This window comes from Collinsella aerofaciens (assembly GCF_040910185.1).
GTDB classification, from domain to species: Bacteria; Actinomycetota; Coriobacteriia; order Coriobacteriales; family Coriobacteriaceae; genus Collinsella; species Collinsella aerofaciens_BF.
Genome location: NZ_JBDGBA010000018.1, coordinates 1 through 46,800, shown reverse-complemented (window position 1 = coordinate 46,800; position 46,800 = coordinate 1). Strand labels below are relative to the sequence as shown.

Annotated in this window: 40 protein-coding genes and 1 tRNA gene; 30 read left to right on the top strand and 11 right to left on the bottom strand. The window is 63.5% G+C overall.

The annotated features are described in order from the left end of the window. Nucleotides 1–209: 209 nt before the first annotated feature. The 8 genes from AB5Z54_RS07745 (at nt 210) to AB5Z54_RS07710 (ending at nt 8,389) form a co-directional block, all read left to right on the top strand. On the top strand, nt 210–473 hold the full coding sequence (locus tag AB5Z54_RS07745) for an HPr family phosphocarrier protein (RefSeq protein WP_022094575.1): 264 nt from the start codon (nt 210–212) through the stop codon (nt 471–473). Nucleotides 474–606: 133 nt separating this feature from the next. Further along, a complete protein-coding gene (ptsP, locus tag AB5Z54_RS07740; RefSeq protein WP_035138206.1) occupies nt 607–2,310 on the top strand; it encodes a phosphoenolpyruvate--protein phosphotransferase in 1,704 nt (567 codons plus the stop codon). Nucleotides 2,311–2,384: 74 nt separating this feature from the next. Continuing rightward, nucleotides 2,385–3,317: a 1-phosphofructokinase family hexose kinase gene (locus tag AB5Z54_RS07735; RefSeq protein WP_006233969.1), complete on the top strand. Its 933-nt coding sequence runs from the start codon at nt 2,385–2,387 to the stop codon at nt 3,315–3,317. 189 nt (nt 3,318–3,506) lie between these two features. Next, nucleotides 3,507–4,439, top strand: a complete 933-nt coding sequence (locus AB5Z54_RS07730) for a 1-phosphofructokinase family hexose kinase (RefSeq protein ID WP_006233968.1) — start codon at nt 3,507–3,509, stop codon at nt 4,437–4,439. Nucleotides 4,440–4,603: 164 nt separating this feature from the next. Continuing rightward, the gene (locus tag AB5Z54_RS07725; protein WP_368135346.1) at nt 4,604–5,998 is read left to right on the top strand and encodes a CCA tRNA nucleotidyltransferase; all 1,395 of its coding nucleotides are present in this window, start codon (nt 4,604–4,606) and stop codon (nt 5,996–5,998) included. 127 nt (nt 5,999–6,125) lie between these two features. Next, nucleotides 6,126–6,202: transfer RNA gene (locus tag AB5Z54_RS07720), tRNA-Glu, on the top strand. Nucleotides 6,203–6,353: 151 nt separating this feature from the next. After that, nucleotides 6,354–7,661: a lysylphosphatidylglycerol synthase transmembrane domain-containing protein gene (locus tag AB5Z54_RS07715; RefSeq protein WP_368135345.1), complete on the top strand. Its 1,308-nt coding sequence runs from the start codon at nt 6,354–6,356 to the stop codon at nt 7,659–7,661. A 116-nt stretch (nt 7,662–7,777) separates the two neighbouring features. Further along, a complete protein-coding gene (locus AB5Z54_RS07710; protein WP_368135344.1) occupies nt 7,778–8,389 on the top strand; it encodes a TetR/AcrR family transcriptional regulator in 612 nt (203 codons plus the stop codon). A 112-nt stretch (nt 8,390–8,501) separates the two neighbouring features. Here the strand turns inward: AB5Z54_RS07710 and AB5Z54_RS07705 are convergent, their stop codons facing one another. From AB5Z54_RS07705 to AB5Z54_RS07685, 5 genes are all read right to left on the bottom strand, one after another. Continuing rightward, complete coding sequence (locus AB5Z54_RS07705; protein ID WP_368135343.1) at nt 8,502–9,818, bottom strand: ABC transporter ATP-binding protein; 1,317 nt, start codon at nt 9,816–9,818, stop codon at nt 8,502–8,504. Next, nucleotides 9,819–10,841: a FecCD family ABC transporter permease gene (locus tag AB5Z54_RS07700; RefSeq protein ID WP_225093538.1), complete on the bottom strand. Its 1,023-nt coding sequence runs from the start codon at nt 10,839–10,841 to the stop codon at nt 9,819–9,821. Between the two features lie 22 nt (nt 10,842–10,863). Continuing rightward, the gene (locus AB5Z54_RS07695; RefSeq protein WP_368135342.1) at nt 10,864–12,435 is read right to left on the bottom strand and encodes an ABC transporter substrate-binding protein; all 1,572 of its coding nucleotides are present in this window, start codon (nt 12,433–12,435) and stop codon (nt 10,864–10,866) included. Nucleotides 12,436–12,439: 4 nt separating this feature from the next. After that, nucleotides 12,440–12,973, bottom strand: a complete 534-nt coding sequence (locus AB5Z54_RS07690; protein ID WP_368135341.1) for a hypothetical protein — start codon at nt 12,971–12,973, stop codon at nt 12,440–12,442. Between the two features lie 145 nt (nt 12,974–13,118). Beyond that, complete coding sequence (locus AB5Z54_RS07685) at nt 13,119–14,045, bottom strand: sirohydrochlorin cobaltochelatase (protein WP_368135340.1); 927 nt, start codon at nt 14,043–14,045, stop codon at nt 13,119–13,121. A gap of 458 nt (nt 14,046–14,503) precedes the next feature. Here AB5Z54_RS07685 and cobM point away from each other — a divergent pair, with 458 nt between their 5' ends. Genes cobM through cobK form a run of 17 tightly spaced genes read left to right on the top strand, consistent with a single transcriptional unit; the run spans nt 14,504 to nt 30,352 of the window. Further along, on the top strand, nt 14,504–15,295 hold the full coding sequence (gene cobM / locus AB5Z54_RS07680) for a precorrin-4 C(11)-methyltransferase (protein ID WP_260699637.1): 792 nt from the start codon (nt 14,504–14,506) through the stop codon (nt 15,293–15,295). Between the two features lies 1 nt (nt 15,296). Beyond that, entirely contained in the window at nt 15,297–16,481 is a 1,185-nt protein-coding gene (gene cbiD, locus AB5Z54_RS07675; RefSeq protein ID WP_271740310.1) for a cobalt-precorrin-5B (C(1))-methyltransferase CbiD, read from the top strand. After that, on the top strand, nt 16,474–16,707 hold the full coding sequence (locus AB5Z54_RS07670) for an SAM-dependent methyltransferase (RefSeq protein WP_346976490.1): 234 nt from the start codon (nt 16,474–16,476) through the stop codon (nt 16,705–16,707). The genes cbiD and AB5Z54_RS07670 overlap by 8 nt, the downstream gene beginning before the upstream one ends. Nucleotides 16,708–16,755: 48 nt before the next feature. After that, nucleotides 16,756–17,841 (top strand): cobalt-precorrin 5A hydrolase, encoded by a 1,086-nt coding sequence (locus AB5Z54_RS07665; protein ID WP_368135347.1) that lies wholly within the window; start codon nt 16,756–16,758, stop codon nt 17,839–17,841. After that, complete coding sequence (gene cobJ, locus AB5Z54_RS07660) at nt 17,841–18,584, top strand: precorrin-3B C(17)-methyltransferase (protein ID WP_138374713.1); 744 nt, start codon at nt 17,841–17,843, stop codon at nt 18,582–18,584. The genes AB5Z54_RS07665 and cobJ overlap by 1 nt, the downstream gene beginning before the upstream one ends. Further along, nucleotides 18,572–19,921: a precorrin-6y C5,15-methyltransferase (decarboxylating) subunit CbiE gene (gene cbiE / locus AB5Z54_RS07655; RefSeq protein ID WP_138374712.1), complete on the top strand. Its 1,350-nt coding sequence runs from the start codon at nt 18,572–18,574 to the stop codon at nt 19,919–19,921. Before cobJ ends, cbiE begins: the two co-directional genes overlap by 13 nt. Continuing rightward, entirely contained in the window at nt 19,918–21,300 is a 1,383-nt protein-coding gene (locus tag AB5Z54_RS07650; RefSeq protein WP_238022974.1) for a cobyrinic acid a,c-diamide synthase CobB, read from the top strand. The genes cbiE and AB5Z54_RS07650 overlap by 4 nt, the downstream gene beginning before the upstream one ends. Continuing rightward, a complete protein-coding gene (locus tag AB5Z54_RS07645; RefSeq protein WP_138374711.1) occupies nt 21,293–22,435 on the top strand; it encodes a nicotinate-nucleotide--dimethylbenzimidazole phosphoribosyltransferase in 1,143 nt (380 codons plus the stop codon). The genes AB5Z54_RS07650 and AB5Z54_RS07645 overlap by 8 nt, the downstream gene beginning before the upstream one ends. Then, entirely contained in the window at nt 22,432–22,980 is a 549-nt protein-coding gene (locus AB5Z54_RS07640) for a bifunctional adenosylcobinamide kinase/adenosylcobinamide-phosphate guanylyltransferase (protein WP_138374710.1), read from the top strand. Before AB5Z54_RS07645 ends, AB5Z54_RS07640 begins: the two co-directional genes overlap by 4 nt. After that, entirely contained in the window at nt 22,935–23,744 is an 810-nt protein-coding gene (gene cobS, locus AB5Z54_RS07635) for an adenosylcobinamide-GDP ribazoletransferase (RefSeq protein WP_368135339.1), read from the top strand. Before AB5Z54_RS07640 ends, cobS begins: the two co-directional genes overlap by 46 nt. A gap of 41 nt (nt 23,745–23,785) precedes the next feature. Beyond that, nucleotides 23,786–24,742, top strand: a complete 957-nt coding sequence (locus AB5Z54_RS07630; protein ID WP_368135338.1) for a histidine phosphatase family protein — start codon at nt 23,786–23,788, stop codon at nt 24,740–24,742. Continuing rightward, nucleotides 24,742–25,716, top strand: a complete 975-nt coding sequence (cbiB, locus tag AB5Z54_RS07625) for an adenosylcobinamide-phosphate synthase CbiB (RefSeq protein WP_195544716.1) — start codon at nt 24,742–24,744, stop codon at nt 25,714–25,716. Before AB5Z54_RS07630 ends, cbiB begins: the two co-directional genes overlap by 1 nt. Further along, on the top strand, nt 25,713–26,936 hold the full coding sequence (locus AB5Z54_RS07620) for a pyridoxal phosphate-dependent aminotransferase (RefSeq protein WP_368135337.1): 1,224 nt from the start codon (nt 25,713–25,715) through the stop codon (nt 26,934–26,936). Before cbiB ends, AB5Z54_RS07620 begins: the two co-directional genes overlap by 4 nt. Beyond that, on the top strand, nt 26,929–28,428 hold the full coding sequence (locus AB5Z54_RS07615) for a cobyric acid synthase (protein WP_368135336.1): 1,500 nt from the start codon (nt 26,929–26,931) through the stop codon (nt 28,426–28,428). Before AB5Z54_RS07620 ends, AB5Z54_RS07615 begins: the two co-directional genes overlap by 8 nt. Then, nucleotides 28,425–28,940, top strand: a complete 516-nt coding sequence (locus tag AB5Z54_RS07610; RefSeq protein ID WP_035138235.1) for a cob(I)yrinic acid a,c-diamide adenosyltransferase — start codon at nt 28,425–28,427, stop codon at nt 28,938–28,940. The genes AB5Z54_RS07615 and AB5Z54_RS07610 overlap by 4 nt, the downstream gene beginning before the upstream one ends. Next, nucleotides 28,941–29,582, top strand: a complete 642-nt coding sequence (locus AB5Z54_RS07605) for a precorrin-8X methylmutase (protein WP_055310664.1) — start codon at nt 28,941–28,943, stop codon at nt 29,580–29,582. After that, nucleotides 29,579–30,352, top strand: coding sequence for a precorrin-6A reductase (gene cobK / locus AB5Z54_RS07600; protein WP_368161047.1), 774 nt, complete (start codon nt 29,579–29,581; stop codon nt 30,350–30,352). The genes AB5Z54_RS07605 and cobK overlap by 4 nt, the downstream gene beginning before the upstream one ends. A 211-nt stretch (nt 30,353–30,563) precedes the next feature. Here cobK and AB5Z54_RS07595 read toward each other — a convergent pair whose 3' ends face one another. The 6 genes from AB5Z54_RS07595 to metK form a co-directional block, all read right to left on the bottom strand. Then, a complete protein-coding gene (locus tag AB5Z54_RS07595; RefSeq protein ID WP_195625057.1) occupies nt 30,564–31,778 on the bottom strand; it encodes an ABC transporter permease in 1,215 nt (404 codons plus the stop codon). Then, complete coding sequence (locus tag AB5Z54_RS07590; protein WP_138340805.1) at nt 31,775–32,548, bottom strand: ABC transporter ATP-binding protein; 774 nt, start codon at nt 32,546–32,548, stop codon at nt 31,775–31,777. Before AB5Z54_RS07590 ends, AB5Z54_RS07595 begins: the two co-directional genes overlap by 4 nt. Further along, a complete protein-coding gene (locus AB5Z54_RS07585; protein WP_368161044.1) occupies nt 32,548–33,984 on the bottom strand; it encodes an efflux RND transporter periplasmic adaptor subunit in 1,437 nt (478 codons plus the stop codon). The genes AB5Z54_RS07590 and AB5Z54_RS07585 overlap by 1 nt, the downstream gene beginning before the upstream one ends. 132 nt (nt 33,985–34,116) lie before the next feature. Then, nucleotides 34,117–35,850, bottom strand: coding sequence for a L,D-transpeptidase (locus AB5Z54_RS07580; protein WP_368161042.1), 1,734 nt, complete (start codon nt 35,848–35,850; stop codon nt 34,117–34,119). A gap of 149 nt (nt 35,851–35,999) precedes the next feature. Then, on the bottom strand, nt 36,000–37,607 hold the full coding sequence (gene sdaAA, locus AB5Z54_RS07575; protein ID WP_368161040.1) for an L-serine ammonia-lyase, iron-sulfur-dependent, subunit alpha: 1,608 nt from the start codon (nt 37,605–37,607) through the stop codon (nt 36,000–36,002). A 313-nt stretch (nt 37,608–37,920) separates the two neighbouring features. Further along, on the bottom strand, nt 37,921–39,201 hold the full coding sequence (gene metK, locus AB5Z54_RS07570; RefSeq protein ID WP_022094972.1) for a methionine adenosyltransferase: 1,281 nt from the start codon (nt 39,199–39,201) through the stop codon (nt 37,921–37,923). 283 nt (nt 39,202–39,484) lie between these two features. On the opposite strand from metK, the gene gltX reads away from it, so the two are divergent. From gltX to AB5Z54_RS07545, 5 genes are all read left to right on the top strand, one after another. Continuing rightward, entirely contained in the window at nt 39,485–40,960 is a 1,476-nt protein-coding gene (gene gltX, locus AB5Z54_RS07565) for a glutamate--tRNA ligase (RefSeq protein ID WP_368161038.1), read from the top strand. An 88-nt stretch (nt 40,961–41,048) separates the two neighbouring features. After that, nucleotides 41,049–43,502 carry a replication restart helicase PriA gene (gene priA, locus AB5Z54_RS07560; RefSeq protein WP_368161037.1) on the top strand — a complete coding sequence of 818 codons (2,454 nt, stop codon included), beginning with the start codon at nt 41,049–41,051 and terminating at the stop codon, nt 43,500–43,502. 18 nt (nt 43,503–43,520) lie between these two features. Continuing rightward, nucleotides 43,521–44,057 (top strand): peptide deformylase, encoded by a 537-nt coding sequence (gene def / locus AB5Z54_RS07555; RefSeq protein WP_089571827.1) that lies wholly within the window; start codon nt 43,521–43,523, stop codon nt 44,055–44,057. A gap of 328 nt (nt 44,058–44,385) precedes the next feature. Beyond that, nucleotides 44,386–45,306 carry a methionyl-tRNA formyltransferase gene (gene fmt / locus AB5Z54_RS07550; protein WP_368161035.1) on the top strand — a complete coding sequence of 307 codons (921 nt, stop codon included), beginning with the start codon at nt 44,386–44,388 and terminating at the stop codon, nt 45,304–45,306. Next, entirely contained in the window at nt 45,303–46,703 is a 1,401-nt protein-coding gene (locus AB5Z54_RS07545; protein WP_368161033.1) for an RsmB/NOP family class I SAM-dependent RNA methyltransferase, read from the top strand. The genes fmt and AB5Z54_RS07545 overlap by 4 nt, the downstream gene beginning before the upstream one ends. The last annotated feature ends 97 nt before the right edge of the window (nt 46,704–46,800 follow it).

Below are 46,800 nucleotides of genomic sequence, written 5' to 3'. Positions count from 1 at the left end.
AGGTATCGGGTTCCCACATTCATCCGCACATGTGCGGATGAATGTGGGAAGTGTTCGGATGAAGTTGATAATCAAGGACAAACACATCTGTCCAACAATTCGTCCGAAACATAATGAAAAACCGTTTGATGTGAGTTAATATAAACAACGTCGTGAATCTGACTCCTGCCACATGCATGACAGGGGTTAAACACAAAAAGGAGTCAACTATGGTTTCTGAGAAGGCTACCCTCGTTAATCCTCAGGGTCTGCACATGCGTCCGGCTGGTCTGTTCGCCTCCACCATGGGCAAGTATGCCTGTGACGTGACGGTCGTCACCCCCGAGAAGGAGGTCAACGGCAAGTCCCCGATGGCCCTCATGGCTGCTGGTATCCCCTGCGGTACCGAGGTCGAGGTCAAGTGCGACGGCGCTGACGAGGCCGAGGCTCTGGCTGCTGCCATCGAGCTCATCAAGAGCGGTCTTGGCGAGTAGAACTCAAACGGGTCGCATGTTGAACAACTAAGTTCATATTTGGGGGCGCAGTGACCTGTTGTAAGGTAGCTGCGCTCTTTTGTCATGGATATGGCAAAACGCTTTATCATATGACACGGAGAGAGGAATGGGAATGTATCAGGGAGTCAACGCTTCCGAGGGCATCGGTATCGGCACCGTCATGGTCGCCGTCGATCCCGACTTGACGTTTGAGCCGCACGAGGTTGCTGATTCGGCAGCAGAGAAGGAGCGCTATCAGTCCGCTCTTTCGGTCTTCTGCGAGAAGACCCAGGCTCAGGCCGACCACATGAAGGAGACGGTGGGCGAGGCCGAGGCCGAGATCATGAGCGGACACATTGTCCTGGCTCAGGACCCGGGCATGACCGACGCCATTAACGCCGCCATTGACGGCGGCACCTGCGCCGAGCAGGCGCTCATGGACACCTCGACCATGTTCGAGAACATGTTCCTGTCCATGGACGACGAGATGTTCCGTCTGCGCGCGGCCGACATCGCCGACATCCGCACCGGTATTCTGGCCGAGCTGCTGGGCAAGGAGGTCGTCGACCTCTCCGTCCTGCCCGAGAACACTGTCGTTGTCGTGCACGACCTCACGCCGTCCATGACCGCCACGATCGATAAGGCCCACGTTGCCGGTATCGTTACCGAGACCGGTGGCCGCACGTCGCACTCCGCGATTATTGCGCGCGCCCTCGAGATCCCGGCTGTCCTTTCGGTTTCCAACAGCTGCACCGCTCTGCGCAACGGCATGACCGTTGTCGTCGACGGTGGCAAGGGTATCGTCGAGGCCGATCCCGACGAGGAGACGCTCGCTGCCTACACCGCCAAGGCCGAGGCCTTCGCTGCCGAGAAGGCAGCCCTCGAGGCCTTCCGTGGCAAGCCGTCCGTGACTGCCGATGGCATCAAGAAGATCATCGCCTGCAACATCGGTAACCCCGATGACGTGCCCAACGCGCTCGATCACGACGCCGAGGCTATCGGTCTGTTCCGCTCCGAGTTCCTGTTCATGGACTCTGCTGAGCTCCCTTCCGAGGAGGAGCAGTTCAACGCCTACCGTAAGGTCGCCAGCGCGCTCAAGGGTGCTCCGGTCATCATCCGCACGCTCGATGTGGGTGGCGACAAGGAGATTCCGTATCTGCATATGGTCAAGGAAGACAACCCCTTCATGGGCTTCCGCGCCGTGCGTTACTGCTTGGCCAATCCCGACCAGTACAAGGTCCAGCTCCGCGCTCTGCTGCGCGCTAGCGCCTTCGGTGACGTCAAGATCATGATCCCGCTCGTCACCTGCGTCGAGGAGGTCTTGGCTGTCAAGGAGCTCGTCGAGCAGTGCAAGGCCGAGCTGACCGAAGAGGGGCGCAAGTTCAACGAGAACATCGAGGTCGGCATCATGGTCGAGACGCCTGCCGCTTCGCTGCTCGCAGACCGTCTTGCCGAGGTCGCCGACTTCTTCTCCATCGGCACCAACGACCTGATCGGCTACACCATGTGCGCCGACCGTGGCAACGACACCATCTCCAACCTGTACCAGGTTTACTATCCCGCCGTGCTCCGCTCGCTCAAGAACATCATCGAGAGCGGCGTGAAGGCCGGCATCATGGTCGGTATGTGCGGCGAGGCCGCTGCCGATCCGCTGCTCGAGCCGCTGCTGATCAGCTGGGGCCTGGAGGAGTTCTCGATGAGTGCTCCGTCGATCCTGCGCGCCCGTAAGACCATCAGCCAGTGGACCAAGGCCGAGTGCGACGAGCTCGCCGAGAAGGCGCTCGCCTGCAACACCGCCGCCGAGGTCAAGGCGCTGCTCGAGTCCGCAGCTCGCTAATTTGGTATCAGAGGTAACCGCGTGGTTGGAATGGGCCGGCCACGCGGCCCTCACATATACAGGGGGTACTGTAAATGTTCTACACGCTAACCGCTAACCCGGCTGTCGACATGACGGTTTCGAGCTCTCCGCTCGAGCCCGACGAGAACGTCCGCACCGGTTCGGCCAGCTACACGGCTAACGGCAAGGGCCTCGACGTGTCCTTCGCCTTTAAGAAGATGGGCGTCGACACCGTCGCGCTCGGCTTCTTCGCTGGCTTCACGGGCAAGTTCATCGTCGAGGAGGTCATGAACCTGGGTTGCCTCTGCCGCCCGGTCTGGACCGACGGTATCACGCGCATTAACACCTACGTCAACGATGGCCAGCACGAGTACGGCATCCTGAACCCCGGCGCCCCGATCACGCCGCAGCACCAGGAGGAGCTCTACAACATCCTGGACACCGCGGGCGATCTCGAGTGCCTGATCGTCTCCGGCTCCGTGCCTCCCAAAGCTACGCCCGACTTCCTGGCTCAGGTCATGGAGCACGCTCAGGCTCGTGGCGCTGACGTCGTCCTGGACCTGTCCTCCGATAAGCTCAAGGAGCTCGCTCACAAGAAGCCGCTGCTCATCAAGCCGAACCATCACGAGATGAAGGCCATCTTCGGCGTGCCGGTCGACACCGACGACGAGGTTCGTGTCGCCATGAAGATGGCTCACGACGCTGGCGTTCAGAACGTGCTGCTCACCCGTGGTAGCCGCGGCGACGCTTACTTCTCCAACGGCGAGGACATCTGGTACGCCAAGCGTGAGTTCAACATCAAGCTGGTCTCTTCCGTCTGCGCCGGCGACTGCACCCTCGCTGCGTTCCTGCACAAGTGGTACAGGGATCGCGACAACGTCGAGGAGGCCATGAAGCTCGCTATGGCCACCGGCGCCAACGTTGCCGAGTCCGTCGGCATTGGTGACTTCGGTCACGTCGACGAGTACAGCAAGCGCGTTGCTGTCCGCAAGCTCGATCGGCAGTAATCGAAACGCGACATATTCGTGCGCATGCGGCGCCCCGGTTTCGGCCGGGGCGCCTTTTTTGTTCCGCCATGGGGGAGAGGTGTCCTGCCGTACTTCATCGCTTCCACACCGTTCACCGAGTTGTCCTAGCCTTTTACCGATGCGTGGAATATACTTTCATTAACACGTTGCTTCGTGAAAGGAACATTCATGATTTACACGCTCACTGCTAATCCCGCCATTGATTACAACATCGCCTGCGATGGCCTTACTGCCAATACCGTCACGCGTACCCGCAATGCCGTCTACACGCCCAACGGCAAAGGCCTCAACGTCTCGTTTACGCTTGACCACTATGGTGTCGACACCACGATCCTGGGTTTCTTCGCCGGCTTCTCGGGTGAGTTTATCGTTAAGGGCGCCGAGGCCCTGGGCGTGCCCGTCAAGCCCGTGTGGACCGACGGTATTACGCGCGTCAATGTGTTTCTCAACGCCGGTCCCGACACCGAGTACAACATGGTCAATGCCGGTGCCGCCATCAATGAGGCCAACGAGCAGGAGATGTTTGAACTTATCGATTCGCTCGATGACATGACCTGCCTGGTCATCAGCGGCTCGCTGCCTCCCAACACTTCCGAGGGCTTCTTGGCCGAGGTCCTGCGCCGTGTCAAGGCCAAGGGGGCCGAGTTCGTCCTCGACATCTCGAGCCATCAGCTGGCAGACCTCATTGCTCTGGAGCCACTGCTGATCAAGCCCAATGACGACGAGCTGCTTGACATCTTTGGCATCAAGGTGAGCGGTGGCGACGACGAGTCCGTCAAGGGCGCTATGGCCGAGCTGCACGCCAAGGGCGCCAAGAACGTGCTGCTGACCCTTGGTGGCGCCGGTGCGTACTTCTCCAACGGCGAGCATATCTGGTTTGCCAACCGCACCTTCGACGTCAAGCTGCTGTCGACGGTGTGCGCCGGCGATTCCTCGCTCGCTGCCTTCCTGTCCGTGTGGCACGACGCCCCCGAGCGCGTCGAGGACGCCCTGCGCCTTTCGATGGCCACTGGCGCCAACGTGGTCGAGTGCCCCGGTCTGGGTGATTTTGCCAAGGTGGACGAATATAAGAAGCACATCGAGGTTCGCCAGGTCTGCTAGTTCCGGCACCTTGTCTGAATAGTTTGATTATTTCGCATCCGTCTTAGACTAGGACGGATGCGTTTTTGTTTATCGGACTTGCGTGTGCAGTGGAGACTGTTTCTTGCTAGACTTCTTGCAGACGCAATCGATAGCCAATTTGATAGTCGCAGGAGGCCATAGGCATGTGCAATGTTTCGCTCAACGGTACTCAACCGTCCGATGCGTCCTTGCGCGTCCTGCGCGCGCTTGAGGCGGCTGGTCTTGAGGCTTGGTACGTGGGCGGTTGGGTGCGCGACGCCCTGATGGGGTACCCCAGCCACGATGTTGATATGTGCTGTAGCGGCCTGTGGCAGGAGTCCAAAGCGGCGCTCGAGGCCGCCGGCATCGCGGTTGTGGAGTCGGGCATTAAATTTGGCGGAATCACGGCTATTTCCGATGGCGAGCGTATCGAGGTCACCACGTACCGTCTGGATGGCTTTTACACCGATGGTCGCCATCCCCAGAGTGTGGAGCGTGCCGCCTCGCTCGAGGACGATCTGGCGCGCCGCGACTTTACCGTCAATGCCATGGCCTGGCATCCCGAGCGCGGGCTTGTCGACCGCTACGACGGCCAGGGTGACTTGGAGCGCAAGCTGATTCGCGCTGTCGGCGATCCCAAGCGTCGCTTTAACGAGGACGCCCTGCGCATGCTGCGTGCGGTGCGCTTTGCCTGCCGTCTGGACTTTATGATTGAGCCCGAGACCAAGCGTGCGCTTGCCGAGTGCGCGCCGCTGCTCGATGCCGTGGCGCGTGAGCGTGTGGGTATTGAGCTCGAGGGCATTCTTTCGACCGGTCATGGGGGAGACGCGATGCTCCGCTATCCCGAGCTCATCTGCGCCGCCGTGCCCGAGTTGGCAGCGGGTCGCGGGTTTGATCAGCGCAGTGTCTATCATGCGTTTAACGTCTACGTGCATATCGCCCGTGTGCTGACGGTGGTGGGGGAGCTCGCGCTGTGTGACGGCGTCGCGCCCTCGTCGAGCCTTATGTGGGCAGCGTTTTTGCACGATGTGTCCAAGCCCGAGTGCTTCACGGTCGATCACGCCGGCAGCGGACACTTCTACGGTCATCCCGAGCTCGGCGCCAAGAAGGCGCGCGTCATTATGGATCGCCTGGCTCTCTCGCACGACCTGGTGCGCGACGTGTGCCTGCTCATCAAATATCACGACAAACCGCTGCGTCCCGAGCGATCCTGCCTGCTCAATATGATGTGTGCGCTTTCTGGCGAGGGCGTCGACACGCCGCGTTTGATGGACGAGCTCATGGATCTTAAGCGTGCCGACACGCTCGGCAAGGCCCCGTCGTGCTTCTATTACGTTGAGACGATTGAGGAGATGCGCGCGATGGCGCACGAGCTGCTGAAGGCGGGGGAGCCCTATACGCTCAAGATGCTCGCCATCAACGGCGGCGACCTGATCCGTGCCGGAGTCAAGCCCGGGCCGGAACTGGGGCAGCTACTCAACTCCGCCCTCGACGCCGTGATCGAAGACAAAATCCCCAACGAGCGCGAAGCTCTTTTGGTCCATCTCAACTTGAATTAGCTACCCAGTTTACCTGTGTGTTCCATAACCTGCCGACAATTTTTCGGCAATTTGGAATTTCTTCTTGCGCTGATGTTTTTTGTCCCGTAATATATTTCCTCGCAGCACGGCAGTGCAGATGTCATGTGGCCCGTTCGTCTAGCGGTTTAGGACGCCGCCCTCTCAAGGCGGAGATCACCAGTTCGAATCTGGTACGGGCTACCACGCATCTGATACCCGGACTTCCTATGGAAGGCCGGGTTTTTTTATTTTCAAACAACCGTCTGCAATTCCCGTTTGAACCAGAGCTTTGCGTTCTGCCTATGGCCCTTACGGGTACAATATCCAAGATATTTTGACTGTTAGAAGGAGTCTCATGACGGAGTCCTCTCAGCATACGTCTAAGCCCCAGGTCGAGGTTGAGGCCTCGGGCGGAGATGACAATAAGAGCGCACGCCGCGGCGCCATCTTTATCGGCGTCGTGCTGGTAGGTTATATCGTCTATCTGGTGGTAACCGGGCAGATGGGGCAGTTCTGGGCCGCTATGTCGAGCGTCCAGGCGTCATGGCTCGTTGTCGCGTGTCTTTGCATGTTCATGTACCTGTTCTTTGGCATTGTGGCCTATGCGATCGCCGTCTGGCTCGATCCCAATTCGCCCGTCGGCATCCGCGACCTGATCTCGGTCGAGGCGAGTGGCATCTTCTTTGGTAACCTGACGCCCATGATGATGGGCTCCACCCCGGCTCAAATCTATCGCCTGACCAAGGCCGGCCAAAACGTGGGCGAGGCCGGCGCCACGCAATTCACGCGTTTTATCGTGTACCAGTTTGGCCTCGTTGCCTGGGGCGCTATCCTACTGCTTGCTCGCATGCCGTTTTTTGCCGAGCGCTATGGCGACATGACGTTGCTGTGCGTCTTTAGCTTTGGTGGGCACTGCTGCATCTTGCTGGGCATCTTCGCCGTCGCGCTCATGCCTAAGACCGTCACGCGCGTCGCCCATTGCATCATTAATTGGCTTGAGCGCATTGGTGTCTCGGCCACTAAGATCGAGGGATGGCGCACGTTTGTCGATGGCGAGATCTACTCCTTCTCCGAGAAGTTCAAGCTTTCAGCCGGACATTTTTCTTCCATGCTGCTCACGGTGGTCATCACCATGCTGCAACTTGCGTTTTTCTATCTGGTTCCGTATTTCCTGATGCTTGCTTTTGGCCATCACGAGGTCGACTTTTTCTCGGTCATGGCCGCGAGCGCCTTTGTCCAGCTGCTGAGCTCTGCGGTCCCCTTGCCCGGTGGAACTGGTGGCGCTGAGGGCGGCTTTGCATTGTTCTTGGGTCATTTCTTTGGGTCGGCTTCGACCGCCGGTTATCTGCTGTGGCGCCTCATCACGTTTATTGCGCCTACCATTTTGGCTGCGCCCCTGCTGGGACTTAAGAGCGCCCACAACGAGAGCATCCATGCGCGCTGGGATCGCGTGATGCGCAAGCTCGGCCGCACGCCTCAGACGCCCTCTGCGCCCACTAAGCCGCACCCCACGAATGCTGTTACCGTTGATCCCAAGAAGCACGCTCAGAAGGCTTCTGGGACCGCTAAGCCGGCTCATAAAGCCTATGTGCGCCAGACGGGCGACGGTATTCGCGTATCTCCGTCGGCGCTCAATAAGAAGAAGCATCCTAAGTCGCAGTAGGACAGTCGTGCGTTCTTCATGATGCGGGGCATATTTGTGCTGTATGGGGGATAATCCTCTTACGTAGATTATCTCTCATCTGTTGATGAATGCCCGCATATCGAAGGGACACGCCCATGGCCACCAGCAAACCGCGTATTGATCGCCGCATCGTTCGCAGCCGCAATGCCATCCTTTCCGCGTTCGAGCGTCTGCTTATGGAAAAGCCGCTGGCAGACATTACGGTGAGTGCCATCGCGCGCGAGGCCAATGTCGACCGCAAAACCTTCTATGTGCACTTTGGCACGGTTGACGGCCTGCTCGATGCCGTTGCCGTCGATGTAGTGGAGATGATTGTCGATTCGGTCGAGAAGACGCTTTCCTCCATGGACGGCGACACCAACGAGCGCGCCCTGGGCGCGGCGGCGACCTTCTTTAAAACCGTTAACGAGGCGCTGTGCAACAACCTCGTGCTCAATCGTCAGCTGATCGAGAATATTCCGCTCGATGATTTTATGGCTCGTCTTCGTGCGCCGCTCGAACACGAGATTGCCGAGCGCGATCTGCTGCCCCAAGGTCTCAAGGACGAGATGTTCGATTACTATCTGGCGTTTTTGCTGTCGGGTATTATTGGTATCTATCGCACGTGGGCACTGTCTGACGGTTCGGTTCCTATCGAGCGCGTCTCGGAGGTCGCCAACGACCTCACGCTCAACGGCCTGTCGAGTCTGGAATCTCGCTTGGATTAGGCCTAGTTGGGCTCGTCGGCGTGGAAATCCCTGTTCACGAGGTTCTCCGGCGCCTTGGAGACCTCGCCGGCGTAGGAGCTGTAGCCTGAGGATCCTTAAAAGAAAGTCCAGTTTATTCTTCCCACTCCAAATGGGAATCCTCCGATGCGCCTTCGCACGCTTGCATGACCTCGATACCATGCGAGTGTGCGAACTCGACGAGCTCTGCGTTGCGGGCGTTTAAGGTGCCGAAGGCAGCGGGGCACACGATAAGGCGCGCGCAGTGGATGAGGAGCTCTATGGCGCGGGCTATGGTTTTATCTCCGATCGTCTCGAAGGCGCGCTCGGCCACGCATTCCGCCGCCAGGTCGCGCGCGAGCTCGCAGTCGATGTCTCCTTCGTGCAGAACGCCCGCGTAGAACGCTTTGCCCTGCCGGATGAGCTGGCGAAACACAGCTGACCCCGTACCTGCGCCGGCGATGACGAACGTGTGCGCATCGCCGTGTGGGCGCCCAATTTCCACGCTGCCGAAGCGCTCGTTGAAGGTGCCATGTTTAAGGCCGTAGAGCTCGCCAATCGTCTCGCGCGTGAATATGTCCTCGGGTGCGCCGGCGCGGAAGACCCGGCCGTCCTTCACGCAAATCACCTTGTCGGCGCTTTTCTGCGCGAGCTCGAGTTCGTGGATGGACATGATGATAGCCACATTTCGCGATTTCGCAAGGTGGCGAAGTATTCGCAGCAGGTCGATCTGGTAGCGGATATCGAGATACGACGTGGGCTCGTCGAGCACGAGCACGCGCGGATCCTGCGCGATGGCGCGTGCGAGCATGACGCGCTGGCGTTGCCCGTCGCTTATCTGCATGAAGTCGCGCTCGGCGAGCTCTTCCACATGTGCGGTTTTCATGGCCTCGTCGACCCGACTATGGTCGTCGGGCGAGAGTGTGCCCATTCGCCCGGTGTAGGGATGCCTTCCCGCCTCTACGATATCGCGGCAGGTGAGGAGCTCGGTCCGGGGGCGATCTGTCAGCATAACGGCAAGGTTCCTTGCGAACTCCGCCGTCTTCCATCGGGAAATCTCCCGCCCGTCGAGCTCGACCGCGCCGGCAAGCGGTGCCAGATGGCGTGTGATGGTTTTCAAGATGGTCGACTTGCCCGAGCCGTTCGGCCCGATGAGCGCCACGACGTCGCCCGCGCGAACCTCCAGATCGACGCCTTCGACTACGACCTTCTTGTCGTAGCCCGCCGACAGGTCGCTTATGCGGAAAAGCGGCGCTCCGTCAGCCTGCGTTTCGACCGGGGTTTCGAGGTTCGACTCCGCTCGAAGGAGGCGTTCCGCGCGCAGTTCCGCACGAGCCGAAAGTGTCTTCTGGCGCTTTCGTGCGAGCTCAGGACTGTCTAAGCATGGAATGTCCCCTCCGAGCGTTTTGGGCCGCGGCACGAATTCCCCCATCTACCTCACCCGCTTCTTCAGCATGAGCGCGATAACCACCGGCGCGCCGAAGATGGCGGTGACGGCGCTGATGGAAAGCTCGACGGGAGAGAACAGCGTGCGCGCGATCAAATCGCAACCCGCGCAGAAGATGGCGCCTCCCAAGAAGCACGCAGGAATCACGCGGATGGGCTTCGACGACTTCAGCGCCGACTTCACGAGATGCGGAACCGCGATGCCTACGAACGACACCGGACCAGCGAACGCGGTCACGCAGGCGGAGAGCATGCTCGCTAGAAGGACGAGCACCACGCGGAAGCGTGCGACGTTCACGCCGACGCTTTTCGCGTAGGCTTCTCCCAGCTGGAAGGCGGAAAGGGGCTTCGATATCGCGAATACGCATGCGCTCACGGTGATCACCACGACCACGATGACCGCGATGTCGTCCCAGCTCGAACCCGAGAAGCTACCCAAAGACCAGTTGTGCAGGTTCACGATGGACTGGTCGTCGGCGAAGGCGATAAGGAAGTTCGTTGCCGCCGAGCAGATGTATCCCACCATGACGCCCGCCACGATGAGCATGGCCATGGAACTTATGCGCCGTGCGATGAGGAGCACGAAGCCGATGGTGATAAGCGAGCCCAGAAACGCTGCGGCCACCATGGCCGGCGAGGACATGGCCTGGTTCGCGCCCAGAAGTACGATCATCGTAAGTGCGACGACGAACTTTGCGCCCGAGGAGACGCCCAAGATGAACGGGTCGGCGATGGGATTGTTGAAAAACGTCTGCAGCAGGAACCCGGAGAGCGAAAGTGCCCCGCCGAGAAGCACGGCTGAAAGCACGCGCGGCAGGCGAATCTCCCAGATGACTTGGCTTTCCATGGAATTGGCCGCGCCGCCCGAAAGGATGCCGGGGATGTGGTCTGCGGGCACGAGCACGCTCCCGATGCACAGGTTGGCCCCGACGAGCACGATGAGGGCAACAGCGAGCAGCGCCGTCACGACGCGACACCGCGCGGCGCGCCCCGATTCGTCGTATGTCATGGAAAGCCGGCTTCTCATGACGCTAGCCGAGCTTCCTCAGATAATGGAAGTCGCTCGCGTCATCGCCGGTGAACGCCCCGTGCAGCTCGTCGATAATGTCGGCGGTAGAAGTCATCTGCTGGTACATGTCGGCGCTTGTGACCCAGACGTTGCCGTTCTTCACGGCCTTGAACTGCGACAATAGCGCGTTTTTGCCTACGAAGTCGTTCAAGGTGGCAACCGATTCGTCGATGGTGCCGTTGTAGACGATGATGTCGGCATCCTTCGCTGTCGCGTAGAAGCGCTCCATTTCGAGCGTTACTGACGAACCTGACGTCGACGCCGTCTGCGCGTCATCGAGCGCGTAGTTGCCGCCTGCAAGCTCGATCATCTGCGCCACATAGTCGCCCGCCCGCCGCGTGACGGCGGCCCCGTTCGAGTTAATGTAGAAATACGCCACGGTTTTACCTGACGACGCGAGCCCCGACGTTTGCTCGACGCGGGCCTTCTGCTCGTTGAACAGGTGCGCGGCCTCGTCTTCCTTGTCGAACAGGACGCCGAAAAGCTTAATCCACTCGAGGCGCCCGAGTGCTTCGGGCTCGCTCGACGACTGTTCGGTGAGCACGACGAGCCCGAGCTTCTGCAGCTTTTCCTTCACATCGGGCGTGTGGTTGATCATGGTGTTCTCGATGGCGAGCGTGCAGCCCGAGGCCGATATTCGCTCGTAGTCGGGCGCGCTGTACTTGCCGCCGTAGGCGATCGCCCCACTTTCGAGTGCGCTTTTGAAGCCCGCGACCGAGCAATCGTCGGCCTTCGTGCCCGACATGATGATATTGTCGTTCGCATCGAGCGCGTCGACCAGGCACATCGTCGCCGACGACACGAGGTACACCTTGTCGGCGGGGCGCCTTATGACCACGATGTCGGAGCTCAACCCATCAGGTACCTTTGCATCTTGCGGCACCACGAGGAAGCGCTCCCCGTTCGAAATGCAGATAAGCCGCAGGCCGCCTTCGTACTCGTCGACAGTGAAGTGCTCGGCGTATTCAAGCTGAAGCGCCCCCGTCGGCTCCCAGCCGCAGCCCAAATCTGCGTTGTGGAAGTCGGCCGCGGCGCTTGAAGGCGTTCCCGCAGGGGAGCCGCCGCTTGCATCGTCGCCCGTTTTCTCCTTCATGGTGGATGAGTCGAAGTGGAGCGTGTAGTCGATGGTGTGCGGCGTCGACATGGCGACGGTCTCGGCCGACACGGCGATGTCCTCGTCGAGCGTGACGGGTATTTCGAACGTGGAGTTGCCGCCGTCGTTTACGGGCGCGTAGTCCACGCCGTCTACGGTCATCTTGTCGTAGTTCGAACTCGACCAGGTGATGGTCGCGGTGTAGGTGTCGCCATCCTTCACAATTGTGGTGGGTGAGGCGATGCTTGCGCGCCCTGACCCGCCGGAAAGCGAGACGCTCACAGTGTATTCCTGAGAGCCCGCCGTGCCACCGGTCACGTTCGGGCTCGCACTGCACCCCGCGAAGGGAAGCGCAAGCAATGCGACGAGAACGCAGGCGATCGCGCGCGTCGCGATGCTGCGGCGCTTCCTGCTTTCCCCCTTGGGAAGAATCGACCGCATGGCGTTACTTCAGTGCGTCGGCGAGCAGATCGACGCCGGCGGATTCGAATACGAGCGTGCGGTCGTACCACTGCTCTTTTCTAATACTCCACGCGGCGCAGGCGGTGTCCTCGTCGAGCGCTTCAACGGGCACGTCGTAGGTGTACTTGCCTTCCGCGTTTTCCACATAGGGGATGAAGTCGGCCTCGCTCGCGGCGGCAGCCTCGTCGCCCGTGCCCATGAAGAGCTTTCCGTAGCCCGTGCCGGAAAGCGTCATCACACAGTGCATGGAGCCGTTTTCCACGATGAGCTGGGCGTCCACAATCCTGAACATGTTCGAGCTGGAATCTACGGTGATCGGATAGGTGCCGTCGGCCACCTTGTCGGCGGTGATGGGGGCAGCGCTTGCGCCCTCGGGCGCATCGGCCGCCTGTTCGGTCTTTTCCTGGGAATCGGCATCGCTTGCCTTTGCGCTGTCGATTGAATTTCCGCCGCAGCCGGCGAGCGAGAACGCGAAAAGCGCCGCTGACAGGGCGAAGGCGAGGGTTTTCTTCAACATGGAGGGGGTTCCTTTCAATCGCTTCGACCGCCCGCGCCGTGCGGTGGGCGGGCGGGATGCGAATGCAACGGGCATGCGCCGTCAGTCGGGGAAGGCGCATGCCCGTTGCACGGGGACGCGACCGGCGCCCCCGTGCGCGGCGAGTTTACAGCTTGGCGATGGCGTCGTCCACGTGCGCGACGTAGATGTCGTCGACCGCGACGTTCTGTCCCAGACCCTGGAGCAGGCACGTCACTTCGAAGCCGGCGGCCACGAACTTCGCAGCCCAGCTGTCGGGGTCGGTCTCGTCTGCCATGTCGTTGTTCGCGTGGTCGCCCGCGACCACCATGAACGGCGCGAGCACGGCCTTCTTGTACCCTGCGGCGCTCGCGGCGGCGATAACATCCTCGCAGGTCGGTTCAGCCTCGACGGTGCCGACGAAGAACTGCGTCAAGCCCTCGTTCTTGAACACTTCCTGCATCTTGGCATAGTCGGCGTTGGAATCGGCTTCGGTGCCGTGGCCCATGAGGCACAGCGCCGTCTTGCCGTCGTCGAAGGACGCCATGTTCTCCTTAATGGCGGCGGCCACCTTCTTGTAGTCGTCGTCGGAGGTGAGCAGCGGGTCGCCGAGCGAGATCTTGTCGAACTTGTCGGCGTACTTGTCGAGTTCGTCTTTCACGTCGGCGTATTCCAGGCCAGCCATGAGATGCGTCGGCTGCACGACGATTTCCTTCACGCCGTCTTCCACGCAGCGGTCGAGCGCCTCGGTCATGTTGTCGATCGTGATGCCGTCGCGCTTCTTCAGCTTGTCGATGATGATCTGCGCGGTGAAGGCGCGGCGGATGTCGTAGTCCTGCCAGTACTTCTCGCGGATAGCGTCTTCGATGGCGCCGATGGTGATGTGGCGCGAGTCGTTGTAGCTCGTGCCGAAGCTCGTGACGAGGATGACCGGCTTCACGGCCTTCTCCTTTTCACTCGATTTCTCGGAACTCGCGGAGGTGTTGGAGCAGCCCGCGAGCGCGACTCCGGCGAGCGCGACGGCTCCGGTTGCTGCGGCGCCCATGAAGCCGCGGCGTGACATCTGGTCGGACATGGTTTTTCCTTTCCTCGGTTTGCCGGTCCCCCGGCGACAGTTGCTTGTCGGCACAAGCGAAAGAAAAGCGCACCCCTCGGGGTTCACAAGGAGCTAACGCCACGGCGATGCCGTGAGGAAAAGGCGAAGCAGTCTGGCTTGGGGCGCGAGGCGGTTTGCCCGCGCGTCCTATACAGTAATGTCCCTTGCCCAGGATTCCCACCTGGTTCCCTCCGCAAGCCAGCGCGGGCTGTGCGGGCGCCGCGCCGGTCATTTCCTTTTATCCGATTGTCATATGCTCGTTGCCGAAACTTTTACTATGATAGTGGGCACTTGTGAACGTGTCAAAGCCAGGGCGGGCGGCATTGCGCCTCCTGCCTGCGTATTTGCGCCGATTGCCACCGCAGACGCCGTGTTTTGCCCGCTGCGCGAAGGGCGGCGTAAACGGTTGAGATGAGAAACAGGAAGGGAAGGCTCGGATGATTCATATCGTTGGCGCAGGCTCGGGCGCCGCCGACCTTATCACGCTGCGCGGGGCGCGCCTTCTGCGCGCGGCCGACGTGGTCGTTTGGGCGGGAAGCCTTGTGAACCCCGAGCTGCTCGCTGAGTGCAAGGAATCCTGCATCGTCTACGACAGCGCGCACATGACCTTGGAGGAAGTGCTCGACGTGATGTGCGCGGCGGATGCGCGGGGCGAGGAAGTGGTGCGCCTGCACACGGGCGACCCGTGCCTGTACGGCGCCATCCAGGAGCAGATGGACGCACTCGACGCGCGCGGCGTGGACTACGAGGTGGTGCCCGGCGTGTCGAGCTTTTGCGGTGCCGCGGCGGCGCTTCGCCAGGAATACACGCTGCCGGGAATCAGCCAGTCGGTCGTGATCACGCGGCTTTCCGGGCGCACCCCCATGCCCGCGGGCGAGAGCATGCGCACCATGGCGGAAAGCGGCTCGACTATGGTCATCTTCCTGAGCTCGGGTATGCTCGCCGAGCTTTCCGCCGAGCTTTTGGCCGCGGGCCGCAGCTCCGACGAGCCGGCGGCGCTCGTGTACAAGGCGACCTGGCCTGAGGAGCGCGTGGTGCGCTGTACAGTGGGCACGCTCGCCGATGCGGGCGCGCGAGAGGGCATCGACCGCACGGCGCTCGTGGTGGTGGGCCGCGTGCTCGGAGCTCGCGGCGGACTTGCGCACGACGGCGCGCAAGCGGAGTCGTACGAGCGCAGCAAGCTTTACGACCCTTCGTTTGCCACGGGGTATCGGAAGGCGAGCAGCTAGCGTGGCCTTCGAGCACTACATATATACCGGGACGACCCGCCTGCGCTGCGGCTACACCACGGGGAGCTGCGCCGCGCTCGCGGCGAAGGCGGCCTGCGAGATGCTCTTGTCACGAAAGCCCGTCGGCCTCGTGTCGATCGTCACCCCCGGCGGGCTGCCCGTCGAAGCGAACGTGGTCGACGCATGCATCGGTGAGGGGTGCGCCCAGTGCGCCGTGCGAAAGGACGCAGGCGACGATGCCGATGTGACCGACGGCGTGCTCGTGTACGCGCGCGTGGAACATGCGGGGTCGGGCACGGGTGCTGCGGGCAGCAAGGGCGTGCCCGCGCGCGAATCGGAAGTTTCCGTCGATGGCGGCGTGGGCGTGGGGCGCGTGACTTTGCCCGGGCTCGAGCAGCCGGTGGGGGCGGCCGCCATCAACGCGACGCCGCGCGCGATGATCACTTCGGCGGTGCGCGAGGTGTGCGCCGCGCACGGCTTTTCTGGAAATATTGCTGTGACGATTTCGGTACCCGAGGGTGTTGCCCTTGCCGAAAAGACCTTCAACCCGCACCTGGGGATAAAGGACGGCATCTCCATCCTGGGCACGACGGGCATCGTCGAGCCGCGCAGCCTCGCTGCTTTGCGCGACAGCATCGAGCTCGAGATTCGGCAGCATGCGGCTATGGGGCGGCGCGGAGTCGTGCTCACGCCCGGCAACTACGGCGGGCAGTTCATCTCGGGGCATTTCCACCTAAACGGTGCGCCGGTGGTCTTTATCTCCAACTTTGTGGGCGATGCGATTGATTGCTGCGTTCGCGAGGGATTTACTAATGTCCTTCTTGTGGGACACATCGGCAAGTTGGTGAAGGTCGCGGGCGGCATCATGGACACCCATTCGCGTACCGCCGACTGCCGCGCGGAGATTCTGGCCGCCCACGCGGCCTTGGCCGGCGCGGGCGCGAAGACCGTGCGTGAGATCCTGTCGTCGGTCACGACCACGGCGGCGCTCGAGGTAATCGAGGCCGCCGGCGTGGGGGACGCTGCGCGCGCCTCGCTCGCTGCGGCAATCGAGGACAGGTTGCGCCGCCGCGCGGCGGGCGCATGCGACATCGCCGCGGTCGTGTTCGACGCCGAGCGCCGCGAGCTTTTCCGCACGTCGGGCGCCGATGCAGTTATCGGGAAATTGGGGGCGACGTATGAGTAAAGGCGTTCTGTACGGGGCGCGCCGTGCAATCGGCTGGCCGGGGACGAAGGTGGTCATGAAGGCGCGCCGCTCGCTTGCGGACACGAAGCGCTTCCTTTGCGAGGAGGGTGCCTTCGACGGTGCCGAGCTTGTAGAGGACTGTGGGCTTCCGGGCGAGCGCGTGTACCGCTCGCTCGACGATGTGCCCGATCGGGGCAGCTACTTCTCGACGATGGTGGTGCGCTAGATGAGGGTTTCCTGCATAGCGTTCACTGAGAGGGGGTATGCGTTGGCGGTGCGCACCGCACACGCGCTTTCCGATTGCGCACAGACAGGTGAAGACGACCCTGGCTGGGACGTTTCCGTTTCGCGCGGGTTCGGCGAGGGGAAGGCCGACCTGCGCGCATGGACGGCGCTCGCGTGGGAAGCGTCGGACGCGCTTCTGTTCGTGGGCGCGGCGGGCATCGCCGTGCGGGCGATCGCGCCGCATGTCGCTTCGAAGGCAACCGATTCCGCGGTTGTGGTGATTGACGAGGCGGGACGCTTTGCCGTCCCGCTTTTGTCGGGGCATTTGGGCGGTGCGAACGAGCTTGCGCAAACTGTGGCCCGCGCGGTAGGGGCCATCCCCGTCATCACCACGGCGACCGACGTCCGCGGCGTGTGGGCGGTGGATACGTGGGCGCGCTGTGCGGGGCTCGCCGTTTCGAATCCCGAGGCCATCAAGCGAGTGTCGGCGCGGCTGCTTTCGGGCGGGCGCGTGGCGCTCTATTCCGACATGCCGATTTCGGGACAGCCGCCTGAGGGGGTTGACATTGCGTCCGACCGCGCTCGGGCCGATATCGTCGTGTCGCCGTTCGCTGGCGCGAATGCAGGTGCGTCCGTTCGTGCGGCGGAGACAACGGGCGAGGTCGTGCCCGCCGGTGAGACGGGGAAGCCGGCGGGCGTGCGGGCGCAGGCGCCTGCGCCCGAGCCGCTTCGCCTTGTCGTGCCCTGCATCGTTGCGGGCATAGGATGCCGTCGCGGTGCGTGCGCCGAAGCGATCGAGGAGGCGTTTCTTCTCGCGTGCGGGCAGGTGGGTATCTCGCCTTCGGCCGTGCGCGAGGCGGCGACGATCGACGTGAAGGCGCACGAGGAGGGTCTGCTCGCCTTCTGCTGCGCGCGCAATATCCCGCTTGCGACGTATTCCGCAGAGGAGTTGTCGCAGGTCGAAGGCAGCGTTTCGCCATCTGATTTCGTGCGCGCGACGGTGGGGGTCGACAACGTGTGCGAGCGGGCAGCGCTCGCGGAGGGGGGCAAACTTATCTTCCCGAAGCTCGCTCACGGCGGCGTGACCGTCGCGTTTTCCAAAGTATCTATCGAACTTTCGTTTAAGGAGCGGTGATGGGAAAGCTCTTCGTGGTGGGGATCGGCCCGGGCGGCCCCGACGGCATGACGATTGCGGCTCGGCGCGCGCTCGAGGCGGCCGACATCGTTGTTGGGTACACGAAATACGTGGAGCTCGCGCTTGCCGCCGTGCCCGACGCGGCGCATCTCGCGACGCCGATGATGCACGAGGTCGAACGGTGCCGTCTGGCGCTTTCGCGCGCGCAGAGCGGAGAAGCCGTGGCGCTCGTGTGCAGCGGTGACGCGGGCGTTTACGGCATGGCGAGCCCCGTGCTGGAGCTTGCGGAGGACTACCCCGATGTAGACGTGGAAGTTATCTCCGGGGCCACCGCGGCTCAGAGCGGGTCGGCGGTGCTCGGCGCCCCGCTTGCCCACGACTTCGCGGTCGTGTCGCTCTCCGACCTGCTCACGCCGTGGGAGGTCATCGAGCGCAGGCTCGCCGCCGTGGCGAGCGCCGACTTCTGCATCTGTTTGTACAACCCGCGCAGCAGAAAGCGCGCCGACAGGCTCTCGCGCGCGGCGAAGATTATGCTCGAATGGAAGGCCCCCGACACGCTCTGCGGCTGGGTACGCAACATCGGGCGCGAGGGGCAGCAGTCGGGCATGTGCAGGCTCTCCGAGCTGGGGGAGCTCGACGCCGACATGTTCACCACCGTGTTCGTCGGCAACGCGGACACGAAGCGCGTAGGCGGCCGTATGGTCACGCCGCGCGGGTATCGGGAGATTCCATGCGAAAGGTAACGATAATCGGGGCGGGGCCCGGAAACCCCGACTTGCTCTCGCGCGCGGCGCTCGACGCGATCGACATCGCCGATGTGGTCATCGGCGCTCATCGCGCGCTTGCCGGCATCGACGTGCCGCCCGACGTGGTGAGATGCGAGCTCGTGAAGACGGCGGACATCGTCGCCGCGCTCACCGATGCGGCGTCGTGGCAGCGCGCCGTGGTCGTGATGACGGGCGATGTGGGGCTGTTCAGTGGCGCGCGCCGCCTGGTGGAGGCGCTCTCCGGCGACGCGCAGGTGGACGTGCGCGTCATTCCCGGCATAAGCTCAGCGTCGTATCTCGCCGCGCGCCTCGCGCGTCCATGGCAGGATTGGCGCTTCGCGAGCGCTCACGGCGTGGCGTGCGACATCGTGGCCGAGGCCGAGCGCGCAGGTGAACTCTTCCTCGTCACGTCGGGCGGGGAAGACCCCTCGCGGCTTTCGGGTGAGCTTGTGCATGCGGGCTTCGGGGACGCGCGCGTGACGGTGGCCGAGCGCCTGTCGTACCCCGAGGAGCGCATCACCTGCGCGACCGCAAGTGAAATTGCAGGTCAGACGTTCGACGACTTGAACGTGATGCTTATCGAGTTCGCAGGCGGCGCCGGCTCGCCCGCGGGCTCTAGCGTAGCCTCTGAGGCGCCTGCCGGTGCGTCTGCGCCCACGGCGGCTTCTTCCGCGGCGGACTCTGCGGGCGCATCCCGCGCCGCGAGCTCCCGCTGGCCGTACGCTTCCTCGGGCATTCCCGACGAGCTCTTCATCCGCGGCGACGTTCCCATGACCAAGCAGGAGGTGCGCGCCGTCGCGCTCGCGAAGCTGCGCCTTACCGCGACCGACACCGTGTGGGACGTCGGCGCCGGCACGGGGAGCGTGTCGATCGAGGCGGCGCTCGTCGCGCGAGTGGGGTCGGTATGGGCGGTCGAGCGCAACGCGGCCGGCGTGCGGCTCATCCGAGAGAACGCGGATGCATTCGGCTGCGGCAACGTGCATGCGGTCCCCGGTGTCGCCCCCGAAGCGCTCGCGAAACTGCCCGTCCCCGACGCCGTGTTCGTCGGCGGGAGCGCGGGTGAGCTTCCCTCCATCGTGGAGGCGGCGCTCGAGAAAAACTCGCAGGTTCGCCTGTGTGTGCCATGCGTCACCGTTGAGACGCTCACCGAGGCGTGCGCGCTCCTCTCGGGTTCGCGCTTTAAGGGGTTCGAGGCGTGCCAGGTGTCGGCCGCCCGCGCCGAGGCTGTAGGCTCGCACCATCTTATGAAGGCGCAAAACCCCGTGTTCCTCGTCAGCGCGCGTGGTGCAGGTGGGGAAGGCGGCGCCCGGTGAGCACGACCATCCCGCGCTTCATGGTCGCTGCGCCCTCGAGCGGGAGCGGCAAGACGGTCGTTACGTGCGCGCTCCTGCGCGCGCTCGCACGCCGCGGCCTTGCATGCGCGGCCTTCAAATGCGGCCCCGACTACATTGACCCGCTCTTTCATCGTCGCGTCGTGGGTGCGCGCTCGGGCAACTTAGACGGCTTCTTCACCGACGCCCCGACGCTGCGCGCCCTGCTCGCACGCGGCGCCGCGAGTGCGGATGTCGCGGTGCTCGAGGGGGTCATGGGCTTCTACGACGGCATGGCGCCCGGCGTGGCCGACGCGAGCAGCTACCAGGTTGCGCGCGACACGGAAACGCCGGTCGTTTTAGTGGTGAACGGGCGCGGGGCGTCTTTATCGCTCGCCGCCGTAATCCGCGGCATCGCCGAGTTCCTGCCTTGTGCGAACGTGCGCGGCGTCGTGTTGAACAAGACGAGCGCCGCTGCCTGCGCCTACGCGGCGCCTGCGATCGAGAAGCACACGGGCGTCGCGGTTTTGGGGAATATCCCCGCCGACGAGGCGTTCTCGCTCGAAAGCCGGCATCTGGGGCTTGTGACCGCCGACGAGGTCGAGCAGCTCTCCGCGCGCATCGACAAGATGGCCGAGCTGGTGGAAAAGACCGTCGACGTCGACCGCTTGCTCGAAACAGCGGCGACGGCACCCGATATCCGCGAGGAACCTTACCGGTTGGAGCCGATCGCGGGAGCGCGGCCCATCGTCGCCGTCGCCCGTGACGAGGCGTTCTCGTTCTACTACGAGGAGAACCTGCGCGCGCTCGAGGACCTGGGTTGCGAGCTGGCCTTTTTCAGCCCCTTGTGTGATAGTGAGTTGCCCCGGGGGACAAGCGCCCTCTATCTGGGAGGCGGCTACCCGGAGCTCCATGCGCGGCAGCTCTCCGAGAACGCGCCTATGCGCGAGGCGGTGCGGCGCGCGGTGGAATCCGGCATGCCGACGGTCGCCGAATGCGGTGGGTTTCTGTACCTGCAGCGTGAAATCGCCGATAGCGAGGGGCGGCGCTGGCCTGTTGCGGGCGCCCTTGAAGGCGCAAGCGAGAACGGGGGAAGGCTGTCCCATTTCGGGTACGTGGAGCTCACTTCCCAACGCGACGGGCTCTACGGGCCGCGCGGCACACGCATCCGCGCGCACGAGTTCCACTACTGGCAGTCCACCTGCCCGGGCGGCGACTTCTGGGCGCAGAAGCCCCGGCGCGACAAGGGCTGGCCGTGCATGACGACCACCCCGTCCCTGGTTGCGGGCTTCCCGCATGTGTACTATCCTGCGAACCCCGACGTTGCGCGCACGTTCGCGTCTGCCGCAGCGTCGTTCGCAGAGAGGAGACGGCATGGCTGAAGCAACCGAAACCGCGTTGGCCTGCATCCGCGAGGAAGTCGAGCGCGCGTTCTCGTCGGCGCCGGGCGCCGTGCTCGAAGCCGCGCTCTCCCGGATCGCGCCCGCAGACGAGTGCGCCCGCGCCGCCGCGTACGCCGAGTGGGACTCCATCGCGCATCCCTTGCGGGGATTGGGCGACTTTGAAGACGCCGTCGCGTGTATCGCCGCGGCTCAGGGGAGCGCCGAGGTGGCCGAGTTTCCCCGTGCACTCGCGGTATTCTTCTCCGACAACGGGGTCGTTGCCGAAGGCGTGTCGCAAAGCGGGCAAGACGTGACGCGAGCCGTCGCGCGCAACATGTGCGAGGGGGCCACGAGTGCCTGCCGCATGGCGGCGTTCGCGGGTGCCGAGGTCGTGCCCGTCGACGTGGGTATGGCCCGGGGCATAGAAGACGCGCGCATGGTGCGCGCGAACGTGCGGCGGGGGAGCGACAACATCGCGCACGGCGCCGCTATGTCTCGCGATGGGGCCGTGCGCGCAATCGAGGTCGGAATCGCCGTCGCGTGCGGGCTTGCCCGCGCCGACGTTCGCCTTCTCGTCGCGGGCGAGATGGGCATCGGCAACACGACCACCTCGGCGGCGGTGGCCGCAGTGCTCCTCCGGGCGGACGCGCGGAGCCTCGTCGGGCGCGGCGCGGGGCTCTCGGACGCCTCACTCGCGCGCAAGCGCGACGTGGTCGAGCGCGCTATCGACGCGAACTCGCCCGATCCCGCCGACCCGATCGACGTGCTCTCGAAGGTGGGCGGCTTCGACATCGCGGCGATGTGCGGCTTCTACCTGGGGGCCGCGGCCTCGAAGGCGCCGGCGCTCCTCGACGGGGTAGTATCCTGCACGGCGGCCCTGTGCGCGGCGCGCCTGTGCTCCAACGCCTTGGGCTACCTCGTGGGCACCCACGCATCAAGTGAACCCGCAAGCCAGGAGCTCCTTCGCGAGCTCGGCATAAAGGCACCCCTCGACGCAGGCATGCACTTGGGCGAGGGCGCGGGCGCCATGGCGTATCTGCCCCTTCTGGATTCGGCGCTGCGCGTGTACCGGGATGGGAAGACGTTCACGGCGACCGGCATGGCTGCTTACGAGCATTTCGAGGCCTGGAAATGACGGTGACGCTCGTTATCGGCGCCGCCGCGAGCGGCAAGAGCGCCTACGCCGAGTCCCTGTGCCTCGGGCACGACGGGCCCCGCGTGTACCTGGCAACGATGGAGCCCTTCGGGGAAGAGGGCGCCCGCCGCATCGCGCGCCATCGGGCGCTGCGCGAGGGCAAGGGGTTTTCCACCCTCGAGCGCACGCGTGACGTGGGCGCCGCAGTGCCCGGGCTTCCGCGCGGCTGCACGCTTCTTTTGGAGGACGTGGGCAACCTGGTTGCGAACGAGCTCTTCCCGGAAGGCGGCTTGCCCCCACGTGACCCCGACGCTGCGGCGCGCGAGGTGCTCGGAGGCATCGAACGGCTCGCTCAGGCCGCTGTGCATACGGTGGTGGTCACCGTCGACGTGTTCGCCGATGGGATGCGCTACGATGAGGGGACCGAGGCGTGGAGGCGCGCGCTCGCGCGCGTGAACGAGGGCGTGACGGCGATGGCCGACCGCGCAGTCGAAGTGGTATGCGGGATTCCCGTGTGGATGAAAGGCGAAGGACCTACAAGGTGAAGATAGCAGAGGCAATCGGCGCGGCGTTCGGAACGTTCTCGCGCATCCCCGTCCCGAAATCGGCCTGGACCGATTTCGGGTCAACCCATGCGCTTGCCGCGTTTCCCCTGGTGGGCCTTGCGGAAGGCTTCCTCATGACGGCGTGGGGGTACGTGGCTAACCTGCTTGTCGTGCCCGCGACCATCGTCGCGGCCGTGCTCGTGGCGCTGCCTGTGGCGGTGACGGGTGGCATCCACCTAGACGGGCTCTGCGACACCTCCGATGCGCTTGCAAGTTGGGCCCCGCGCGAGCGAAAGCTCGAGATCATGCACGACCCGCGGGCGGGCGCCTTCGGGGTCATCGGTGTTGTCGTGTACCTTATTCTGCAGTTTTCCCTGTTCACCGCGCTGCCGCTTACGGCGGGGTCGTTCCTCGCGCTTCTGTGCTCGCTCGTGTTCTCCCGCGCGCTTTCGGGGCTCGCCGTTGAATGCTGGCCTGCCGCGCGGGCGGACGGCATGGCCGCGGGGCTCTCGCCTGCGAAGAAGCGCGCGGCGATCGTCGTGCCGCTTTGCGCTTTCGCTACGGCTTCGGCTGCAGGGATGGTCGCGTGCGCTCGGGCCGTCGGCGCCCTTATGGCGGTGGCGGGGCTTTTGGCGCTCGCGTGGTACCGCCATGTTGCCCTGTCCCGCTTCGGCGGGGTGACGGGGGATTTGGCCGGATGGTTTCTGCAATGGGCCGAGCTCGCGATGCTTGCTATGCTGGTGGCGGGGGGCATGCTCCTATGATGCTCGTGGTAGGTGGCGCGCATTCGGGGAAGAGGACCTTCGTGCGCGAAAAGCTCGGGTTCGCGGCGGATGATTTCGTCGACGCGGCGCAGCTTGCGGAGGGCGGCGTTTCCGCGGCTTTTGCCGGCCGCGTCGCGTACCATGCTGAGGAACTCGTACGCGCGCTCGACGCTGACCGGGCGCTCGAGCGGCTGATCGGCTTCGACGCAGTGATTCTGTCCTTGGTCGGCTCGGGGGTCGTCCCTATGCATGCGGAAGACGCCCAATGGCGCGAGCGCGCGGGGCGCCTGGGATGCGCGCTCGCTGCGCGCGCCGACGTCGTCGTGCGCATGACGTGCGGGATTCCCCAGGTCATCAAAGGAAACCTTGCCGATGCTCCTCGAGGGACGCAGGGCGCGGGCGCGCCTTTGGAGGTCGTCTTCGTGCGCCATGGTGCCACGGCGGGCACGGAAGACCATCGCTACAGCGGGGCGGGCACCGACGAGCCCCTGTCGAGCGCGGGCGAGCGCGCTTTGCGCGACCTCGCGTGCGATCGTGACGTGTTCCGTGTTATCACGAGCGGCATGGCCCGCACCGACCAGACGGCGCGCATCCTCTTCCCGAACGCGGAGCTTATGGCGTGCCCCGGTCTGCGCGAGATGGATTTCGGTGACTTCGAGGGGCGAAGCGCCGCCGAGCTTAAAGAGGATGTGCGCTACCGCGCCTGGGTAGACTCCTGGTGCGAGACGCGCTGCCCGCATGGCGAGGGCAAGAGCGATTTCACCCGCCGCGTCGTCGCGGCGTTTCGGGAGGCGTGCGAATCGGAGCGCGCCCAGGGGAGTGGGCGCGCCGTCTTCGTCGTTCACGCGGGTACCGTGAAAGCGCTGCTCTCCGAGCTAGCTGTCCCGAAAATGGGATATTTCGACGTGCATACCGAGCCGGGCGGCGCATGGGCCGCCACCTGGGATGGGCACTGCCTTCGCGACGTTCGCCCCGCTTCGGGGGGCGATGCCCGGTGATGACGATTCTTGCCGCCGCCGCCGGGTTCGCAGCCGACCTTGCCTTCGGCGACCCGCGCTGGCTTCCCCATCCCGTTGTCGCCATGGGGCGCGCGATCACGTGGGCCGAAGGCCGCCTGCGGGGCTCATTCCCGCAAACGTCCGCGGGCACGCGCGCCGCAGGGCTTGTGCTCGCCGTGGCGCTTCCGCTTGCGTGTGGGCTTTTGACCTTGGGAATCCTGCATCTTTGCGGCATGGTTCACCCCGGCTTGCGCTTCGTGGCCGAGGCATGGGCGAGCTATCAGATTCTCGCGGCATGCGAGCTGCGCCGCCAGAGCCTGGCCGTGGCCCGCGCGTTCTCGAAGGGCGGCCTTGTCGCGGCTCGCGAAGCCGTCGGGCTCATCGTGGGACGCGACACGTCTGTTCTCGACGAGCAGGGCGTTGCGCGCGCCGCCGTGGAAACGGTGGCGGAGAACGCGAGCGACGGCGTCATCGCGCCGCTTTTCTACCTTATGATCGGGGGTGCGCCCTTGGGCATGGCGTACAAGGCGGTGAACACGCTCGACAGCATGGTGGGCTACAAAAACGAGCGCTACATCGACTTCGGCTGCGCCTCGGCGCGCCTCGACGATGCGGTGAACTGGATTCCCTCGCGCTTATCGGCCCTGTTCATGATCGCCGTGTGCCCGATCGTCGGGCTCGATGCTCGCGGGGCGGCGCGCATCTGGCGCCGCGACAGGCGTCGCCATGCGAGCCCCAACTCGGCGCAGACCGAGTCAGCGTGTGCGGGCGCGCTCGGGCTGCGCCTGGCAGGACCCGCGGTGTATTTCGGCAAGCTCGTTGAGAAACCGACGATAGGCGACGCGTCCCGTGAAATTGAGTGGAGCGACATCGCCCGGGCGACTAGGCTCATGCTCGCCGCGTCCGTATGCGCGCTCGTCGTCTTCGGTGCCGCACGCGCGGCGGTCGTGCTCGCCGTGGGGGCGATGGTATGAGGGAAGACCACGCCGCGTCCCGGGCTGCCGGGGGAATCCTGCGCGCCCGTGCGCATGGGGGTAGCACGCAATCGCTCGGCATCGCTTGCGAAGGGGGCGCCTCCGACCTCATTGACTTCTCGGTGAACGTGAATCCGGCAGGCCCCTCGCCGCGCGCCGTTGCCGCAGCTTGCAAGGCGCTTTCTCGAATCGACGCCTACCCCGATAGGGAAAGCCTCGCCCTCGTTCGCGCCCTAGCGCGTGCCCAGGGCATTCCCGAAGATACTATCGTCTGCGGCGCGGGCGCGTCCGACATCATTTGGCGGCTCGCCGCGGCGGTGCGCCCGAAACGCATCGTCGTGTGTGCGCCGACGTTCTCTGAATATGCGGAGGCGGCATCGTACTACGGCGCATGCGTGCAGGAGTTCCCGCTCTCCGAAGCGGACGACTTCGACGTGCCCGCCTCCTTCGCCCGCGCGATCGAGGGGCCGGGAGACGTGGCGTATATCTGCAATCCGAACAACCCGACGGGGCGCCTCGTCGACCCCCGCGTGATCGATGCCGCGGCTTGCCGCTGCGAGCAGGTGGGCGCGCTGCTCGTCGTGGACGAGTGCTTCCTCGGATTTGCGCCCGACGCCCGCGAAAGGAGCGTGGCCGCACGCGCCGCGTGTTCGCGCCATGTGGCCGTGCTCTCCGCATTCACCAAGCTCTACGGAATGGCGGGGTTGCGGTTAGGATATCTGATCAGCGGAAACGCCCAACTCCTCGAGGGGATTCGCCGGGCGGGGCAGGCGTGGCCCGTCTCCTCGGTCGCCGAGGCCGCGGGTATCGCCGCCCTGGAAGACGTCGAATACGTCTCGCGCACGCGCGATGTATTGGCGGGCGAGCGAGCGTGGCTTTCCCACGAGCTCTCCTCGCTCGGGCTTTCCGTCGTGCCGTCGGATGCGAACTTCCTTTTAGTCCGGACACCGGCGAAAGACATCCCCGAGCGCCTGTATAAACAGGGGGTTTTGGTCCGCACGTGCGACTCGTTTTCGGTACTGTCCCGTTTCTGGTGCCGCGTCGCGGTGCGCACGCGCAAGGAGAATGCCCGGCTTGCGATGGCGTTCGGCCGCGCGCTTCGGGCGAAAGGCGCATCGGGCGAAGGCGAACCCGACAAACGGGGCGGCGCTTCTTGCAGCGGCGCTATGGCGGGCGCGTATGGCCGAGGCTCGACGAAGGAGGTCGATACCCGTGGGTAGGGCGAAGCCCATCATGATCCAGGGCACCATGTCGAACGCGGGGAAGAGCCTGCTTGCGGCGGGGCTGTGCCGTGTGCTTTCGCAGGACGGCCTGCGCGTGGCTCCCTTCAAGAGCCAGAACATGGCGCTCAACAGCGGTGTCACGGCCGACGGGCTCGAGATGGGGCGCGCCCAGATCATGCAGGCCGAGGCGTGTGGCATCGTGCCCGACGTGCGTATGAACCCCATCCTGCTCAAGCCCGAAAGCGACCACCGAAGCCAGCTCATCGTGGCCGGCAAGGCGCAGGGGGCCTTCGCTGCGAGGGACTACTTCGCGCGAAAGAAGGCGCTCATGCCGCAGATTTTGGAGTCGTTCGATTCGCTCGCGGAGGAAAACGACGTCATCGTCATCGAGGGCGCCGGCAGCCCCGCCGAAATCAACCTTGCCGAAAACGACATCGTCAACATGGGGCTCGCGCGCGCCGTGTCCTCCCCCGTGCTGCTCGCGGGCGACATCGACCCAGGCGGGGTATTTGCCCAGCTCTACGGCACGGTCGCGCTCTTTGCGCCCGAGGATCGCGCGCTTTTGCGGGGGCTTGTTGTGAACAAGTTCCGCGGCGATGTGGAAATCCTCCGCCCGGGTTTGGCCCCGCTCGAGAAGATGTGCGGGGTTCCCGTCGTGGGGGTCGTGCCGTTTCTTACGCTCGACCTGGACGACGAGGACTCGCTCGCGCCGCGCCTATCTGCCCGCGAGGCGCGCGGCGTCATCGACGTCGCCGTCGTGCGCCTTCCGCATCTGTCGAACTTCACCGACTTCGACCCGCTTTCGCGCGTGCCCGGCATGGGCGTGCGCTACGTTTCCTCGACGACCGATCTGGGCCGACCCGACCTGGTGGTGCTTCCCGGCTCGAAGTCCACGGTCGACGACGCGCGCTGGCTTGCGGCTAGCGGCATCGGAGCCTGTGTACGCGCGCTTTCGGGCGCGGGCACGCCGGTGCTCGGCATATGCGGAGGCTACCAGCTTTTGGGAGACGAGCTTTCCGACCCGCACGGCAGGGAAGGCGCTGGCACCGCGCGCGGGCTCGGGCTCATCCCTGCAAATACGGTGTTCAAGGAGGAAAAGCGCCTCGCCCAGTCGGAGCTGCGCATCACGGGCGCCCAAGGCGCGTTCTCGGTGTGGAACGGCATGACGGCGCGCGGGTACGAGATTCACGACGGCGATACGACCGTCTCCTGCGCCCCTGCGGGCACGATTGGCGGCAAACCAGAAGGCGCGGCCTGCGGAAACGTGTTCGGAACCTATCTCCACGGCCTGTTCGACGAACCGGGGGTGGCACTCGCCCTCGCGCGCTCGCTCGCGCGCATGCGCGGCCTGCCCGAGAGCGTCGTGGGTGCTGAGGGCGCGGTGTCCGCGGCCGATCACCGTGCGCGCGAGTTCGACCGCCTGGCCGACTCCGTGCGCGGGGCGCTCGACATGGAGTATGTCTACCGCATTATCGAGGAGGGCGTATGATCCACGTGTATCATGGCGACGGCAAAGGCAAGACCACGGCGGCGATGGGGCTCGCCCTTCGCATGCTCGCCGCAGGCCGCCGCGTCGTCGTTGTGCAGTTCCTGAAAGACGGCGAAAGCGGGGAGGCGCGCCTGCTCGCCGAGCATTTCGGCGTGCCCGTGTTCGCGGGGAAGGCGTCGGACAAGTTTACCTGGTCCATGACGTCGGAAGAACTTGCCGCGACGCGCGAGTTGCACGATGGGAACCTCGCTTCCGCGCTCGCCGAGCTCGAGGGCGCGCAGGAGGGGCTGCTCGTGCTCGACGAGGCGCTCGACGCGCTTTCGAAGGGGCTTGTCGACGAGGCGCTCGTGGACCGCGCGCTCGATATGTCCGCGCGCGGCGTCGAAGTAGCGCTCACCGGGCGCGCGCCTTCCCGCAAGATCGTGGAGAAGGCCGACTACATAACCGAGATGCGGTGCGAGAAACACCCCTACGAGCAGGGGATATGTGCAAGGGAAGGAGTGGAGTACTAGATGGATTCCAAGGAGATGGCGCCCGGCGACATCGAGCGGCGCAGCTTTGAAATCATCACCGAAGAGCTCGGCGGCCGCACGTTCCCGCCGCTCGAAGAGCCCGTCGTGAAGCGCGTCATCCACACCACTGCCGACTTCTCGTACGCCGATTCCCTCGTGTTCACCCATGACGCCGCGCACTGTGCGCTCGACGCACTGCGCGCAGGGGCCACGGTGCTCACCGATACGAACATGGCGCTCGCAGGCATAAGCAAGCCTGCGCTCGCGAAGCTCGGCTGCAAGGCCGTGTGCTACATGGCCGACCCTGATGTCGCCGTGGCTGCGCGCGCCGCGGGCACGACTCGCGCCGTTGCGAGCATGGACAAAGCTTGCGGCATCGAGGGTCCGCTCATCGTGGCCGTCGGCAACGCTCCCACAGCACTTCTGCGCCTCGCCGAGCTCATGGACGAGGGGAAGATCGCGCCCGCGCTCGTCGTTGGGGTGCCGGTCGGGTTTGTGAACGTGGTCGAGGCGAAAGAGGAGCTACTCGCGCGACGCGCGCCGGCCATCGTCGCGAGGGGTCGCAAGGGTGGTTCGACCGTGGCGGCCGCCATTATGAACGCGCTGCTCTACCAGATCACGCGCCCAGGCGGCCCGAAGTGACGGCGCCCGCATCTGCGCCGGCGCTGCGCATCTTCGCCGGCACCACCGAGGGCCGCCTTCTGTGCGAATGGGCGAGCGGGGCGGGCATCCCCGCCCGTGCCTACGCGGCAACCGAGTACGGAGGCGAGCTTATGGGCGAGCTTCCGGGCATCGAGGTGCATGCGAGCAGGCTCGACGAGGCCGACATGGAGCGCGAGCTTTCCGGCGCGCGCATCGTCGTCGACGCCACGCACCCCTTCGCTACGCTCGCCAGCGGCAACATCCGGGCCGCTTCGCTTGCCGTGGGTGTACGATGTCTGCGCCTTGCGCGTGCGGCCGAGGCGCTGCCCAAAGGCGTCGTGTCGGTCGCGTCGATCGCCTGCGCGGCGCGCTTTCTCTCCGAGAACCCGGGTCGCGCGCTTCTCACGACGGGGAGCAAGGAGCTTGCTCCCTATACGCGCGTCGCCGATTTCTCGGAGCGCTTCTTCGTGCGTGTGCTCCCGCTGCCCGGTGCTATAACGAAGTGCATCGACGCGGGGTTTTCGCCGTCGCACGTCATCGGCATGCAGGGGCCCTTCACCCGCGAGCTCAACGAGGCGATGCTTCGGCAGGTGGGAGCCCAGTGGCTTGTGACCAAGGACTCGGGAACCGTAGGCGGCACGGCCGAGAAGCTTGCCGCCGCGCGCGACGTGGGAGCGCGCTGCATCGTGGTCACCCGTCCCGCCGAGGGAGACGGGGGCCTTTCGCTTCGGGAAGTGGAAGACGCACTCTTACGGGAGTTCGCGCGCTAGGCGCTCGCCGCGCCTGCGCGTCCTCCCGCCCGCGAGGAGGAGCGCCCCGAGCAAGCTCGAACCGTACAAGACCGTCATCCGCCAATAGCTCGAGGAGGACGCCCGGAACTGGCGCAAGCAGCCCTTCAATAAGTTGCGGTGAAATAGTGTCTGTTTTTGCTGCTAGATAGCATATTCAGTCCCTAATTCACCGCAACTTGTTGGTGGTGGCTTACTGGTAGCGTAGGCACTCCACCGGGTCGAGCTTTGCCGCGCGGCGAGCGGGATAGAAGCCAAAGATTACGCCGATGCCGACGGAGACGGCGAAGGCCAGCAGTACCGTGGCGATTGAAAAGCTCGGTGTGATTTGCCCGCTGGCACCGAGCTCGCCGAGAACCCCTGATCCTGCGGCAAACATCGCAAGAGCCCAGGCCAGCAGATAGCCAATCAGGACACCTAGCAGTCCGCCGGTGACGCACAGCGCCGAGGATTCGGCCAAAAACTGCGCAGTGATATCGCGACGACTTGCGCCCAGAGCGCGGCGGATGCCGATCTCGCGGATGCGCTCCGTTACGTTGGTAAGCATCATATTCATAATGCCGATACCGCCGACAAGCAGCGAGATGCTGGCGACAGCACCCATGATGAGCGAAAACGCGCCCATAAAGGAGTTGAGTGCATCGATGGCGCTTTTCATGGAGGTCGCCGATACACTGTTGTACTCATCCTCCTCCTCGATGCCCTTCATCGCGCGCACCTTGGACTCGATGGTCTTGCAGAGCTCATCCATGTCCGTGCCCTCGGCGGCGAGCGCCGTCACGCTGGGGAATGAAGGATTCTCGTCGCCAAACAGGCCGGAGATGGTTTCGCGTGGCATATACAGCGTGAGCGAGCCCATGGAGTCGCTGCCGCCGTCAATCACGCCGACAATCTGCACCTCGCCGTTGGACACCTTGATGGTTTTCCCCAGCGCATCCTGTTCGTTGCCGTAAAGCTGATCGGCGCCGCCGCGGCTGATGAGCGCCACGCGCGAGCCTGATTGAGACTCGGCCTGGGAATAGGTACGCCCCGCAACGAGCTTTCCGGCCCCCACGGCGTCGAGCATGTCGCTATCGACACCCTGTGCCATGACGGTATAGCTTTTATCGCCGGTCTTGTACTCGGTATACGCGCTGTCGACAATGCCGATCTGCTCTATCTGCGGCACCAGTTTTTGAAGCTTCTCGATGTCCGACTCTGTGAGTTCTTGCGACGAATAGATTTGCACCATGCGTGCCGCATTGAGGCCCAGGCTGTTGACCAGGCTGTTTTGGATGCCGCCGATGAGCGAAGTCATGGCGATAACCGAGGCGATGCCGATGACAATGCCCAGGATGGTGAGCAGGCTGCGCCCCTTGTTGGCCTCGAGCGAGTGAAGGGCTTCCTGGATGAGATCGCGGGCGCTCATGCCATCTCTCCTTTCGGCGGGTTGGCGGAGGCGGAAATCATGGGCAGGCTATCCACGGCGCTGCGCAGGGTCCGCGGTGCATGTGGAATATACGCGCCATCGTGAATGCGACCGTCGCGGATGGTCACGGCACGGTCGGCCTCGGCGGCGATGCCGGGGTCGTGTGTGATAAGCACGATGGTTTTGCCGCGCTTCTGGAGCTTATGGAAGGTCTCCATCACAAGCGCTCCGGTAGCGGAGTCCAGGTTTCCCGTCGGCTCATCGGCCAGGATGATGGGCGGGTCATTGACGAGGGCGCGCGCGATTGCGACGCGCTGCATCTGGCCGCCCGAGAGCTCGGATATGCGGTGGTCCCAGTGGTCGACGGGCAGCGTGACAGCCTGCAGCGCGTGAACGGCGCGCATTTCGCGCTGGCTACGGGGCACATTGGTGTAGGCCAGCGGCAGCATGACGTTTTCGATAACCGACAGGCGCGGCAGCAGGTTGAAGCTCTGAAAGACAAAGCCAATGCTCAGGGCGCGGACTTCGGTGAGCTCGTCATCATCGAGCTCGGCCACGTTGAGCCCTTGCAGGTAATAGTCGCCCGCCGTCGGTTTGTCCAGGCAGCCCAGGATGTTCATGAGCGTTGACTTGCCCGAGCCCGAAGGGCCGGTAATGGCGACGAACTCGCCGGGTTCTACCGCCAGGCTCACGTTGTGCAGGATGTGGGCGCAACCCGCCTCGCTCTCAAAAATGCGGTGCACGTTGCGGATGTCGATAACGGGACGCATTACATGCCCTCGTCGTCAGACATGCTGCCCGAATCCGTGCTGTAGCCGCCTTTAGCCGTTGCGTCCGCTCCGGTGTCCATGACGAGGGTGTCGCCATCGCGCAGCTTGGTAACCGGCACGTTGGGGTTGATCTCGTTGCCCTGGTCGTCGCGCTTTACCTGTGTCTTGCCGACTACGGCTTCGTTGTCGTTTTGCGTCACGACGGTCACCTTCACGCGACGGGTATGCTTGCCCTCGTCATCGGTTGCCACGTTGACGTAATAGTGTTCGCCGTCTTCGGTCATGAGCGCCATCGTCGGCACCATCACCACGTCGTCGAGCTGCTCGGTCACCACCGATACCTCGGCCGTCATGCCCGGCTTCAGGCGCGCGTCGGGCGCCTCTATGAGAATGTCGACGTTAAAGGTTACGCTGCCGCCGCCACCGTTGGCGGCGTCGGAGTTTGCCACCGAGGCGATGGCCGTGACCGTTCCCTGGCTTACGATATCGGGAAACGCGGGATACGTGACGTTGGCACTCTGCCCAACGGCGACCTTGGCGATGTCCTTTTCTCCCACCTGTACGGTCACCTTCATCTTGGATAGGTCGGCGATCTGCATGCACTGCTTGCCGCCGCTCGTATCGCTTTCGCCCATGATCATGCCGCCTGTTACCGTGGCGCCCACCTTGGCGTTGAGCTCCACGATACTGCCCGAGCTCGGGGCCGTGACCGTACGACTGGCCGCCTTGGCGTTCGCCTGATCGAGGTTTGCCTGGGCCGATGCGAGGCTGCGCTGCGCGGCCGATACGGCGTTCGTGTCCGCCGATGCGGCGGAGACGCCAGCCGCTGCGGAAGCTCCATCGACGTCCGTCGTTGGGGTGGCCTGAGCGGCAGCTGCGGCTTTCTTCGCATTAGCGAGGTCTTCTTGAGCGGCAGCAACTGCACGCTGCGCCTCGGCAACGTTGCGATCGAGCTCGTCGTTTTTAATGGTCATAAGCACGTCGCCCTCGTTGACGGATTGGCCCGCCTGCACGTTGATCGAATCGACCGTACCGTCGACAGAAGGGGAGACCACTGAGGACGAAATGGGTTTGAGCTGGCCTTTCGCCTCGACCGTTGTGGTAAACGTGCCCTCGGTCACCATGTCGGTCACAGGACCGCTAGCGCCCTGTGGCTGCACATTGATAACAAGGGTTGCAACAATGGCAATGAGCGCGACGGCACCCACGACGCCGGCGGCAATACCGCGACGAATCAGCTTTTTGCGTCGGCGTTCGGCACGCTTTGCCTTGAGCTTGGCATATGCCTCTTCATCGGAAATCTCGGCCGTATCGTTCGCGCGTCCGCTCTGCTTGTCGGCATGTACGTTTGTAATCAGAGGAAACGTTTCGGTGGCACCTTCGGGCGTGCGCTCGGTATCATCTGGGCCCGGGGTGATCGTGGGGACATTCGGCATAGCGTCTCCTTTATAGAAAGAATCTCGATAATTATATGCGCCCACCGGTTGGGGCGGGCGCATAGGACGGTTTCTTTCGGAACTGTTAGATTGGTCGCAGCGGTTCCACGTTGTAGGAATGCGCGCGTTGCACTACGAGTGGACAACCACGCACAGGCCGACTTTGATGCAATCGTGCAGTGCCTTGGCGTCGGCCAGGCGCAGGTTGATGCAACCGTGGCTGCCGCACCACTTGTACGACTCGGCGTTATCGAAGCTCTTGTCGTTTTGCCAGGTGGCGTCGTGGAAGCCGATCATGTTGCCCTCAAACGGCATCCAGTAGCTCACCGGGCTCTCATATTTGGGTTTACCGGTCTCGGGGTCCTTGGCTCCGATCAGGGTGCTGCCGCCGTCGTTGCTGTTGATTTGCCACACACCCTCGGGGGTGGCGTCTTCGCCCGGTTTGCCCGAGATAAAGTTGGCCTCCCAAACGATATTTCCGCTCTCGTCATAGTAGCGCGCGTGCTGTTCGGACAAGTCGACGTCGATATACGCCTTCCAGTCGGGCTCTCCCTTTGCGGTAAAGGTATCGGCCTTCTGGGAGTACGTGATCTCGATCTCGCCGGTCTGCTTGTTGTTAATGGCGTCCTCGACCTGCTTGGCGAGCGAGCTGCTGTCGATGGACCAACCAAAGTCGCCGCCTTCGACGGCGCACTGCTTGCCATCGGCGCGCGTCCACCAACGAGTGGAGCCCACGGTATTAAAGCCGTTGGCGAGTTCGGCTGCCCAGCTGCTGATCTGCGACGTATCGAGCGTGGGGTTGGCCGGATCGACAAAGCTGATCCACTGCAATACGGAGCTGCCATCAACCTTGCCGGCATCCTCGCCGTTGAGCTTGAGGGTCACGTTGACGCCCAGGAAGTTGTTGGCAGCATCGCATGCGGCCTGAATCTGATCATCGGTCAGCGTTCCATTAAGCGGCTCATAGGCATCGTTGCCGAGCTTGGAAAGATCTACGGTCTCGGTCAGCGAGGCAAGCTCGAGCTCGGCATACTTAATGACATGCTCGCGGTTGATTTTTTCGTTGGAGCGCGCCTTCTCGACGGTAAACTTGCCGGCCTGCTCGTCATAGGAGCTATTGGCCTCGAACGTGCCCGAACGGCCCTCGTTAAACTCGTCGATAGCGGCGCCCAGGTCCTCCTCAAACTTCTTTTGGTCAAAGGTATCGGAGAGCATGGACAGGTCGACGTCTTGATCAAGATCGACTTCGTTGGAGGTAGCAGTTGTTTTGGTCTTGCCGCTTAAGGATTCCACAAGGCGGACCGGCCAAATAAAGGCTTCGTTGTGGTTGATGATTTCTTTTGCAGCAGCTTCACCGTCGACGATGGGTTCATCGGACTCGGGCTGATAGGTCCAGCTAAAGTCATCTCCTGTCACGGTGAGTTTATAGTGCTTCCATGCCGAGTTGACCTTGGTGGCGGCAGACGACGCGTTGGAGAACGAGACGTCGACGCCGGCGACGGTGGTGTTGGGGTAGGCTACCTGCGAAAACGCTACGACGCCTACGATATAGACAATGACGATTAGACCAAGGACGACAAAGAGCGTTGTCTTTTTGCCCGACTTATTGTTCTCGGGGGACTTGCGCGCGGGGCCTCGATCGCCTCGAGCGTGCGTGGGGGGCTGCTTGGGCGCATTGCCGTTTGCCTGACGCTGCTGACGTTGTTGACGCTGTTGTCGCTGTTGGTTCGGGCGTTGGGAAGCGTTTGCCGCACTACGCTGCTGACCGTGGCTCGGCGCGATAGGACGCGGCGACTGAACGCCGCCGGTGTGCCTGTTCGGCTGCTGCGGATCGGGAATCAGTTGAGTTCGATCGTTTTGCGACATCGTATGCATATCCTTCGATTTTCGCCTTGCGGTTCATCGTGTTTTTACTGGGCTTGCATTATAGCGATTGCCCTGCTGTTTGTGGTACGGAAACGGTGGCATTCGAAAGAGCTGGGACAAATGTCCCACCTTTGAGTCGTTCTTTGCCGCTATCCGCACACACCGCATTTTGCACAGGCCGAAAGTGCGGCCGGAGCCTGCGCGATGCCGCCCTTTGCCGTCTCTCGCAGCGTGGCCGGCAACGCGTGACCCACCGAGAGCATGACATGTGCCATCTGGTCAAACGGCACCAAGCTCTTAATGCCCGCGAGGGCGAGTTGTGCCGAGCTAAAGGCCGCTGCCACGCCAATGGCGTTGCGGTTTTGGCAGGGCACCTCCACGAGGCCACCGACGGGGTCACAAACGAGGCCCAGCAGGTTACTCAGCGCGATGGAACTGGCGTCGAGCGCCTGCTCGGGCGTGCCGCCGAGCATCTGCACCAGCGCGGCGGCTGCCATGGCAGCGGCGCTTCCCACCTCGGCTTGGCAGCCGCCCTCGGCGCCGGCGACGCAGGCGCTCGTGGTGAGGTTGAGGCCGATGGCGGCTGCGCAGTAGAGCGCGTCCATGACCTGCTCGTCGTCGAGCTGCAGGCGATCGGCAAGCGCCAGCACGCAGCCGGGCACAACACCCGCGGATCCTGCCGTCGGAGCTGCGACGATCACACCCATCGTGGCGGAACGCTCGAGCACGGCCATCGCGCGGGCCACGGCGTCGGTCTGGACGACGCCCATCAGGCTTTCACTCAAATCGTTGCGGCCTGTGGCATCGACGAGTTTAGCCTCGCCGCCGATAAGCCCGCCGAGTGAGCGCAGCGGATTTGCGAGTGGGGCCGTGGTCTCCTCGCGCATGACGTCGAGCACGCGGCGCATGGCGGCGACGGCGTGGGCCTCGCCGGTCAGACGCGCCTCGCGAACGGCCATGACGGCGCCGATGCTGAGCCCCTGTTCCTCACACGCATCGAGCAGCTGCTCGCCGTCGTCGAAGATTTCCTTGGCCGAGACGCCGGGGGAGAGCGACGAGGCAGAACCGGGGAGCTCGATAAAGGTCGCGTAATCAACATTGTCGAGCTTGCGTAGCATCGGGATAACGGTGTCGTCGGGCGCGCCGTCGGTCTCAAAGACGGAGTAGGCCTGGCCGCCCACTTCGGTGCGGTAGGTGCGGCAGAATGCGATGTTCACGTGGGCGTAGGCGAGCAGGTTGGTGAGCGCGGCGAGTACACCGGGGACGTCCTTGTGCGCCACGAAGAGCGTGGAATACATGCCCGAGATGTCGACGCCGACGCCGTTAATGCGGCTGATGCGCATCTTGCCGCCGCCCAGGCTCTCGCCGCGGACCTGTGCCGTGGCGCCCGTGTCGTCGACCATTTCGATGTCGACGGTGTTGGGGTGGATGGAGGCGTCGTCGCCCTTGATGCTAAAGTGATATTCGAGGCCCTGCTCGCGTGCGAGGTCGAAGGCCTGCTTGATGTTCTCGTCATCGGTGTCGAGGCCCAGGATGCCTGCGACGAGCGCGCGGTCGGTGCCGTGGCCGCGGTAGGTGTGGGCGAAGGAGTTCCACAGGCCAAAGGTGACTTTGGTGATGCGGCCTTCCAGCAGGCTGGCGGCAACTTGGGCGCAGCGCAGGGCGCCGGCGGTGTGCGATGAGCTGGGGCCGACCATGACGGGGCCCAAGATCTCGAATGCCGAGGTCGTAGCTAGTGTTTGCGGCTTGCCTGCCATGGCTGCTCCTTTGCCTTGTCTCGTCGTCCCGAGGGGCGGGGCATAAGGTCGCCTGCTCGGACAGTCCTGCTCGCACGGAGAGCACATTAAGTGCTCTCCGGCTCGTGCGGAACTCGCGATCGACCTTATGCCCCGCCCCTCGGGACTAAGGATACATGGTAGAAGGGCGCGTGCTGCAAAATTCATTAGCTGGTGACGCAGCGTGGGCTCATATCGAAATATCTTCACCACCGGATTAATAAAAAAGAAGTACCGCTTGGGGGCGGTACTTCTTTTGGTGCGTTGCTATTTGGCTGTGGCTTTTCTCGTTAGCTTACAGGCCGCAGGCTGCTTTGAGTTCTTCGACTCGATCGGTTTTCTCCCAGGTGAAGTCGGCGTCTTCGCGGCCGAAGTGACCGTAGGCTGCCGTCTTTTCGTAGATGGGGCGACGCAGGTCGAGGTCGCGGATGATTGCGCCCGGGCGCAGGTCGAAGGTCTTCTCTACGGCTTCAACGATTTTGTCCTCGGCAACATGTGCGGTACCGAAGGTGTCGACCATGATTGAGAGGGGCTTGGACACGCCGATGGCGTAGGCAAGCTCGACTTCGCAGCGGTCGGCCAGACCGGCGGCGACCACGTTCTTGGCGACCCAGCGCGCGGCATACGCTGCGGAGCGGTCGACCTTGGTGCAGTCCTTGCCGCTAAAGGCACCGCCGCCGTGACGGCCGTAGCCACCGTAGGTGTCGACGATGATCTTGCGGCCGGTGAGGCCCGTGTCGCCCATGGGGCCGCCCACGACAAAGCGACCGGTGGGGTTCACGTAGATGTCCGCGTTGTCCCACGGCATGTTCTCGGCGGCCATGACCGGGGTGATGACGTGCTCGATGAGGTCGGCCTTGATCTTGCCCATGTCCTCGATCTCGGCGGCGTGCTGCGTGGAGATGACGATGGTCGTGACCTCCACGGGCTTGCCTTCCTCGTAGCGCACGGTGACCTGGGTCTTGCCGTCGGGACGCAGATAGGCGAGGGTGCCGTCGTGACGCACGGCGGCCAGGCGCTCGGCCAGGCGGCTCGCCAGGTAGTGCGGCATGGGCATGAGGGTCTTGGTCTCGTTGGAGGCATAACCGAACATCATGCCCTGGTCGCCGGCACCGATCAGGTCGATCGGGTCGGTGGTAGCGCCGGTCTGGGTCTCGAAGGACTCGTCGACGCCCTGGGCGATATCGGGCGACTGCTCGTGGATGAGGCTCATAACGCCGCAGGTGTCGCAGTCAAAACCGAACTTGGCACGGTTATAGCCAATGCGTCGGATAACGCCGCGGGCGATTTCCTGTACGTCGACGTAGGCCTGGGTGCGAATCTCGCCGGCGACGATGACGGTGCCGGTGGTCACGAGTGTCTCGCATGCGCAGCGGACGTTCTCCACGTTGGCGGGCACGCCGTTGGGGGCGATGTAGCCCTGCTCCTGGAGCTCTATTTCTTTGGCGAGGATTGCGTCGAGGACGGCGTCGCTGATCTGGTCAGCGATCTTATCGGGATGACCTTCGGTCACCGACTCCGACGTAAAAACAAAGGACCCGTGTTGGGGCGGGATGGAACGAAGTTCTTCTGACATGATTGTCCTTTCAAAAACGTGTCCCGGCGACCGTTACCATTCCGCCGGGCTCTCTATGCAAGGGCTCATCATAGCGCGTAAATCAAACATTCACACCCTTTCCGCACCTACTCATTGGGGACAGACTTAAATGACCACCCTTACCTAAGTGCCGACAGGTTGTCCAATGACTGGTCATTTAAGTCTGTCCCCAATGAGTAGGTCGGTGCCCTTTGTGCGGAGGTTGCTTTGATGCTTTATACTGGTGCGGTTAGACATCCATCCTGCAATCGAGGAGATTTCCATGGCATCAGACGTTCGCGTCCGCTTTGCACCCTCACCGACGGGCAAGCTGCACATCGGCGGCGCCCGCACCGCTATCTATAACTGGGCTTTCGCCCGTGCAAACGGCGGCACGTTCATCCTGCGCATCGACGACACCGACCCCACCCGCTCTACCGACGAGAACACGCAGATCATCCTGCGCGCCATGCGTTGGCTGGGCCTGGACTGGGACGAGGGTCCCGAGGTGGGCGGCGATTTTGGCCCCTACGCCCAGACCGAGCGCCTGGACCTGTACAAGCAGGCCGCCCAGAAGCTTTGGGACGAGGGCAAGGCCTATCCCTGCTTCTGCACCAAGGAGCAGCTCGACGCCGACCGCAAGGCCGCGCAGGAGCGCAAGGACCCCTTCCAGGGCTATCAGCGCCGTTGCCGCAATCTTGATCCCGAGGAGGCCCGCCGTCGCATCGAGGCCGGCGAGTCCTACGTCCTTCGCATCAAGGTGCCCGAGGACCGCGGCGACGTCGTTATCCACGATGCCGTCCACGGCGAGGTGACCTTCGATGCCAAGGAGCTCGACGACTTTGTCATCTTCCGCTCCGATGGCACGCCCACGTACAACTTCGCGACTGTCGTCGACGACGCCATGATGAAGATCACCCATGTCATCCGCGGCGACGACCACCTGTCCAACACCCCGCGTCAGGTCATGGTCTACGAGGCCCTCGGCGCGCCCGTGCCCACGTTCGCCCACATCTCCATGATCTTGGGTGCCGACGGCAAAAAGCTCTCCAAGCGCCACGGCGCCACCTCGGTGGAGGAGTACCGCGACGCCGGTTACCTGTCCGACGCCTTCGTCAACTATCTGGCGCTGCTCGGCTGGTCGCTCGACGGCGAGACCACGATCATCCCGCGCGATGTCCTGGCCAGCAAGTTCTCGCTCGACCGCATCTCCAAGAACCCGGCGACCTTCGACCCCAAGAAGCTCGATTGGGTCAATGCCGAGTACATCAACGGCATGTCCGATGCTCAGTTTGCCGACGAGATCATGGTCCCCGAGCTGCACGAGGCGGGTCTCATCGAGGGTAATGTCGAGTACGGCGAGGATTGGATCGATGCGCTTGCCGCCATCGTCAAGCCGCGCACCAAGATGCCGGCCGACGCCGTGACCGTCGCCGCTCCCATCTTTGCCACGGCCGAGACGCTCGAGTATGACGAGAAATCCGTCAACAAGGGCCTGGCCAAGGAGGGCATGGGTGTCATTCTGGATGCCTCCAAGGCCGCGCTCGAGGGTGTGAACGAGTGGACGGCTGCCAACATCGACGCCGCGCTTGAGCCGCTGCCCGAGCAGATGGACCTCAAGAAGCGCGTGGTGTTCCAGGCCGTGCGCGTCGCCGTCTGCGGCAACATGGTGAGTCCTCCGCTGGGCGAGACCATGGCGCTCATCGGCCGCGACGACTGCCTGGCGCGCATCGACCGCGCCCGCACGATGGCGCTGTAATCGCTGCGCAAACGTATGTATCCGAGCCCCGTTCACCCGAGCGGGGCTCTTGTTTCTGTAGACGTATGGGATAGGAGGTGCTGGAGCCGTGGCCGAGCAACTGTCGCTGTTTGGTTCGCCGGAACCAAAACAGGCCCTCGAAAAGCCCGACCGCTCGGCCGAGCAGGCCAAGCCCGAGTCCGCGCCCGAGCCCGTTGCCGCCTACGCGAGCGTGGTCCTCGACATCCCGACCCGTGCGCTGTCCGAGCCATTCGCCTACGGTATCCCCCGGTCCCTTGCCAACGAGGCGCAGATCGGATCCACGGTCCTGGTCCACTTTGGTAACCGTGCTGCCGCGGGCTATATCGTCGACATTGCGCCTGAGCTGGGAGACCTGCAGGGCAACAACGCCCTCGACCTTTCGCGTATTAAGCCCGTCGAAGCCATCCTCAGCAAACCGCTCTTTACCGCCGAGGCTGCCCGTATCGCACGCTGGATGAGCCGCGAGTACGTCGCAACGCTTTCCGAGTGCCTGCGTTTGTTCTTGCCCCCGGGTGGAAGCCCGCGCGTGGTCAAGGGCGGTGACGGCGTGTGGGCCGTTGAGCGCCCCGCCGTCAAGCCTATCCAAAACCGCTGGGTCATGCTCACGCCCGAGGGTTTCGACTATACGCCGCCCAAGACTGCAGTTCGTCAGCGTCAGCTCATTGAGGCGCTCCAGTGCGGCCCGGTCACGACGCGCGACCTCAACCTTCTCTATAACAGCATGTCGGCGACCATCAAGTCGCTCGAAAAACGTGGCGTCGTGGTGGTAGAAGAGCGCCGCGCCTGGCGTGGGTGCAGCGAGCAGACCACGCTGTCCTCGGCGAGCGGCAAGGCCCCGGTGGCGCTCACCAACGGTCAGCAGCAGGCACTCGCGCAGATTGAGCGCGCACGCTTGGACGCTCACGGCGATGTGGTGCTCGTCGATGGCGTCACCGGTTCCGGCAAAACCGAGGTCTACCTCTCGGCGATCGAGCGCGTGCTGGCGGCCGGCCGTTCGGCCTGCATGCTCGTGCCCGAGATCTCGCTGACGGCCCAGACCGTCGGCCGCTTCCGCTCGCGCTTTGGCGAGACGGTCGCTGTGTTCCACTCGCGCCTTTCGGCCGGTGAGCGCCTGGACCAGTGGGACATGGTTGCCAGCGGTGCAGCCCGTGTTGTCGTCGGCGCGCGTTCGGCGCTCTTTTGCCCGCTCAGCGACTTGGGCCTCATCATTATCGACGAGGAGCACGAGACCAGCTACAAGCAGGGTTCCAGCCCGCGTTACCATGCGCGCGAGGTGGCGGCTGAGATGGCGCGTCGCTATCGCTGCCCACTCGTACTGGGCTCCGCCACGCCCTCGGCCGAGGCCCTCGACCGCTGCCGCCGCGGCACGTACGGCGGCGCCACCTGGAAGCGCGTCGAGATGCCCGAGCGCCCGGGGCATGCCGTGCTGCCAACGGTCCGCATTGCCGACCTGCGCCGCGAGTTCGCCCACGGTAGCCGCTCCATGTTCTCTAAACCGCTGATGGAAGGCCTGGAGCGCGTAGTCGAGCGCCGCGAGAAGGCTGTGTTGCTGCACAATCGTCGCGGCTTTGCGCCGTTTCTTATGTGCCGCGAGTGCGGCTGCGTGCCCACATGCAACCACTGCTCCACCGCGCTCACGTACCACGAGCGCACGCACACGCTGCAGTGCCACACCTGCGGATCGTCCTGGCGCGTGCAGCCCTATCCGGCCCCCACGAGTCGCTGTCCCAAGTGCGGTAGCCGCTACCTGGCAAAAATGGGCCTGGGTACGCAGCAGATCGAGGACGCACTGCACCAGATGCTGCCCGATGACGTCGCCATCATTCGCATGGACGCCGATTCCACGCGTGGCAAGGACGCGCACAAAAAGCTGCTCGAGCAGTTCGATGCCGCCGATTGCGCGGTGCTGCTGGGTACCCAGATGATTGCAAAGGGCCTCGACTTTCCCGAGGTCACGCTCGTGGGCGTGGTCAATGCCGACTTTGCGCTGAAGCTGCCTGATTTTAGAGCAGGGGAGCGCGCCTACGATCTTCTGGAGCAGGTTGCGGGCCGCGCCGGCCGCGGCGATCGCCCCGGCGAGGTTATCATTCAGACCTATCTGCCCGAGGACCCGGTCATCCGCGCCGTCGCCGAGCACAATCGCTCGATCTTCACCGACTACGACCTGGACCAGCGCCGCGACGCACTGTATCCGCCGTTCGTGCGCCTGGCCAACATCTTGGTATGGTCGACGAACGCGGATGACGCGCGGGACTACATCGGTCGCATCGCAAAGCTCCTCAAGCGTCGCTGGCATGCCGCTGCTCCCGACTTTTTGCGGGCGGGGAGCGCCGTGCCCCAGGTGCTTGGTCCGGCTTCGTGTGTAATCGAGAGAGCCAAGGACCGTTATCGCTTCCACCTGCTTGTGAAGTCGCCCGTGGGGTACCATGTCTCTGACGATATCGACGCCTGCCTCAAAGAGGTGGGCTCCGTGCGCGGCGTGGGCGTGAGCGTTGACGTCGACGCCTATGATTTGATGTAACAACCCGAAAGGATGGCCATGGAAGCCAACGGAATCGTACTGTCGCCCGACCCTCGTCTGCGCCAGGAGTGCGCCGTCATCGAGGAGATCACCCCGGCGATCGAGGCGCTTGCCGAGAAGATGAAGAAGATGATGTTCGAGAACGGCGGCTGCGGCCTGGCTGCCCCGCAAATCGGCGAGCTCATCCAGCTCGTCACCATTGACTGTGACTACAGCGACAAGAACGACTACGATCCGTACGTGCTCATCAATCCCGTCATTGTTGAGCAGAGCGACCATCTGGTGCCGTTTAGCGAGGGCTGCCTGTCCATCCCCGGCATTAGCTGCGAGATTGAGCGTCCCGACCATGTCGTCGTCGAGGCTTATGACCTGGATGCCAACCTGATTCGCTATGAGGCCACAGGCGACCTGTTCTGCGTGTGCCTGCAGCACGAGATCGATCACCTGCACGGCAACACCATGTTTGAGCGACTGAAGCCCATGCAGAGGATCAAGGCAGTCAAGGAGTACCAGGACGCCCTGGCCCGCGGCGCTCGACCGGGCGAGACGGAGTAGGTCCCACCGTCCCCGGTGCTGAGCGCCCACATATCATCCCGTGCTCAAACATTCTCGCTTTGCTGCGAAACTGCGCGCGGGACGATATGTGGGCGCTCAGCACCGGGGACTGCGTTGTTCTGGCTCGGTTCGCCCGGGTGCCGTTGGGCCAGGGAGGGGCGTCTTCGCTGATAATTGCTTTGTTGGAAGAGCTGCTTTTATTGCGGCTCTTTCTTTGGTTTTGGGTATATTTGTTCTTGTTGAATTGTTCTTGCGGATGGGCTGGGTACTTGGCTTTCCGCTGTTATTTGTAGCCGTCTCGGCTTTGGTTGAGAGGAGACTAACTTTTATGCGTATTGTGTTTATGGGTACGCCTGATTTTGCTGTGCCTTCGCTGACTTCGCTTGTTGAGGCTGGGAATGAGATTGCGCTTGTTGTTACTCGTCCTGATGCTGTTCGTGGGCGTGGTAAGAAGCTTGAGCCTTCTCCTGTTAAGGCCAAGGCGCTTGAGCTGGGGTTGACGGTTATTGAGGCCAATCGCATGACACCTGAGGTTGTTGAGGCGCTTCAGGCTGCCCAGGCTGATATTTTCTGCGTGGCTGCCTATGGCTGTATTTTGCCTGATGAAGTGCTGCACATGGCGCCGCTTGGTATTGTTAATGTTCATGCGTCCTTGCTGCCTCATTGGCGTGGGGCTGCTCCTATTCAGCGTGCGATTCTCGCTGGTGATGAGGTTGCTGGCGTTTCTATCATGCGCATTGGACATGGCGTGGATACTGGTGCTTATTGTGCTCAGGTTTCCACGTCCGTTGCCGGTAAGCATGCCGAGGCGCTCACGATGGAGCTTGGTGAGCTTGGCGGCAAACTGCTTGCCGATACGCTTCCTTCTCTTGCCGATGGCACCGCCGTGTGGACTGAGCAGGATGAGTCGCTCGTCACTCATGCTGCCAAGATTTCCAAGCTGGAGATGCGTCTGGATCCGCAGATGGCTGCGCTCGATTGTGTGCGTCATGTGCTCGCTTCGTCCGATACCGCGCCTGCTCGTTGCGTGATTGCCGGCAAGACCGTGCGCGTGCTCGATGCTGCGCCGGTTGATGTGTCGCTTGGCGAGGGTCAGGTTCTCATTAAGGCCAAGCGTGTTTACCTTGGTCTTTCCGATGGTGCGGTTGAACTGCTCGAGGTTAAGCCCGATGGCAAGCGTGCCATGGCAGCTTCTGCTTGGGCTGCTGGGCTGCAAGGCGCCGATCTTATCTGGGGTGTTTTGTCATGAGCAAGCTGTCTCCCGCGCGCAAACTTGCGCTCGATGTGCTAATGGAGGCCGATCGCCGCGGCATGTATGCGCGTGACGTGCTGTCCTCTCGCGCATCGGCCAAGGCTATTGACCAGCGCGATTCCGCTTTTGCCGCCCGCTTGGCGCTGGGTGTGGCCGCTACGCAGGGTATTTTGGACGAGCTGCTCGATCAGTTTCTCGATAAGCCTAAAAAGGTTGCGCCGCGTGTTCGCATGGCGCTTCGTATCTCGGCCTTTGAGATGCTCTATCTGCATACGCCTGGTCGCGTTGCGGTGAGTCAGGGCGTTGAGCTGGTGCGCAGCGGAGCTAAGTCTGCCGCCGGTTTGGCCAATGCCGTGCTGCATAAGGTCGCGGACAACGTTGAGGACTTTGCCACGGCGTCCGATGTAGATGAGTCTGAGCGACGCCTGGTTCGTCTGTCGCGCCTGATGGGACTGCCGCGTTGGCTGTGCGCTCGCATTATGGCATCGTTCGACACGCCTGAGGGTGCGCTTAACTTTGCCGGCAATCTGGCCCCCGCGCCGCTGGCCCTGCATGAGAACGCCTTTGCGACCAAGCCCGATCCGTATATCTCGCAGCTCGTCGCGCCCGTCTTCCCGGGCTGCCATGCCCCGGTAGATGCGCAGGTCACGGTTGCATCGGGCGTGTTTGAGCGTGCTGCCGCGGTGGCATCTGATCTCAATGCGCAGCTTATCGCCACAGCTGCCACGCGCCCTGGAAGCTGCCTTGAGATTGGTGCCGGTCGTGGCACCAAGACCTATGTGATGATGTGTCAGGCCAAGCGTGCGGGCTATGAACGTCAGCATACGGCGCTTGACCTGCATGATCGTAAATGTGATCAGAATCTCGCGCGCCTGCATAAGGCGGGTATTACGGGTGTTCGCACGGTCTCGGGCGATGCTTGCGAGCTTGATGAGGTGCTCACATCGTTTGATGCCATGCTTGGCAAGCCGGTTAAGTTCGACACAGTCTTTATCGATGCGCCGTGCTCGGGCACCGGCACCATGCGCCGTCATCCCGAGATCCCATGGCGTCTAACTGAGAATGACGTTACGACTGATTTGCCCAAACTGCAGCTGACGATGCTCAAGGAAGCTGCCGCGCGCGTGGCTGCCGGCGGCGAGCTCATCTATGCGACGTGCTCCGTCTTCGACGAGGAGAACACGCAGGTGGTGGATGCTTTCCTTGCTTCTCCCGAGGGTGCCGGCTTTAGCGTGGCACCGCTTTCCGAGGCACAGATTCTGCAACTCCCCGAGTTCGACCAGGCCAAGAAGCTCGTATCCGTACGCCAGAACGATCGAGGCCTCTTCCAAAGCGTGCCGGTAAACGCCGACTCCTACGACGGCCACTTCTGTGCCCGCCTGGTCCGCAAGTAGCTACTAAGTTGCGGTGAAATGGGGGTGCGGACAGAAAGTTGGACCGTGAAGCGGTCCGGACTGGAGGTTCGCATGTACAGCAGGGAGAAGGTCGAGC

What these genes read in the sequence shown, in the direction of transcription:
- AB5Z54_RS07730 (WP_006233968.1), top strand. Translation starts at nt 3,507, where the DNA reads ATGATTTACACGCTCACTGCTAATCCCGCCATTGATTACAACATCGCC.
- def (WP_089571827.1), top strand. Translation starts at nt 43,521, where the DNA reads ATGGAAGCCAACGGAATCGTACTGTCGCCCGACCCTCGTCTGCGCCAG.
- AB5Z54_RS07705 (WP_368135343.1), bottom strand. Translation starts at nt 9,818, where the DNA reads ATGGGGGAATTCGTGCCGCGGCCCAAAACGCTCGGAGGGGACATTCCA.
- AB5Z54_RS07580 (WP_368161042.1), bottom strand. Translation starts at nt 35,850, where the DNA reads ATGTCGCAAAACGATCGAACTCAACTGATTCCCGATCCGCAGCAGCCG.
- fmt (WP_368161035.1), top strand. Translation starts at nt 44,386, where the DNA reads ATGCGTATTGTGTTTATGGGTACGCCTGATTTTGCTGTGCCTTCGCTG.
- AB5Z54_RS07645 (WP_138374711.1), top strand. Translation starts at nt 21,293, where the DNA reads ATGGCTGAAGCAACCGAAACCGCGTTGGCCTGCATCCGCGAGGAAGTC.
- AB5Z54_RS07595 (WP_195625057.1), bottom strand. Translation starts at nt 31,778, where the DNA reads ATGAGCGCCCGCGATCTCATCCAGGAAGCCCTTCACTCGCTCGAGGCC.
- cobJ (WP_138374713.1), top strand. Translation starts at nt 17,841, where the DNA reads ATGGGAAAGCTCTTCGTGGTGGGGATCGGCCCGGGCGGCCCCGACGGC.
- AB5Z54_RS07590 (WP_138340805.1), bottom strand. Translation starts at nt 32,548, where the DNA reads ATGCGTCCCGTTATCGACATCCGCAACGTGCACCGCATTTTTGAGAGC.
- AB5Z54_RS07685 (WP_368135340.1), bottom strand. Translation starts at nt 14,045, where the DNA reads ATGTCCGACCAGATGTCACGCCGCGGCTTCATGGGCGCCGCAGCAACC.
- metK (WP_022094972.1), bottom strand. Translation starts at nt 39,201, where the DNA reads ATGTCAGAAGAACTTCGTTCCATCCCGCCCCAACACGGGTCCTTTGTT.
- cbiB (WP_195544716.1), top strand. Translation starts at nt 24,742, where the DNA reads ATGACGATTCTTGCCGCCGCCGCCGGGTTCGCAGCCGACCTTGCCTTC.
- AB5Z54_RS07715 (WP_368135345.1), top strand. Translation starts at nt 6,354, where the DNA reads ATGACGGAGTCCTCTCAGCATACGTCTAAGCCCCAGGTCGAGGTTGAG.
- ptsP (WP_035138206.1), top strand. Translation starts at nt 607, where the DNA reads ATGTATCAGGGAGTCAACGCTTCCGAGGGCATCGGTATCGGCACCGTC.
- AB5Z54_RS07670 (WP_346976490.1), top strand. Translation starts at nt 16,474, where the DNA reads ATGAGTAAAGGCGTTCTGTACGGGGCGCGCCGTGCAATCGGCTGGCCG.
- AB5Z54_RS07745 (WP_022094575.1), top strand. Translation starts at nt 210, where the DNA reads ATGGTTTCTGAGAAGGCTACCCTCGTTAATCCTCAGGGTCTGCACATG.
- AB5Z54_RS07695 (WP_368135342.1), bottom strand. Translation starts at nt 12,435, where the DNA reads ATGCGGTCGATTCTTCCCAAGGGGGAAAGCAGGAAGCGCCGCAGCATC.
- AB5Z54_RS07585 (WP_368161044.1), bottom strand. Translation starts at nt 33,984, where the DNA reads ATGCCGAATGTCCCCACGATCACCCCGGGCCCAGATGATACCGAGCGC.
- AB5Z54_RS07640 (WP_138374710.1), top strand. Translation starts at nt 22,432, where the DNA reads ATGACGGTGACGCTCGTTATCGGCGCCGCCGCGAGCGGCAAGAGCGCC.
- AB5Z54_RS07610 (WP_035138235.1), top strand. Translation starts at nt 28,425, where the DNA reads ATGATCCACGTGTATCATGGCGACGGCAAAGGCAAGACCACGGCGGCG.
- AB5Z54_RS07545 (WP_368161033.1), top strand. Translation starts at nt 45,303, where the DNA reads ATGAGCAAGCTGTCTCCCGCGCGCAAACTTGCGCTCGATGTGCTAATG.
- AB5Z54_RS07605 (WP_055310664.1), top strand. Translation starts at nt 28,941, where the DNA reads ATGGATTCCAAGGAGATGGCGCCCGGCGACATCGAGCGGCGCAGCTTT.
- cobS (WP_368135339.1), top strand. Translation starts at nt 22,935, where the DNA reads ATGCGGGATTCCCGTGTGGATGAAAGGCGAAGGACCTACAAGGTGAAG.
- AB5Z54_RS07735 (WP_006233969.1), top strand. Translation starts at nt 2,385, where the DNA reads ATGTTCTACACGCTAACCGCTAACCCGGCTGTCGACATGACGGTTTCG.
- cbiE (WP_138374712.1), top strand. Translation starts at nt 18,572, where the DNA reads ATGCGAAAGGTAACGATAATCGGGGCGGGGCCCGGAAACCCCGACTTG.
- AB5Z54_RS07690 (WP_368135341.1), bottom strand. Translation starts at nt 12,973, where the DNA reads ATGTTGAAGAAAACCCTCGCCTTCGCCCTGTCAGCGGCGCTTTTCGCG.
- AB5Z54_RS07700 (WP_225093538.1), bottom strand. Translation starts at nt 10,841, where the DNA reads ATGACATACGACGAATCGGGGCGCGCCGCGCGGTGTCGCGTCGTGACG.
- AB5Z54_RS07725 (WP_368135346.1), top strand. Translation starts at nt 4,604, where the DNA reads ATGTGCAATGTTTCGCTCAACGGTACTCAACCGTCCGATGCGTCCTTG.
- sdaAA (WP_368161040.1), bottom strand. Translation starts at nt 37,607, where the DNA reads ATGGCAGGCAAGCCGCAAACACTAGCTACGACCTCGGCATTCGAGATC.
- gltX (WP_368161038.1), top strand. Translation starts at nt 39,485, where the DNA reads ATGGCATCAGACGTTCGCGTCCGCTTTGCACCCTCACCGACGGGCAAG.
- cobM (WP_260699637.1), top strand. Translation starts at nt 14,504, where the DNA reads ATGATTCATATCGTTGGCGCAGGCTCGGGCGCCGCCGACCTTATCACG.
- AB5Z54_RS07620 (WP_368135337.1), top strand. Translation starts at nt 25,713, where the DNA reads ATGAGGGAAGACCACGCCGCGTCCCGGGCTGCCGGGGGAATCCTGCGC.
- AB5Z54_RS07710 (WP_368135344.1), top strand. Translation starts at nt 7,778, where the DNA reads ATGGCCACCAGCAAACCGCGTATTGATCGCCGCATCGTTCGCAGCCGC.